The 56,836-nt window shown below is 70.7% G+C and carries 48 protein-coding genes and 1 riboswitch (1 of these 49 cut by a window edge); of the genes, 26 read left to right on the forward strand and 22 right to left on the reverse strand.

Annotated features, from left to right (window positions below; all coding sequences use genetic code 11):
• The first annotated feature begins 283 nt into the window (after positions 1-283).
• Positions 284-754, forward strand: a complete 471-nt coding sequence (locus tag QMK61_RS10545; protein ID WP_302072163.1) for a DUF192 domain-containing protein — start codon at positions 284-286, stop codon at positions 752-754.
• 216 nt (positions 755-970) lie between these two features.
• On the opposite strand, the gene QMK61_RS10550 is transcribed toward QMK61_RS10545, so the two are convergent.
• Entirely contained in the window at positions 971-1,165 is a 195-nt protein-coding gene (locus tag QMK61_RS10550; RefSeq protein WP_302072164.1) for a rubredoxin, read from the reverse strand.
• An 82-nt stretch (positions 1,166-1,247) separates the two neighbouring features.
• Between QMK61_RS10550 and thiE the strand changes: the two genes are divergently transcribed.
• Complete coding sequence (thiE, locus tag QMK61_RS10555) at positions 1,248-1,868, forward strand: thiamine phosphate synthase (protein WP_302072165.1); 621 nt, start codon at positions 1,248-1,250, stop codon at positions 1,866-1,868.
• 10 nt (positions 1,869-1,878) lie between these two features.
• The gene (gene hemL, locus QMK61_RS10560) at positions 1,879-3,162 is read left to right on the forward strand and encodes a glutamate-1-semialdehyde 2,1-aminomutase (protein ID WP_302072166.1); all 1,284 of its coding nucleotides are present in this window, start codon (positions 1,879-1,881) and stop codon (positions 3,160-3,162) included.
• 44 nt (positions 3,163-3,206) lie between these two features.
• Here the strand turns inward: hemL and QMK61_RS10565 are convergent, their stop codons facing one another.
• Positions 3,207-3,986: a helix-turn-helix transcriptional regulator gene (locus QMK61_RS10565; RefSeq protein WP_302072167.1), complete on the reverse strand. Its 780-nt coding sequence runs from the start codon at positions 3,984-3,986 to the stop codon at positions 3,207-3,209.
• Between the two features lie 150 nt (positions 3,987-4,136).
• Here QMK61_RS10565 and QMK61_RS10570 point away from each other — a divergent pair, with 150 nt between their 5' ends.
• Positions 4,137-5,555, forward strand: a complete 1,419-nt coding sequence (locus QMK61_RS10570; protein ID WP_302072168.1) for an alpha/beta hydrolase — start codon at positions 4,137-4,139, stop codon at positions 5,553-5,555.
• A gap of 53 nt (positions 5,556-5,608) precedes the next feature.
• On the opposite strand, the gene QMK61_RS10575 is transcribed toward QMK61_RS10570, so the two are convergent.
• From QMK61_RS10575 to QMK61_RS10595, 5 genes are read right to left on the reverse strand one after another with little or no spacing between them, the layout of a single operon-like run.
• The gene (locus QMK61_RS10575; protein ID WP_302072169.1) at positions 5,609-6,028 is read right to left on the reverse strand and encodes a VOC family protein; all 420 of its coding nucleotides are present in this window, start codon (positions 6,026-6,028) and stop codon (positions 5,609-5,611) included.
• Positions 6,029-6,086: 58 nt separating this feature from the next.
• Positions 6,087-6,518, reverse strand: a complete 432-nt coding sequence (locus QMK61_RS10580) for an HIT domain-containing protein (protein ID WP_302072170.1) — start codon at positions 6,516-6,518, stop codon at positions 6,087-6,089.
• Entirely contained in the window at positions 6,515-7,744 is a 1,230-nt protein-coding gene (locus tag QMK61_RS10585) for an acetylornithine/succinylornithine family transaminase (RefSeq protein WP_302072171.1), read from the reverse strand. The genes QMK61_RS10580 and QMK61_RS10585 overlap by 4 nt, the downstream gene beginning before the upstream one ends.
• Positions 7,745-7,799: 55 nt before the next feature.
• Positions 7,800-8,618, reverse strand: coding sequence for an NAD(P)-dependent oxidoreductase (locus tag QMK61_RS10590; protein ID WP_302072172.1), 819 nt, complete (start codon positions 8,616-8,618; stop codon positions 7,800-7,802).
• A 54-nt stretch (positions 8,619-8,672) separates the two neighbouring features.
• Entirely contained in the window at positions 8,673-9,275 is a 603-nt protein-coding gene (locus QMK61_RS10595) for an LON peptidase substrate-binding domain-containing protein (RefSeq protein ID WP_302072268.1), read from the reverse strand.
• A gap of 133 nt (positions 9,276-9,408) precedes the next feature.
• Here QMK61_RS10595 and QMK61_RS10600 point away from each other — a divergent pair, with 133 nt between their 5' ends.
• Together QMK61_RS10600 and QMK61_RS10605 are read left to right on the forward strand one after the other, a co-directional pair.
• A complete protein-coding gene (locus QMK61_RS10600; protein ID WP_302072173.1) occupies positions 9,409-10,296 on the forward strand; it encodes an ABC transporter ATP-binding protein in 888 nt (295 codons plus the stop codon).
• Positions 10,293-11,702 carry a hypothetical protein gene (locus QMK61_RS10605; RefSeq protein ID WP_302072174.1) on the forward strand — a complete coding sequence of 470 codons (1,410 nt, stop codon included), beginning with the start codon at positions 10,293-10,295 and terminating at the stop codon, positions 11,700-11,702. The genes QMK61_RS10600 and QMK61_RS10605 overlap by 4 nt, the downstream gene beginning before the upstream one ends.
• Positions 11,703-11,774: 72 nt before the next feature.
• On the opposite strand, the gene mpl is transcribed toward QMK61_RS10605, so the two are convergent.
• Together mpl and QMK61_RS10615 are read right to left on the reverse strand one after the other, a co-directional pair.
• Positions 11,775-13,130, reverse strand: coding sequence for a UDP-N-acetylmuramate:L-alanyl-gamma-D-glutamyl-meso-diaminopimelate ligase (mpl, locus tag QMK61_RS10610; protein WP_302072175.1), 1,356 nt, complete (start codon positions 13,128-13,130; stop codon positions 11,775-11,777).
• A 159-nt stretch (positions 13,131-13,289) separates the two neighbouring features.
• Entirely contained in the window at positions 13,290-13,874 is a 585-nt protein-coding gene (locus QMK61_RS10615) for an adenylate kinase (protein ID WP_302072176.1), read from the reverse strand.
• Between the two features lie 168 nt (positions 13,875-14,042).
• Between QMK61_RS10615 and QMK61_RS10620 the strand changes: the two genes are divergently transcribed.
• The 12 genes from QMK61_RS10620 to ppa all read left to right on the forward strand — a co-directional run bounded on the left by QMK61_RS10620 (position 14,043) and on the right by ppa (position 34,410).
• Positions 14,043-15,311 carry a 6-phosphofructokinase gene (locus tag QMK61_RS10620; protein WP_302072177.1) on the forward strand — a complete coding sequence of 423 codons (1,269 nt, stop codon included), beginning with the start codon at positions 14,043-14,045 and terminating at the stop codon, positions 15,309-15,311.
• A 114-nt stretch (positions 15,312-15,425) separates the two neighbouring features.
• Positions 15,426-15,809, forward strand: coding sequence for an RcnB family protein (locus QMK61_RS10625; protein WP_302072178.1), 384 nt, complete (start codon positions 15,426-15,428; stop codon positions 15,807-15,809).
• Positions 15,810-15,970: 161 nt separating this feature from the next.
• Complete coding sequence (locus QMK61_RS10630) at positions 15,971-18,016, forward strand: sodium-translocating pyrophosphatase (protein ID WP_302072179.1); 2,046 nt, start codon at positions 15,971-15,973, stop codon at positions 18,014-18,016.
• A 213-nt stretch (positions 18,017-18,229) separates the two neighbouring features.
• Entirely contained in the window at positions 18,230-20,296 is a 2,067-nt protein-coding gene (locus QMK61_RS10635; protein WP_302072269.1) for a prolyl oligopeptidase family serine peptidase, read from the forward strand.
• Between the two features lie 487 nt (positions 20,297-20,783).
• A complete protein-coding gene (locus QMK61_RS10640; RefSeq protein ID WP_302072180.1) occupies positions 20,784-21,491 on the forward strand; it encodes a YdaS family helix-turn-helix protein in 708 nt (235 codons plus the stop codon).
• 157 nt (positions 21,492-21,648) lie between these two features.
• Positions 21,649-24,774 carry a TonB-dependent receptor gene (locus QMK61_RS10645; protein WP_302072181.1) on the forward strand — a complete coding sequence of 1,042 codons (3,126 nt, stop codon included), beginning with the start codon at positions 21,649-21,651 and terminating at the stop codon, positions 24,772-24,774.
• Between the two features lie 575 nt (positions 24,775-25,349).
• The gene (locus QMK61_RS10650) at positions 25,350-26,792 is read left to right on the forward strand and encodes a PLP-dependent aminotransferase family protein (protein WP_302072182.1); all 1,443 of its coding nucleotides are present in this window, start codon (positions 25,350-25,352) and stop codon (positions 26,790-26,792) included.
• 131 nt (positions 26,793-26,923) lie between these two features.
• Positions 26,924-27,781, forward strand: coding sequence for a 2OG-Fe(II) oxygenase (locus QMK61_RS10655; protein WP_302072183.1), 858 nt, complete (start codon positions 26,924-26,926; stop codon positions 27,779-27,781).
• 342 nt (positions 27,782-28,123) lie between these two features.
• The gene (locus tag QMK61_RS10660) at positions 28,124-28,801 is read left to right on the forward strand and encodes a YdaS family helix-turn-helix protein (RefSeq protein ID WP_302072184.1); all 678 of its coding nucleotides are present in this window, start codon (positions 28,124-28,126) and stop codon (positions 28,799-28,801) included.
• Positions 28,802-28,960: 159 nt separating this feature from the next.
• On the forward strand, positions 28,961-32,104 hold the full coding sequence (locus QMK61_RS10665; RefSeq protein WP_302072185.1) for a carboxypeptidase regulatory-like domain-containing protein: 3,144 nt from the start codon (positions 28,961-28,963) through the stop codon (positions 32,102-32,104).
• A gap of 248 nt (positions 32,105-32,352) precedes the next feature.
• A complete protein-coding gene (locus QMK61_RS10670; RefSeq protein WP_302072186.1) occupies positions 32,353-33,834 on the forward strand; it encodes a PLP-dependent aminotransferase family protein in 1,482 nt (493 codons plus the stop codon).
• Positions 33,835-33,873: 39 nt separating this feature from the next.
• Positions 33,874-34,410: an inorganic diphosphatase gene (gene ppa, locus QMK61_RS10675; protein ID WP_302072187.1), complete on the forward strand. Its 537-nt coding sequence runs from the start codon at positions 33,874-33,876 to the stop codon at positions 34,408-34,410.
• 55 nt (positions 34,411-34,465) lie between these two features.
• On the opposite strand, the gene QMK61_RS10680 is transcribed toward ppa, so the two are convergent.
• On the reverse strand, positions 34,466-35,419 hold the full coding sequence (locus tag QMK61_RS10680) for a LysR family transcriptional regulator (RefSeq protein ID WP_302072188.1): 954 nt from the start codon (positions 35,417-35,419) through the stop codon (positions 34,466-34,468).
• A gap of 98 nt (positions 35,420-35,517) precedes the next feature.
• Between QMK61_RS10680 and QMK61_RS10685 the strand changes: the two genes are divergently transcribed.
• The 3 genes from QMK61_RS10685 (at position 35,518) to QMK61_RS10695 (ending at position 39,115) form a co-directional block, all read left to right on the forward strand.
• Positions 35,518-36,714: an MFS transporter gene (locus QMK61_RS10685; protein ID WP_302072189.1), complete on the forward strand. Its 1,197-nt coding sequence runs from the start codon at positions 35,518-35,520 to the stop codon at positions 36,712-36,714.
• A 320-nt stretch (positions 36,715-37,034) separates the two neighbouring features.
• Entirely contained in the window at positions 37,035-38,102 is a 1,068-nt protein-coding gene (locus QMK61_RS10690; RefSeq protein WP_302072190.1) for an aldo/keto reductase, read from the forward strand.
• Entirely contained in the window at positions 38,099-39,115 is a 1,017-nt protein-coding gene (locus QMK61_RS10695) for a zinc-binding alcohol dehydrogenase family protein (protein ID WP_302072191.1), read from the forward strand. Before QMK61_RS10690 ends, QMK61_RS10695 begins: the two co-directional genes overlap by 4 nt.
• Positions 39,116-39,164: 49 nt before the next feature.
• On the opposite strand, the gene QMK61_RS10700 is transcribed toward QMK61_RS10695, so the two are convergent.
• The 3 genes from QMK61_RS10700 to QMK61_RS10710 form a co-directional block, all read right to left on the reverse strand.
• Positions 39,165-39,779 carry a ferritin-like domain-containing protein gene (locus QMK61_RS10700; protein ID WP_302072192.1) on the reverse strand — a complete coding sequence of 205 codons (615 nt, stop codon included), beginning with the start codon at positions 39,777-39,779 and terminating at the stop codon, positions 39,165-39,167.
• Positions 39,780-39,984: 205 nt separating this feature from the next.
• Positions 39,985-41,913 (reverse strand): phosphomethylpyrimidine synthase ThiC, encoded by a 1,929-nt coding sequence (thiC, locus tag QMK61_RS10705; RefSeq protein WP_302072193.1) that lies wholly within the window; start codon positions 41,911-41,913, stop codon positions 39,985-39,987.
• A 104-nt stretch (positions 41,914-42,017) separates the two neighbouring features.
• Positions 42,018-42,114: riboswitch (TPP riboswitch) on the reverse strand.
• 40 nt (positions 42,115-42,154) lie between these two features.
• Positions 42,155-42,805 carry a TetR/AcrR family transcriptional regulator gene (locus tag QMK61_RS10710; protein ID WP_302072194.1) on the reverse strand — a complete coding sequence of 217 codons (651 nt, stop codon included), beginning with the start codon at positions 42,803-42,805 and terminating at the stop codon, positions 42,155-42,157.
• 85 nt (positions 42,806-42,890) lie between these two features.
• Between QMK61_RS10710 and QMK61_RS10715 the strand changes: the two genes are divergently transcribed.
• From QMK61_RS10715 to QMK61_RS10725, 3 genes are all read left to right on the forward strand, one after another.
• Positions 42,891-43,241 carry a hypothetical protein gene (locus QMK61_RS10715; protein WP_302072195.1) on the forward strand — a complete coding sequence of 117 codons (351 nt, stop codon included), beginning with the start codon at positions 42,891-42,893 and terminating at the stop codon, positions 43,239-43,241.
• 134 nt (positions 43,242-43,375) lie between these two features.
• Positions 43,376-44,035 carry a protein-L-isoaspartate O-methyltransferase gene (locus tag QMK61_RS10720; protein WP_302072270.1) on the forward strand — a complete coding sequence of 220 codons (660 nt, stop codon included), beginning with the start codon at positions 43,376-43,378 and terminating at the stop codon, positions 44,033-44,035.
• Between the two features lie 28 nt (positions 44,036-44,063).
• The gene (locus QMK61_RS10725; RefSeq protein WP_302072196.1) at positions 44,064-45,410 is read left to right on the forward strand and encodes a TolC family outer membrane protein; all 1,347 of its coding nucleotides are present in this window, start codon (positions 44,064-44,066) and stop codon (positions 45,408-45,410) included.
• Positions 45,411-45,474: 64 nt separating this feature from the next.
• Here the strand turns inward: QMK61_RS10725 and waaA are convergent, their stop codons facing one another.
• Positions 45,475-46,740, reverse strand: a complete 1,266-nt coding sequence (gene waaA / locus QMK61_RS10730; RefSeq protein ID WP_302072197.1) for a lipid IV(A) 3-deoxy-D-manno-octulosonic acid transferase — start codon at positions 46,738-46,740, stop codon at positions 45,475-45,477.
• 82 nt (positions 46,741-46,822) lie between these two features.
• Here waaA and lpxL point away from each other — a divergent pair, with 82 nt between their 5' ends.
• Entirely contained in the window at positions 46,823-47,752 is a 930-nt protein-coding gene (lpxL, locus tag QMK61_RS10735) for an LpxL/LpxP family Kdo(2)-lipid IV(A) lauroyl/palmitoleoyl acyltransferase (protein ID WP_302072198.1), read from the forward strand.
• Positions 47,753-47,808: 56 nt separating this feature from the next.
• Positions 47,809-48,714 carry a DUF535 family protein gene (locus tag QMK61_RS10740; RefSeq protein ID WP_302072199.1) on the forward strand — a complete coding sequence of 302 codons (906 nt, stop codon included), beginning with the start codon at positions 47,809-47,811 and terminating at the stop codon, positions 48,712-48,714.
• Between the two features lie 50 nt (positions 48,715-48,764).
• Here QMK61_RS10740 and QMK61_RS10745 read toward each other — a convergent pair whose 3' ends face one another.
• The 8 genes from QMK61_RS10745 to QMK61_RS10780 all read right to left on the reverse strand — a co-directional run.
• Entirely contained in the window at positions 48,765-51,065 is a 2,301-nt protein-coding gene (locus QMK61_RS10745) for a protease pro-enzyme activation domain-containing protein (protein ID WP_302072200.1), read from the reverse strand.
• A gap of 299 nt (positions 51,066-51,364) precedes the next feature.
• Positions 51,365-52,132, reverse strand: a complete 768-nt coding sequence (locus QMK61_RS10750; RefSeq protein WP_302072201.1) for a glycosyltransferase family 2 protein — start codon at positions 52,130-52,132, stop codon at positions 51,365-51,367.
• Positions 52,122-53,399, reverse strand: a complete 1,278-nt coding sequence (locus QMK61_RS10755) for an O-antigen ligase family protein (RefSeq protein ID WP_302072202.1) — start codon at positions 53,397-53,399, stop codon at positions 52,122-52,124. The genes QMK61_RS10750 and QMK61_RS10755 overlap by 11 nt, the downstream gene beginning before the upstream one ends.
• 54 nt (positions 53,400-53,453) lie before the next feature.
• A complete protein-coding gene (locus QMK61_RS10760; RefSeq protein WP_302072203.1) occupies positions 53,454-54,578 on the reverse strand; it encodes a glycosyltransferase in 1,125 nt (374 codons plus the stop codon).
• 87 nt (positions 54,579-54,665) lie between these two features.
• Positions 54,666-54,872 (reverse strand): zinc-finger domain-containing protein, encoded by a 207-nt coding sequence (locus QMK61_RS10765; RefSeq protein WP_302072204.1) that lies wholly within the window; start codon positions 54,870-54,872, stop codon positions 54,666-54,668.
• Between the two features lie 106 nt (positions 54,873-54,978).
• A complete protein-coding gene (locus QMK61_RS10770; protein ID WP_302072205.1) occupies positions 54,979-55,563 on the reverse strand; it encodes a YceI family protein in 585 nt (194 codons plus the stop codon).
• A gap of 15 nt (positions 55,564-55,578) precedes the next feature.
• Positions 55,579-56,289 (reverse strand): MgtC/SapB family protein, encoded by a 711-nt coding sequence (locus QMK61_RS10775; RefSeq protein WP_302072206.1) that lies wholly within the window; start codon positions 56,287-56,289, stop codon positions 55,579-55,581.
• A 7-nt stretch (positions 56,290-56,296) separates the two neighbouring features.
• A protein-coding gene (locus tag QMK61_RS10780; RefSeq protein WP_302072207.1) for a malonic semialdehyde reductase crosses the window boundary here: on the reverse strand, positions 56,297-56,836 show its 3' portion. Its footprint extends 54 nt past the window's final position; only the last 540 of its 594 coding nucleotides appear in the window; its start codon lies beyond the right edge, outside the window; it ends in the stop codon at positions 56,297-56,299.

Here is a 56,836-nt window from a genome sequence, read left to right on the forward strand (position 1 = left end):
AAAGATCAACCACTTGCGCCCGATTCCTCGAAACGCCCCAGAACATTTCGTCCCGGGTGAGCCGCCCATTCTACATCCCTTTCTACTGCCGTCAACACCTTTGGCGAGGAATTTTTCGCTGCCGGGTGGCGGTGGAAAGCTTCGCGGGAGGGCGTCCGTCGAAGGGGCGAGAATCATAGCGCCGAGCCGTCGCGCTGGGAAGGGGGTGCGACGACTTTCGTGCGCGGGAACCGGGCGGGCCGGCGCTACACTCGGTCAACCCGACCCGACCGGAGCGCGCGCCGTGTTCAAAGCTTCGCTGATGTCCCCGCTGCTGATCGGCGTGGCCTTCTTCCTCGGCCACGCGCGCGCGGCGGTGCCCGATACACAGGCACCGCCTGCCGTGAGCCTGCACGGCGTGCACTTCACCGTGGAACTGGCCACGGACGAAGCCAGCCGGGAACGCGGCCTGATGATGCGCACGCAGCTGGCGTCGGACCACGGCATGCTGTTCGTATTCCCGGATGCCGCGCCGCGCTGGTTCTGGATGAAGAACACGCTGATACCGCTGGACATCCTCTACTTCGACGCCGACCGCAGGCTGGTGTCGATGCAGCTGGACGTGCCGCCGTGCAAGGCGGACCCGTGCGCGACCTATCCCAGCGACAAGCCGGCGCGCTACGTGCTGGAACTGTCGGCCGGCGCGGCCCGGCGCATCGGCGCGCGCGTGGGCGATGTGCTGACGGTCGACGGCGAGACCGGTACGGCGCACTGACGCGCGGCGGGAACGGCGTCGTGGGCGGCCACCAGGCCCACGCGGTAGGGGATCAGCACGGACGGATCGAGCTGGTCGAGCACGTCCCAGTCGTCTTCGAGGGGAACGAACTGTTGCATGGCGGCTCCTCGCACATCGGACACGGGAGCCATGAAAGCAGACGGCCCGGCCGCGGCGCGGGCGGAATCGGGCCGTTTTCGGGCAACGCCCGGCCCGTCAGTCGACTTCGACCATCTCGAAGTCTTCCTTGGTCGCGCCGCAGTCCGGGCAGGTCCAGGTGTCCGGCACGTCCTCCCAGCGCGTGCCCGGCGCGATGCCCTCCTCCGGCACGCCCAGCGCCTCGTCGTAGATGTAGCCGCAGACGACGCACATCCATTTGCGCAGGGTGGATCCGGGAGTGCTCTGGCTCATCGGGGTATCGCTTCGAGGGAATGAATGCGCCATTCTCGCAACTCGTCCATCCCGGCGAAAGCCTCGAGCACCCCCGCACCACATGAATCGACCCACCACGCGCGGCCTGTACGCGATCACCGACGGCCCGCGGCCCGACCTGCTGGACGTCGCCCAACACGCCCTGCTCGGCGGCGCACGCCTGCTGCAATACCGCGACAAGACGGCCGACGCGGCGCGCCGGCTCGCCGAAGCCTCGGCATTGCGGCAATTGTGCCGCGAGCACGGCGTGCCGCTGATCATCAACGATGACGTCGCGCTGGCCCGCGCCGTGCAGGCGGACGGTGTGCACCTGGGCAAGGACGATGGCGACCTGGCGGCCGCGCGCGCCGAACTGGGCGCCACGGCGATCATCGGCGTCTCCTGCTACGACTCGCTGGAGCGTGCCCGCATCGCCGCGGCCACCGGCGCCGACTACGTCGCGTTCGGCGCGTTCTTTCCCTCGCCGACCAAGCCGCACGCGCCCCGCGCCCCGCTCGACCTGCTGCGGCAGAGCGCCGCGCTGGGACTGCCGCGGGTGGCGATCGGCGGCATCACGCCGGACAATGCGCCCGCGCTGGTCGCGGCGGGCGCGGATTTCCTCGCCGTGATCTCGGCGGTGTTCGGCGCCGCCGACGTGCGCGCCGCCGCTCGACGCTTTGCCCGTTCCTACCCTTCCGATTGAGAACCGCCCGATGAGCACCAACCACGAACTGTTCCAGCGCGCACGGATGCTGATGCCCGGCGGTGTGAACTCACCGGTGCGCGCATTCAAGTCGGTGGGCGGCGAGCCGTTCTTCACCGCGCGCGCCGACGGCGCCTGCCTGTGGGACGTGGAAGGCAAGCGCTATATCGACTACGTGGGCTCGTGGGGCCCGATGATCGTGGGCCACAACCACCCCGCGGTGCGCGAGGCGGTGGAGTGCGCGGTGAAGGACGGCCTGTCCTTCGGCACGCCCTGCCCGGCCGAAGTGACGATGGCCGAGACCATCGCGAGGCTGGTGCCGTCGGTGGAAATGGTGCGGATGGTGAACTCCGGCACCGAGGCCACCATGTCGGCGATCCGCCTCGCGCGCGGCGCCACCGGCCGCGCGAAGATCGTGAAGTTCGAGGGCTGCTACCACGGCCACGGCGACAGCTTCCTGGTGAAGGCCGGCTCCGGCGCGCTCACCTTCGGTGTGCCCACCTCGCCCGGCGTGCCCAAGGCCAACGCCGACCTCACGCTCACCCTGCCCTACAACGACCTCGATGCCGCCAAGGCCTTGTTCGCCGCGCAGGGCGAGGAAATCGCCGGCCTGATCATCGAGCCGGTGGCCGGCAACATGAACTGCATCCCGCCGGTGGACGGCTACCTGCAGGGCCTGCGCGAGCTGTGCACGCGACACGGCGCGCTGCTGATCTTCGACGAGGTGATGACCGGCTTCCGCGTGGCGCTGGGCGGCGCGCAGGCGCTGTACGGCGTGACGCCCGACCTCACCACCTTCGGCAAGATCATCGGCGGCGGCATGCCGGTGGGCGCCTACGGCGGCCGCCGCGAGCTGATGGAACAGGTCGCGCCCGCCGGCCCGATCTACCAGGCCGGCACGCTCAGCGGCAACCCGGTGGCGATGGCGGCAGGCCTGGCGATGCTGGAGCTGGTCCAGGCGCCGGGTTTCCACGACACGCTCGCCGCGCGCACGCGCCTGCTCTGCGACGGCTTCCAGTCGGTGGCCGACGGCGAAGGCGTGCCGTTCAGCACCAACCGCGTGGGCGGCATGTTCGGGCTGTTCTTCACCGGCGAAAAAGTGACCCGCTACGCCCAGGCCACCGCGGCCGATACGGCGCTGTTCAACCGCTTCTTCCACGGCATGCTGGCGCGCGGCGTGTACCTCGCACCCAGCGCGTTCGAGGCGGGCTTCCTCTCCAGCGCGCACAGCGACCAGGACATCGCCGACACCTTGCAGGCCGCGCGCGAGGCGCTGCGCGGGGCGAAGGGCTGAAACGCGTCGCGCCGACCGTCAAGTGCAGTGGATCGAGGACGCCCTCATGCCCGAGGGGCCACCACTTCGGGCGCCTGCCTGAAAAGCGCCCTGTCTTCCCGCACGGCCGACGGCCGGCGGCCGAGAATCCGGCGGAACGTCCGGATCATGTGGCTCTGATCGCAAAATCCCGCCGCCATCGCGACCTCGGCAAACGGCAGGACCGTTTCACGCAGCAGCCTGGCCGCGTACTCGACGCGTAGCCGTGCCGCCGTATTCGTGAGTCCCTCCCCCACGGCCTGCCGGTAGGCCACCCCCAGCCAGGAGGGGTGCAAGCCAGCCGCGTGCGCGAGCTCGGAGATTCTCCGGGCCGGGTCTTCCCGGAGCTGGCGGGTCACCTGATCGAGCCAGCCGGGACGCTTGGCCGGGACGTCGAGCGAGGCTGCGCGCAGGAACCGCTGGAGCGCGTCGCGAAGGGACTGCCCGGATACGCCGCCGCGGCTGCAGAGCATGGCTATCGCGCGGGCTTCGGCCCCCATGCGCCCACCCGTCCAGCGCATGACCGGGCGGTTCGGCAGGCCGACAGGCCGGAGCCAGGCCGGATCGAACTCGATCTCGATCTGTTCGAACCCATCCGGGCCCGCGGTGTTCCGATGTGCTGCGCCGGCCGCATAGAAGACCGCGGAGGGGCCGGCGACGAACTGCTCGCCGATCTCGGTCTGGTTCGAGTACGAGCCCATCACGAAGAGCGACAGCAGCGGCCAGTCGTGGGCATGCTCCGGCACCCGGGCGTCGCTTCGATCGATCGTCCTTCTGACGAGAGCACCGCTGAATCCGTGGGACATCGTGTTCGGCATCGATTGGGCGAGGCGCCGGCCGGGAGCGACCATACCACCAGACGATGTCCGCGCCCTGCAAGGCCGCACCTTGAAACCGTCCAATACGGCGCCGGCACCGACGCGGCAGGATTGGCACACGCGATACAACGGTGCGACATGTCTTCCGAAGCGAAATCTCTTGTCGTCATGAAAACACGCTCGCCGAAGCATCCTGCCCCGGTCCGCGGAATGCTGGCCCTTTTCGCGGCCATCGGCTTGATGGCGCAGGGCGGCATCGCCCGCGCTGCGTCCGATCCGGCCGCGAATTGCCGCATCGGTGCCTACCGGCTTTCCAATGGCGGCCTCGTCGACGTCGGCGCCACCGATGAAGCGGCCGACCTGCGCTGGCGCCGCGAGGACGGAACGACGGGCCACCTGACGCCCCACCCCGACGGCACCTGGACGAGCACCCTCGGCTGGACAGGCCGTCCGGACGGAATCGCCGTGCGCTTTTCCGATTGCCGGGACGGCCGGATCACGTTCGGCGGCATGGCCGGCAAGCGGATTCCCTTCGACATCACCAACACGCGGTTCCAGGGCGCCGGCGTCACGCTGGCCGGCCGGCTCGTCCTGCCCAGGGGCCATGGGCGCGTGCCGATCGTGGTGCTGGTGCATGGCGCGGAACACGACTCCGCGCTGGAGTTCTACGACCTGCAGCGGATGTTCCCGGCCATGGGCATCGGCGTGTTCGTGTACGACAAGCGCGGCACCGGCGCTTCCGGCGGACGCTACACGCAAAGCTTCCTGCTGCTGGCCGACGATGCCATCGCCGCCGTGCAGGAAGCCAGGCGCCTGGCCGGGGCCCGCGCGGGACGCGTCGGCTACCAGGCCGGCAGCGAAGGCGGCTGGGTGGCGCCGCTGGCGGCGAGGATCGCACCGGTGGATTTCGTGGTCGTCGGCTTCGGGCTTGCGGTCTCGCCGCTGGACGAAGACCGCGAAGCCATCGCGTACGACATGCAGCACCAGGGCTACGGGCCGGACGTGATGGCCAAGGCGATGCAGGTCGCCGACGCGTCGGCGGCCATCCTGCTCAGCGATTTCCGCACGGGTTACGACCGGCTGGACGCGCTCAGGCGCCAGTACGGCAAGGAACCGTGGTTCAAGCATGTGCGCGGCGACGTCACATGGGCGCTGCTGGCATGGCCGACCAGGAAACTCAAGCAGGAAGGACCGCTGCTCTTCGCCGGCGTGCCGGCCCAGTACGATCCCATGCCGGTGTTGCGCACCCTGGACACGCCGCAGCTGTGGATCCTCGGCGGCGAGGACGCCGACGCCCCCAGCGGGGAAACCATCAGGCGCCTGCGGAGCCTGCAGGAGACGGGGCGCCCGATCACGCTGGCGGTTTTCCCGCATGCCGAACACGGCATCTACGAATTCGACACGAAGCCGGACGGCACGCGCGACGACACGCGCAACGCGGACGGGTACTTCCGCATGATGCGCGACTACATCCTCGATGGAAAGCTGCGCGACGGCTACGGAAACGCCATCCTCTACCGCAGTGCGCGTGCGACGCCCGGCCAGTCGCGACCATGAGCGCGGACGTCCGTCGCGACGGCGTTACGGCCATGGCCGCCGTGCGGCGACACTCACCAGCTGCCGGTGTTCGGCATCGAGGCCCACGGCTCCTGCGGCGGCAGGTGGCCGTCCTGCAGCAGCTCCACCGAGATCAGGTCGGGCGAGCGCACGAAGGCCATGTGGCCGTCGCGCGGCGGGCGGTGGATGGTGCAGCCCATGTCCAGCAGGCGCTGGCAGGTGGCGTAGATGTCCTCCACGCGGAAGGCGAGGTGGCCGAAGTTGCGGGCGCTGCCGTAGTCCTCGGTGGAATCCCAGTTGTACGTCAGCTCGATCTCGGCTTCGGGGCTGTCCGGTGCGGCGAGGAACACCAGGGTGTACTTGCCTTTCGGGTTTTCCATGCGGCGCACTTCGCGCAGGCCCAGGCCTTCGCAGTAGAAACGCAGCGAGGCGTCGATGTCGCGCACGCGCACCATGGTGTGCAGGTATTTCATCGGTCGTCACCCGGAGGTATCGATGGAGAACGGCCGATGATAGCAACCGCGGCGCGGCTCAGCCGTGCAGGTGCGCCCGCAGCGACCGCGCCAGCGCATCGAGTTCGTCGGCCCCTGCAGGCGGTGGCTCGCCGCCGGGATAGACGCGGGCCAGGCCGTCGCCCACGCGGCGCGGCTGCACGTGCAGGTGGAAATGGAACACTTCCTGCCCGGCTGCGTGGCCATTGGATTGCCACAGGTTGAGCCCGGGCGGATCGAACGCGGCCCGCAGCGCCTGCGCCACCCGTTGCGCCAGGCGAATCGCGGCGGAAGCTTCGTCAGGCGTCAGCGCGTACAGGTCGGCGGCATGCCGGCGCGGCACCACCAGCACATGGCCGGGCACGGCCTGGCGCAGGTCGAGGAAGGCCAGCACGTCGCCCTCGTCTGCCACGATGGCGGCCGGTGCCGCGCCCGCGGCGATCGCGCAGAACGGACAGGCGGCCGCGCTCACGCCGCGGCGAACGCGGCCAGCGCCGCGCGCAGGCGCTTCAGGCCTTCGGCAGTCTCCTCGTCGCTGATCGTCAGCGGCGGCACGAAGCGCAGCACGTCCGGGCCGGCCTGCAGCAGCAGCAGGCCGTGCGCCGCGGCGTGGTCGAGGATCTCGCCGGCCCTGCCCTTGTGCGCCTGGCCCAGCACCGCGCCGATCATCAGGCCGCGCCCGCGCACCTCGTCGAACAGGTGCAGTTCGTGGTCGATGTGGGCCAGGCCCGCGCGCAGGTCGTTGGCCTGCCGCTCCACGTTCACCAGCACTTCGGCCGAGCCCAGCTTGCGCAACGCCACGCGCGCCACCGCGGCGGCCATCGGGTTGCCGCCGAAGGTGGTGCCGTGGGCGCCGTACTGCATCACCTCGGCCACCTCCGGGCCGGCCAGCAGCGCGCCGATCGGGAAGCCGCAGCCCAGCGCCTTGGCCAGGGTCACAATGTCCGGCCGCACGTGGTCGTGCGCATGCGCGAACAGCGTGCCGGTGCGGCCCATGCCGCACTGGATCTCGTCCAGCACCAGCAGCGCGCCGTGCGCGCCGCACAGTTCGCGCGCGCGCTTGAGGAAGCCCGGCGCGGCCGGCACCACGCCGCCCTCACCCTGCACCGGCTCCAGCATCACCGCGGCGACGTCGCCGGCGGCGAAGGCGGCTTCCAGCGCCCCGGCGTCGTTGAAGTCGAGGTAGCGGAAGCCTTCCGGCAGCGGCTCGTAGCCGGCCTGGTACTTGGGCTGCGCCGTGGCGGTGACGGTGGCCAGGGTGCGGCCGTGGAACGAGCCCCTGAAGGTCACGATGACGCGCCGCTCCGGCCCGCGCCCCTGCGCCGCCGCCCACTTGCGCACCAGCTTGATCGCCGCTTCGTTCGCCTCGGCGCCGGAGTTGCACAGGAACACGCGCTCGGCGAAACCGGCGGCGCTTACCAGCTCCTCGGCCAGGCGCAGCGGCGGCTCGGTGTAGAACACGTTGCTGGCGTGCCACAGCTTGTCCGCCTGCGCGGCGAGCGCGGCGCGCAGGTCCGGGTCGCCGTGGCCCAGCGCGTTCACCGCGATGCCGGCGCCGAAATCGATGTAGTCGCGCCCTTCCGTGTCCCATACGCGCGCGCCCTTGCCGTGGTCCAGCACCAGCTCGCGCGGCTTGTACACCGGCAGCCAGTACTGCTTGCCGAGCGCGGTGAGGTCGGAGGTGGCGGGCGTGGTCATGGCGGTTCCGTGGACAGGCAGGGGCGCCGCAACCCGCGGCGCGTGGCCGTACAGATTAATCGAGAAACAGGTCCGGCAGCAGCGGCGCGCCGGGTTCGACCGCGTAGGCGTCGAAGTCGCGCACGCCGGCCTCGCGCAGCACGTCCTCGTCGATGGCGAAGCGGCCGGTGCATGCGCGCGCGGGCCGGACGAGGAGGGCGTGCGCGGCGTCCGCCACGATCGCCGGGGTGCGGCACTGCCCCGGCTGCACGCCGTCGATCATCGCGATCGCCGCGGTGGCGATCACGGTGCGCGGCCACAGCGCGTTCACCGCGATGCCCAACGGCGCGAATTCCGCGCTCATGCCCAGCACGCACAGGCTCATGCCCATCTTGGCGATGGTGTAGGCGGTATGCGGCGCGAACCATTTCGGGTCCAGGCTGGGCGGCGGCGCCAGCATCAGCACGTGCGGGTTGGCGGCCTGCTTCAGGTACGGCAGGCAGGCCCGGGTGGCGAGGAAGGTGCCGCGCGTGTTGACCTGCTGCATCAGGTCGAAGCGCTTCATCGGCGTGCCTTCCACCCCGGCCAGCCAGATCGCGCTGGCGTTGTTGACCAGGATGTCGATGCCGCCGAAGTGTTCGGCCGCCTGCGCCACGGCGGCGTGCACCTGGTCCTCGTCGCGGATGTCGCATTTCAGCGCCAGCGCCCTGCCGCCGGCCTCCTCCACCGCCGCGGCCGCGGTGTGGATGGTGCCGGGCAGTTTCGGGTTGGGCACGCCGCTCTTGGCGGCGATGGCCACGTTGGCGCCGTCGCGCGCGGCGCGCAGCGCGATCGCCAGGCCGATGCCGCGCGAGGCGCCGGTGATGAACAGGGTCTTGCCGGCCAGGGTCTGCATGCGGGGCGTCCGTCGCGATGGGACGGCCAGTCTACGCGGCCCGGCGGCGGCGGTTCAGCCCTTCTGGAAGCGCGGCAGGATGTCGCGCAGCTCGGCCAGCCGCTGCACGGGCTCGGCCAGTTCGAGCAGGCGCTGGCGTTCCTCGTTGTCCAGCGGCAGCAGCTCGGCCAGGCGGAAACCCAGCCAGCCGGCGTCGTCGTAGGCTTCGCGCGGCGCGTCCTTCCACGCCGGCGCCATGCCTTCGACCAGCCGTCCCAGGATGGCCTGCAGCAGCGCGAATTCCACCGGCACCGGGCGCTTCGGCTCGTCCGGCCACCACTCCACCGCGCCGCGCAGCAGGCCGTCGTCGCGCACGCGCGTGCGGGCCACGCGGAAACGCCGTTCGCCGGCCACGGTGATGCCGAGCAGGCCGTCCGCGCCATGGTGGAAATCGACGATGCGCGCCCGCGTGCCCACCGCGGCCGGCAGCGCCGGCGCGCCCGCCTCGCGCCCGGCCAGGATCAGGCACACGCCGAAGCCGCTGTCCGTGCGCGTGCATTCGCGCACCAGCGCCAGGTAGCGTGGCTCGAAGATGCGCAGCTGCAGCCGGCCGCCCGGGTACAGCACGGTGGAGAGCGGGAACAGCGGCAATTCATCGGTGGCGGAGCGGCCGGCCATGCCCGGGAGTGTAGCCAGCGCGGCGCGCACGGGACATGACGGGGCCCACTGGACGCTGCCGAAGCCGGCCGGCACAGTACCGCCTTCGCCAAGGGGAGAACCGGGGATGTCGATGCCCGCGCCGCTGCCGCCCATGTCGCAACCCGCCACCGCGCCGGTGCTGCGCGTGCGCGGCCTGCACAAATCCTTCGACCGGCGCGAGGTGCTGCGCGGCATCGACTGGGACGTGCCGGCCGGCCGGGTGATCGGCCTGCTCGGCCGCAACGGCGCCGGCAAGACCACCCTGCTGCGCTGCCTGCTCGGCCTGTCGCCTGTCGACGCCGGCACGGTGGCGCTGTTCGGCGAGCCGATGACCGAGCCCGGCGGCGAGCGCATGCACCGCATCGGCTTCGTGCCGCAGACCTTCGACCTGTTCCCGTGGATGAAGGTGCGCGCCTACCTCGACTTCACCGCCGCGTTCTACGCCGGCTGGAACCACGCGCTGGCCGCGCGCCTGCTGGGCGACTGGCAGCTCGACCCGAAGCAGAAGATCGGCGAGCTGTCGCAGGGCCAGCGGCAGAAGCTGGCGATCGTGCGCGCCATCGCGCCCGGGCCCGACCTGCTGGTGCTGGACGAGCCCGTCGCCAGCCTCGACCCGCAGGCGCGCCGGGCCTTCATGGCCGAACTGCTCGAGCTGATGCAGGCGCCCGGCAAGACGGTGATCTTCTCCACCCACATCACCGCCGACCTCGAGCGCGCCGACGCCGACATCACTCTGTTGCGCGACGGCGCGATCCGGTTCACCCGCCCGCTGGGCGAGCTGCGCGAGCGCATGAAGCGCGTCGTGCTCGCCCGGGCGGAGGGCTGGACGCAGGCGCCCGCGGTGGCCGGCCTGCTCAAGGCCACGCTGAAGGACCGCGAGGCGCAGCTGCTGGTGGAAGACCCGCTCACCGACAGCCTGCGCGCGCTGGCGGAGCGTGAAGGCGCCAGCCTGCGCATCGAGCAGCCCACGCTGGAAGACCTGTTCGTGGAGCTGGCATGAGGGCGGTCGGGCAGCTGTGGCTGCTGTCCTTCCGGCACGCGCCGCTGGCCGCCGCGCTGCTGCAGCTGATGTGGTTGGCCGGCGCCACGGCGCTGGCCAGCGTGCCGTGGACGGGCATCGCGGCGGCGTCCATCGCCGCGGTGCTGCTGGGTTCCGGCATCTGGCTGTGGTCGATGCTGCTGGGCATGGACCTGCGCGGCCTGTGCCAGCCGGACAGCCTGCTGCTGCCCGGCTTCCGCCGCCGGCTCGCCTGGACCGGACTGCTGCACCTGCTGCAATGGGTGCTGCTGCCCACCGCGCTCGGCCTGCTGCTGGGCGTGCCGCACGCGCTGCTGGCCGGGGCGCTGGTGTTGCTGCTGGGCGCGTTCGGGCTGGCCTCGGGCAGCGAGCGCTACCTCAACCTGCTGGTCTGGGCGCTGTTCGTGCTGGCCGGCTGGAAGCCCGGGCTGGCGACACAGGCCGCCCTGGTGCTGGCGGCCTCGCCCTGGGCGGTGCCGCTGGCGCTGCTGCTGGCGGCGCTGCTGTTGCGGCTGGCGCTGCGCGACCTGCTGCGCGTCGAGGACCGCCAGATCGACAGCTCGCCGCTGGAGAACACCCAGCTCGGCCGCTCGCGTAGCGCCGACGGCGCGCCGGCACGCCGCGGCGCGGTGGGCCGGCGTCTCCTGCGGCTGTTCGACGCCACCGCGCAGCGTGCGATGGCGCGGGCGCTGGCGCGCTACCGCGCCCGGCCTTCCGCGCTGCGGCGCATGGTGCTGGTGCGCCGCCTGCTGCTGCCGCACGACAACCCGCAGGCCATCGCGCTGCGCCTGCTGCTGGTGGCGGCGCTGGTGTCGTTCTACGTGGTCGCGGTGATGCACCGCCAGCACTTCGACGCGGTGATGGTGGGCGCCTACGCGATCCTGCTGGGCCTGGCGCGCTTCCCGCGGCTGGGCCAGGGCATGCGCCGCATGCGACCCAACCTCGCCGACCTCTACCTCACCCTGGCGCCGGCCACCCGTGCCGACTATCAGAAGACGCTGACCGACGCGCTGCTGGTGCTGGTGCCGATCACCGCGCTGACCACGGTGGCCTACACCGCGCTGGGCATCGTGCTCACCCATGCCACCGCGCCGTGGCGCATGCTGCTGGATGCGCTGGTGGTGGGCGCGGCCGCCAGCCTGGTGGCGCTGGCGGTGCACCTGATCGGGCCGGAAGGCCGGCTGGGCCGGGCATTGGTCGACATCGCGGTGACGCTGGGCGCGATGGTCACCTACTGGGGCGGCTACTGGCTGCTCGGTGCGCTGGGCTACGCCCTCGGCGGCGGCGCGCTTGCACTGGTCACGCTGAGCTTCGGCATCGCGGTGTGGCTGGCCGCGCAGCGCGAATACCAGCACCGGCCGCCGTGCTTCGACGCGCCGCTGGCGTGAAATTCTTTCCCTTTCGCGGCCTTTCGCCCTCTCCCCCACGGGGAGAGGACGCTGGCCGAGGTGGAGAGGGAGTCAGGGGCGGAGCAGTTCGACGAAGCGGCGCGGCGCGTTCTCGAAGCCGCCGTTGGACATGAACACCACGTGGTCGCCGGGGCGTGCCTCGGCGCGCAGCGCGGCGAGCAGCGCGTCGACCGTGGGCGCGGTGCGGCCGCGGCCATCCAGCGCGCCGGTGACGCGCTGCGCGTCCCACGGCAGTTCGGGGCGCTGCAGGAACACCACCGCATCGGCATCGGCCAGCGAAGGCGCCAGCGCCTCGGCGTGCGCGCCCTGGCGCATCGAGTTGGAGCGCGGCTCCAGCGCCACCAGGATGCGCGCCCGGCCCACCTTCGCGCGCAGGCCGGCGAGGGTGGTGGCGATGGCGGTGGGGTGGTGGGCGAAGTCGTCGTAGACGCGCACGCCGTCCGCCTCGCCCACCACCTCCATGCGCCGCTTCACGCTCTCGAAGCTGGCGAAGGCCGGCAGCAGCGTGCGCGGATCGGCGCCCGCCGCCGTCGCGGCGGCCAGCGCGGCCAGGGCGTTCATCACGCTGTGGTGGCCCAGCAGCGGCCAGCGCACTTCGCCCAGCCGCTCGCCGCCGCGATGCACGACGAAGGCCGATCCATCCGCCTCGACCAGCTCCGCCCGCCAGTCGCCCCGGCCGATGCCGAAGGTCTCCACCGGCGTCCAGCAGCCCATCGCCAGCACCTCGGCGAGGCGCTCGTCGTGCGCGTTGACGACCAGCCGGCCGTTGCCCGGCACGGTGCGCACCAGGTGGTGGAACTGGCGCTGGATGGCCGCCACGTCGGGGAAGATGTCCGCGTGGTCGTATTCCAGGTTGTTGAGGATGGCGATGCGCGGCCGGTAGTGCACGAACTTCGAGCGCTTGTCGAAGAACGCGGTGTCGTACTCGTCCGCTTCGATCACGAACGGCCTGCCCGTGCCCGTGCGCGCCGACACGCCGAAGTTGCCGGGCACGCCGCCGATCAGGAAACCCGGCGCCATGCCTGCGCTTTCCAGCAGGTGCGCGAGCAGGCTGGTGGTGGTGGTCTTGCCGTGGGTGCCGGCCACGGCCAGCACCTCGCGCCCGGCCAGCAGCGTCTCGCCCAGCCACTGCGGGCCGGAGACATAGCGCAGTTGCGCGTCGAGCATGTACTCGACCGCCGGGTTGCCGCGGGTCATCGCGTTGCCCACCACCACGAGGTCGGGCGCGGGCTGCAGGTGCGCGGCCGCATAGCCGTCCATCAGGCGGATGCCCAGCGCCTCGAGCTGGGTGCTCATCGGCGGGTAGACGTTGGCGTCGGAGCCTTCCACCTCCAGCCCCAGCTCGCGCGCCAGCGCGGCCACGCCGCCCATGAAGGTGCCGCAGATGCCGAGGATGTGCAGGCGCATGGTGGAGTGGATTCCTTCGGGACTTGCGCCCCCTCGCCCGCTTGCGGGAAAGGGGTTGGGGGAGAGGGGCTTTAGAGCGCTGGCGAAACGGGAGGTAACGCTCCGCCCGGCCCCTCACCCCGACCCTCTCCCCGCAGGGGAGAGGGAGGAAGCTGCAGCTCAGCCGTTCGCGGCGGCGGACTCGGCCTTGAGCGCGCGCTTCACCCGCGCGGTGACCTCGTCCAGCCCGCCCACGCCGTCCACCACCTGCAGCGTGCCGCGGCGGGCGTAGAAATCCGCCACCGGCGCGGTCTGCTCGGCATAGACCTTGAGCCGGTCGCGCACCACGGCGGGGTCGTCGTCCTTGCGGTGCTCGGCGGCGTAGCGGATCTCGCAGCGGCCGATGATCACCTCGTTCGGCACCTCCAGCTTCACCACCGCGTCCAGCGGCCGGCCGATGCGGGCCAGCAGGTGGTCGAGCGCGTCGGCCTGCGCCAGGTTGCGCGGGTAGCCGTCGAGGATGAAGCCGGCCGTCGCGTCGGGCTGGGCCAGGCGCTCTTCCAGCATCGCCAGCAGGATGTCGTCGGAGACCAGCCGACCGGCGTCCATCACCGCCTTGGCCTGCAGCCCCGTGGGCGTGCCCGCCGCCACCGCGGCGCGCAGCATGTCGCCGGTGGAGATGTGGGGCACGCCCAGGTCGGCCTTCAGCCGGGCGGCCTGGGTGCCCTTGCCCGAGCCGGGCGCGCCGAGTAGCACGAGTCGCATATCGCTCCGCTAATGTCCGGCGGACGGCCGCCGGTTCCATGGAAAATGGCATCCACGGTAGCGTTTGCGGCCGGTTATAGTCAAACGAAAATCAGGGCGCGCACGGGCCGGTCGCCAGCCTGCGCCGTGCCCGCCCGCCCACGCGCGCACCCCGCCAGGAGACCCGCCATGCCGACCCGCCGCCCCGCCCCAGGCAAGCTGCTGTACGCCCAGTCCGGCGGCGTCACCGCCGTGATCAACGCCAGCGCCGCCGGAGTGATCGAGGCCGCCCGGGCACGGGGCGTGCAGGTGTACGCCGCGCGCAACGGCATCCTCGGCGCGCTGCGCGAGGAACTGATCGATACCTCGAAGGAATCCAAGGCCGCCATCACGGCGCTGCGCCACACCCCCGGCGGCGCGTTCGGCAGCTGCCGCTACAAGCTGAAGTCGCTGGAAGCCAACCGCGCCGAGTACGCGCGGCTGATCGAGGTGCTGCGCGCGCACGACATCCGCTGGTTCCTCTACAACGGCGGCAACGATTCGGCCGACACCGCGCTGAAGCTCTCGCGGCTGGGCAAGGCGATGGGCTACGACCTGCGCTGCATCGGCGTGCCGAAGACGGTGGACAACGACCTCGCCGTCACCGATTGCTGCCCGGGCTTCGGCTCGGTGGCGAAGTACACCGCCGTCTCCACGCTGGAGGCCAGTCTCGACGTGGCCTCGATGGCCGACACCTCGACCAAGGTGTTCATCCTGGAGGTGATGGGTCGCCACGCCGGCTGGATCGCCGCCGCCGCGGGCCTGGCCGGCGAGGGCGCGGACGCGCCGCCGCACCTGATCCTGTTCCCCGAGAACGTGTTCGACGAGGCCGCCTTCCTCGCGAAGGTGAAGGCCACGGTGGAGCGCGTGGGCTGGTGCACCGTGGTGGCATCCGAGGGCATCCGCAATGCCGCCGGGCAGTTCCTGGCCGACGCCGGCACCCGCGACGCCTTCGGCCACGTGCAGCTCGGCGGCGTGGCGCCCACCCTGGCCGCGCTGGTGAAGGGCCGGCTGGGCTACAAGGTGCACTGGGCGCTGCCGGACTACCTGCAGCGCTCGGCCCGCCACCTCGCCTCGAAGGTGGATGCCGAGCAGGCCTACGCGGTAGGCAGGGCCGCGGTGGACTACGCACTGGCCGGCATGAACGCGGTGATGCCGGCGATCGTGCGCACGTCCGACGCGCCCTACCGCTGGAAGATCGAGCCGGCGCCGCTGGCGAAGATCGCCAACCACGAGAAGAAGCTGCCCAGGAGCTTCATCCGCCGCGACGGCTTCGGCATCACCGCCGCCGCGCGGCGCTACCTGTCGCCGCTGATCCGGGGCGAGGCGCCGCCGCCCAACGGCAAGGACGGGCTGCCGGCCTACGTGCGGCTGCAGAACGTAGCGGTGGCGAAAAAGCTGCCCGCATTCACGCCTTGACGAAGCTGGCTGACTGGTACGTGAAAACACCCCCGTGACGGCGAATCACCGTTCAGGCGCACATTTCTACGCTGGTCGCGCTGGCACCATGCCGGCCCATCGTCGGAGGTCCCCATGAACAAGACGCTACGCAACCTGTGCCTTGCCCTGGCCCTGTGCGGCGTCGGCAACCTGGCGCTGGCCACGCCGGATCAAGACCATGGTCATGGCCACGGGCATGACCACGACCGCCATGGCCATTACGACCACGGCCATGGCGACCATGGCCGCTACGACCATCACGACAACGGCCGCCACCTGGGCTGGCGCCACCAGGAGCGCTGGCGCCACTGGGAACGCGGCCACCGCTACGACGGCCCGGTCTACGTGGTGCGCGACTACCGCTACTACGACCTGGCCCCGCCGCCGCGCGGCTACCACTGGGTGCGCGGCGACGCCGGCGACTATCTGCTGGTGGCGATCGCTACCGGGTTGATCCTGGACATCGTCACGCACTGAGCCGCTTCCCGCACCATCCAGGCGGCGCCCGGCGGGCGCCGCCTTTTTCGTGTCCGCGCCGTCCGGCGTTGCGCCGCACAACAGGCCATGCGGCAAGGTCTGCCTATACTCGGGACGGCCGCCCCTTCCGGGCGGCCGTCACAACTCATGGGGAGGCACCGATGCTGCAGCAATACGGCTTGTGGATCGCGTTGGCTTGTGCGGTCGTGGCGATCCTGTACGGGGTGATCTCGGCGCGCTGGGTGCTGGCCAGACCGGCCGGCAACGAACGCATGCAACAGATCGCCGCGGCGATCCAGGAGGGCGCGCGCGCCTACCTCAACCGCCAGTACGGGACCATCGCCATCGCCGGCGTGGTGCTGCTCGTGCTGATCGGGTTCTTCCTCAACTGGGCCACGGCGATCGGCTTCGCCATCGGCGCAGTCCTTTCCGGCGCCACCGGCTACATCGGCATGAACGTGTCGGTGCGCGCCAACGTGCGCACCGCCGAAGCGGCGCGCGGCGGCATGCGCGCCGCGATGGACGTGGCGTTCCGCGGCGGCGCGATCACCGGCCTGCTGGTGGTGGGCCTGGCGCTGCTGGGCGTGGCGGGCTACTTCATGCTGCTGCCGCACTTCGGCTACACCGGCGAGGCCGCGCTGCACGCACTGGTGGGGCTGGCGTTCGGTTCCTCGCTGATCTCGATCTTCGCGCGCCTGGGGGGCGGCATCTTCACCAAGGGCGCCGACGTCGGCGCCGACCTGGTCGGCAAGGTGGAAGCCGGTATCCCCGAGGACGACCCGCGCAACCCCGCGGTGATCGCCGACAACGTGGGCGACAACGTGGGCGACTGCGCCGGCATGGCGGCCGACCTGTTCGAGACCTACGCGGTGACGGTGATCGCCACCATGCTGCTGGGCGGGCTGAGTTTCGCCGCCAACCCCGACGCGGTGCTGTACCCGCTGGTGCTGGGCGCAGCCTCGATCATCGCCTCGATCATCGGCACCTTCTTCGTCAAGGTGCGCGAGGGCGGCTCGATCATGGGCGCGCTGTACAAGGGCGTGATCGTGTCGGCGGTGCTGGCGGCGATCGCGTTCTGGTTCATCACCCGCGCGCTGTTCCCGCAGGGACTCAGCGGCGGCGACGCCGCGATCGCCGGCAACGCCCTGTTCGGCTGCGCGCTGATCGGCCTGGTGCTCACCGGCCTGATCGTGTGGATCACCGAGTACTACACCGGCACGCAGTACAAGCCGGTCAAGCACATCGCGCAGGCGTCCACCACCGGCCACGGCACCAACATCATCGCCGGCCTCGGCGTGTCGATGAAGGCCACCGCGTGGCCGGTGCTGGCGATCTGCGCCGCGATCTGGAGCGCGTACACCCTGGGCGGCCTGTACGGCATCGCCGTGGCGGTGACCGCGATGCTGTCGATGACCGGCATGATCGTGGCGCTGGACGCCTACGGCCCGATCACCGACAACGCCGGCGGCATCGCCGAGATGGCCGAGCTGCCGGAGGAGGTGCGCGGCATCACCGACCCGCTCGACGCGGTGGGCAACACCACCAAGGCGGTGACCAAGGGCTACGCGATCGGCTCGGCGGCGCTCGCCGCGCTCGTGCTGTTCGCCGACTACACGCACAACCTGGCGGTGAGCCACCCGGGCGAGACGTTCACCTTCGACCTGTCCGACCACATGGTGATCATCGGCCTCCTGATCGGCGGCCTGGTGCCCTACCTGTTCGGCGCGATGGCGATGGAGGCGGTGGGCCGCGCGGCCGGCGCGGTGGTGGAGGAAGTGCGCCGCCAGTTCCGCGACATCGCCGGCATCATGCAGGGCACCGGCAAGCCGCAGTACGACAAGGCGGTGGACATGCTCACGAAGTCGGCGATCCGCGAGATGATCATCCCCTCGCTGCTGCCCGTGGTGGTGCCGATCCTGGTCGGCCTGGTGCTGGGCCCGAAGGCGCTGGGCGGCGTGCTGATCGGCACCATCGTCACCGGCCTGTTCGTGGCGATCTCGATGACCACCGGCGGCGGCGCCTGGGACAACGCCAAGAAGTACATCGAGGACGGCAACTTCGGCGGCAAGGGTTCGGAGGCGCACAAGGCGGCGGTCACCGGCGACACCGTGGGCGACCCGTACAAGGACACCGCCGGCCCCGCGGTGAACCCGCTGATCAAGATCATCAACATCGTGGCGCTGCTGATCATCCCGCTGCTGCACTGAGCGCCGCGCCGATCCGCCCCGGAAGCCCCGCACAGCGCGGGGCTTTCCGTTTCCGCCACGCGCCTTGCACCCCTGACTTCAGTCACAGGCAGCCACCCGGTGCAGCGGCCACACTGCCGGTTCCGCCGCGACCGGTCACACGACAAGGAGCTTCACATGATTTCCAAGACATCCCTCTGGCTGGCGCTCGCGCTGGGCGTCACACTGGGCGGCATGACCCCGACCCACGCAGCGACCACCGGCGCGCAGGCCGCCACCGACGACCCCTACCTGTGGCTGGAAGCCACCCACGGCGAGCGCGCGATGGACTGGGTGAAGCAGCAGAACGCGATCACCGAGAAGGCCTTCGCCAGCTCGGCCGGGTTCGACCGCACGCGCGACCGCATCCTCGAGGTGCTCGATTCCGACGCGCGCATCCCCTACGTCAGCCGCATGGGCGACTGGCTGTACAACTTCTGGCAGGACAAGGCGCACCCGCGCGGCGTCTGGCGCCGCACCACGCTGGCCGAGTACCGCAAGGCCGACCCGAAGTGGGAGGTGCTGCTGGACGTGGACGCGCTGAACAAGGCCGAGGGCAAGCGCTGGGTGTTCAAGGGCAGCGACTGCCTCAAGCCCGCCTACGACCGCTGCCTGCTCTCGCTGTCGCCCGACGGCGGCGACGCGGTGGAGGTGCGCGAGTTCGACATCCCGTCGAAGTCCTTCGTGAAAGGCGGCTTCCGGCTGCCGGTGGCCAAGACCCAGGCCGGCTGGATCGACCAGGACCATCTCTACGTGGGCACCGACTTCGGCCCCGGCTCGATGACCCGGTCCAGCTACCCGCGCATCGTCAAGGAATGGACGCGCGGCACGCCGCTGTCCGCCGCCGCCACGGTGTACGAGGGCAAACCGGACGACATGACGGTGAGCGCCTACCACGACCGCACGCCCGGCTTCGAGCGCGACTTCGTCACCGTGGTCAAGGACTTCTTCCACACCGAGAACTTCGTGCGCCGCGACGGCAAGCTGGTGAAGCTGGACATCCCCAGCGACGCCGGCTTCGACGCGCACCGCCAGTGGCTGCTGGTGCAGACGCGCTCGCCGTGGACGGTGGGCGGCAAGACCTGGCCGTCCGGCGCGCTGCTGGCGACGAAGTTCGACGACTTCATGGCCGGCAAGCGCGACTTCACCGCGCTGTTCACGCCCGACGCGCATACCGCGCTGTCGTCCTACGCGTGGACGCAACACCACCTGATCCTCGACGTGCTGGACGACGTGAAGAGCCGGCTGATCGTGCTCACGCCGCCCGCCGCCGCCGGCGCGTGGCAGCGCGAGGCCATGCCGGGCGCGCCGGCGATGAGCACGGTGGCGGTGGTCGACACCGATCCCGACCACAGCGACGAATACTGGCTCACCGTCACCGGCTTCCTCACCCCGCCCTCGCTGGAACGCGGCGTGCTGGGCCAGGGCGGGGCCGAGACGCTCAAGCAGGAGCCGGCGTTCTTCGACGCCTCGAAATTCAACGTGAGCCAGCACTTCGTCACCTCGAAGGACGGTACCCGCGTGCCCTACTTCGAGATCGCGCCGAAGGACCTGAAGCCCGACGGCTCGAACCGCACCCTGCTGTACGGCTACGGCGGCTTCGAGATCTCGCTGCAGCCGCACTACTCCGGCTCCATCGGCCGCGCCTGGCTGGAGCGCGGCGGCGTGTACGTGATCGCCAACATCCGCGGCGGCGGCGAATACGGTCCCGCCTGGCACCAGGCCGCGCTGAAGGCCAACCGGCCCAAGGCCTACCAGGACTTCGCCGCGGTGGCCGAGGACCTGGTGAAGCGCGGCGTCACCTCGGCGAAGCACCTCGGCGCCGAAGGCGGCAGCAACGGCGGCCTGCTGATGGGCAACATGCTCACCCAGTATCCGCAGCTGTTCGGCGCCATCGCCTGCGAGGTGCCGCTGCTCGACATGAAGCGCTATATCCACCTCGACGCCGGCGCCTCGTGGATCGCCGAATACGGCAACCCCGACGACCCGAAGCAGTGGGCTTTCATCAAGACCTTCTCGCCGTACCAGAACCTGCACAAGGAAACGCGTTATCCACCGGTGCTGTTCTACACCACCACCAGCGACGACCGCGTCGGCCCCGCGCAGGCGCGCAAGATGGCGGCGAAGATGGAAGGCATGGGCATCCCGAACGTGTGGTTCTACGAGAACCTGGAAGGCGGCCACGGCGCCGGCGCGGACAACAGGCAGTCCGCCCACATGCACGCCATGGTCTACGACTTCCTGTGGGACAAGCTGAAGTAAGCCGCGAACTGCCGGAACGCACGCGAGCCGGCCCTGTGCCGGCTCGCGCCGTTTCTGGGACGCGACGCGCGAGGGCGCGCCAGGGTGGCCGTCATGGCCCAGGTGCGGCATCAACGCAAAGTCGACCGGTCCGGTGACCAGGCCGCGCGCATGGCACGCCCGTCGTGCGGGTGCCTTCCCATCCGCGGTTCCCTTGCCGGCCCGCATGACTGACAGGCCCGAGCGGCTCGACCATGCGCCCGTGCCGCACGTACCCGCCGCGGCATCCGTTCGCGCCTCGCAGCATTCTTCGAATGGCTCCAGCGTTTTCGCGCGGATTGGCTATGTATCGCATCTCCGCGCGTGCCTAGGCTGTCCGCCAGACGCTTTCGTAACGAATGGTTGACGGCGACGCCGCCCGTTGCCGGATGCAAGCGTCTGGTCCGCCGGCGGCTCTCCCCAGTCCCGGGCGGACCCTTGCCCTCCCCCTGATCGCGGAGCAAGGTCGATGCCCACGCTGGCTGCAACGCCCGAGGTGAATCCGTCCCGCCACGCCGCCGGGAACGGCAAGACGGCGGACTTCATGCATGGCAAGGTCCATGCGCGCCCTTCATTCCTCGAACATCCCCCGCGCCGGCCCGGCGCCGCGCATGGCCGGTACACGGACGACGTGCGCATGGCTCCGTCGCAGGCGCCGGCGGGCGCCGCCCCCGGCCTGGCCGCACGCATCCGCCTGCTGATCCAGGCCGAAGGCAGCGCCAGCGCCCTCGCGCGGCGTTGCGGAGTCTCCGAAGGCGCGGTGCGCAACTGGCGCGACGGCCATACCGACATGTCGCGCGAGCGCTGCGTCGTCATCGCACAGGCCCTGGGCATCTCGCTGCTCTGGCTCGTCTCCGGCGAGGGGGCGATGAGGACGGAGCCACCCGCGACCGACGTCGCCATCTCGCCGGCTCATACCGTCGGCACCGAGGCGGCCTCGCTGCCCCACGCGCCGGCGGTCGATTCGCGCCTGCTCGCTTCCTCCCTGCGCCTGTTGCAGTCGTACATCGGCTTGGCCGGCGGCTCGCTGGACCCGCCACGACGGGCCGACGTGCTCGTCGAACTCTACGGGCTGCTGGCGCGCGCCGGCGAACCGGGACACGCCGAACGCCTGGTCGCCTTCCATACCACGCTCGGCGACCTCCTGCGCGGCCATCACCGTGCCCTGATCGCGTGAGCTGGGCGAGGGCCGTGGACGCATGGCGCCCGGGCGCGTGGCCCCCGTCCGGCGCCGTCGTCGGGACACACGTGCATTGCCGCAGATATCCGCATGTCCGGCGGTCTGGATCCGCCGGCGCGGATCCGATTTCACATTTCACCGAGAGGGGAGTCGCATGAACAGCAGTACGCACGTCGCAAACCGCCGCCACGGCCCGCGCCCGGCCTTTTCGGCCCTGAGCCTGGCCATGATGGCCGCGTCGGGGCTGTACGGCCTGGGCGCGGGAAACCCGGTCCACGCACAGGCCACGACCGGCAGCATCTTCGGCACCGCCCCGGCGGCGTCCGGCGAGACCGTGATGGCCAGGAGCGCCTCGGGCGTCACCCGCGAGGTGGCGGTAGGCGCGGACGGCCAGTACGCCATCAAGTCGCTGCCGGTGGGAACCTATACCGTGACCCTGCGCAGCGGCGGCCAGACCATCGCCACGCACGGCAACGTGGCGGTCAGCGTCGCCAGCGGCACCATGGTGCCGTTCGCCGCGGCCGCCGATGCGGCCCATGCCCAGAACCTGGGCGCCGTGCAGGTGATCGCCAGCGCGATGCCGCCGATCGACGTCTCCAGCGTCAGCTCCAGCACCATCATCACCGCCTCCGACCTGCGCAAGCTGCCGGTGGCCCGCAACGCCGAAGCCATCGCCCTGCTGGCGCCAGGCACGGTTTCCGGCAGCGGCCTCTTCATGGGCCCGGGCAACCGTTCCATGAACCTGGTCGCGTTCGGCGGCTCGTCGGTCTCCGAGAACGCCTACTACGTGAACGGCTACACCACCGGCGAGCCGTACCGAAACATGGGCGGCTTCCAGCTGCCGTACGGCGCGATCGACCAGCAGGAAACGCTCACCGGCGGTTACAGCGCCAAGTACGGCCGTTCCGACGGCGGCGTGATCAACCAGCTCGGCAAGCGCGGCACCAACGAATGGCATTTCGGCGGCCAGGTGGTCTGGCAACCGCGCTTCCTCGAAAGCAGTCCGGTCAACGACCGCTACGGCAACCCGGCCATCCCGGCGGCCATCCCCAACCCCAACAGCATCGACGGCCTGACCCACTACCAGATCGCGGCCCCGAACCTGCTGGGCAAGCTCAACCAGTACCGCAACGACAACAAGGCGTGGGAGACGGTCTACTCGGCCTATATCGGCGGGCCACTGATCAAGGACCAGCTGTTCATGTTCCTGGCGGCCGAGACCACCCGGACGCAATCGACCAACGTACGGGCCAAGAACCTCGGCCAGGTCCAGTACAACCGGGACAAGGACACCAAGTTCTACGGCAAGCTGGACTGGAACATCACCGACAGCAACATCCTCGAACTGACGGCGCTGAAGAACAACCAGAGCATCGGCGCCGGATCGACCTACGCGTTCGACACCGACACCTTGAGGACGGGTGGCTTCATCACGGACAACGACGTCGCCAAGGACAACGCCCAGTTCTACATCGGCCACTTCACCAGCTATCTCACCGACGCGGCCACCCTCAGCATCCTGTACGGCAAGGCCCGCTTCCAGGATCCGACCATCTACGCCAACCACAGCCCGCTGCCGTTCATCGACAACCCGTTCGGGATCGCCGGCATTCCCCACAACAGCCAGACCAACCTCGGCTGGAACTCGGACCACGCCACCAACGGCACCCACGGGCTGCGTGTGGACTTCGACTACAAGCTGGGCAACCACGACCTGTCGGCCGGCATCGACAACATGAGCTACGAGGCCCACAACCAGGGGGTCAGCCAGCAGAACCCGTTCAACCCGGAGGTCGACTACTACTGGCGCTACTACCCCAACAACATCGTGCGCAAGCGCGAGATCGGCCAGCAGACCAGCATGACGATGACCCAGAAGGCCTACTACCTGCAGGACTCCTGGCAGATCACGCCCGACCTGTTGCTGGACGCCGGCGTGCGCAACGAGCACTTCACCAACTACAACGATCTCGGCCAGGCCTTCGTGGACGAGAAGAACCAGTGGGAGCCCCGCATCGGCATGAGCTGGGACGTGTTCGGCGATTCCTCGTTCAAGGTCTACGGCAACGCGGGCCGCTACTACCTGGCGCTGCCGGACAACGCGGCCGAGCGCGCGGCGAACCGCTCGTTCTTCATCCTCACCAAATACACCTATACCGGCGTGAATCCGGACGGCACGCCGATCATCGACCCCAACGTCGCGCCGGTGGTGTCTTCGCCGGACGGCGAATTCGGTCTACCGAAAGACCCGAAGCAGGTCGCCGCGCGCAACCTGAAGCCGGAATACCTGGACGAGTTCATCGCCGGCTTCGACAAGAAGCTGGGCGACGGCTGGGTCTACGGCGCCAAGGCGATGTGGCGCGACCTGAAGGCAGCGATCGACGACGTATGCGACAACAGCCGCGTTCACGCGAAGATGACCAGCATGGGTCTCAACCCGGACGACTATTCCAACGCCACGGCGCTGAGTACCTGCATCCTGTTCAATCCGGGAAAAACCAACACCTTCCTGGTGGTCTCCAACGATGGCAGCAACCACACGCTCGTGCCGATGACGCCGCAGGACTGGGGCTTCCAGCGCGGTGCCGTACGCAAGATCGGCTCGCTGGACCTGTACCTGGAGCATCCATTCGACGGCAGGTGGTACGGCCGCGTGGACTACACCTTCAGCCGCGGCTTCGGCAATACCGAGGGCCAGGTGCGCTCCGACTTCGGCCAGATGGACGTTTCCAAGACCGAGGACTGGGATTCCTGGCAGCTCATGGACGGCCAGTACGGTGAACTGGCCAACATCCGGAAGCACCAGATCCGCTTCCGCGGCGCCTACCAGATCACGCCGGAGTGGCTGGTGTCCGCCGTGCTGCTGGCCCAGTCCGGCATGCCGAAGGAATGTCTTGGCTATTACGGCCCGGACGGCGTCGGCGACCCGAGCGGCTACAACGGCGGCGGCGGCGGCAACTACCACTGGTGCCATGGCGTGCGCATCCCGCCGGGCTCGGTCGGCCACACACCGTGGACCGAGCAGCTCAACCTGGGCGTGCACTACATGCCGGCGTTCGCCGACCACAGGCTGGGCATCAACCTCGACATCCTCAACGTACTGGACCAGCAACGGGCGCTGCAGGCGGATGCGATCGGCGAGTCGGCCTACAACAATGGCGTGGGTCCGGATGGCGTGACCCCGGCACCCGACCTCGTCTCCATCAACAACTCCTACGGAGAGGCCCAGGCCTGGCAGCCTCCGCGCACGGTGCGCCTGTCGGTCACCTACGACTACTGAACCAACGCGACGCGCGTCCGGCCGCGGATCGGCCAGGCACGATGCGGACCAGGCGCCACTTTGGCTTCCCGGCCCGTTCCTGCATCAACCGCACCCGCGCGATGCCGCACGTCGGGCATTGGCCCCAGGCCCACAAGGACAACGAGGGCCTGGCGTGACGGGCGTGCACTCGCCGGAGTGCGACTTCGAACACGACCCGGTCAACGTGCAGGCGGCGATCAGGCGCCTGCACGTCACCTACCCCCGGCTGGACAACGCGGGGATGCCTGTGTGCCTGCGGGTCCTCCACTTCCCCCGGTCGCCGCACCCGGCCGCCCCGCTCCACCGGCGGCCACGGTCGGCTCGCTGATCGCCGGCGCCCTGCGCCGGCGCTGCCGGGTCCCCGCCCGGATACCGCCCGCCGCCCGGGATTGATACGCGGTCGCCATTGTGCGCAAACTCTTGCCGCTGCCGTCCCCCTCCGGCTTCCCCTCGAGAGTGCGCGAGCATGTCCCTCGAACACGACGTCCACGCGCCCGCCGGTCGCCGCGTGTTTCGCGCACACGACCGCGCCGCGCATTCGCCGGGGCGCTGATATGTTCCTCGACATGGACGGCATCGGACCGCAGTACGCGCAGCTCACCCGGGCCCTGAAGGGCGCGATCCTCGACGGCCGCATGGCCGCCGGCACGCGCCTGCCTGCCACGCGCGAGCTGGCCCAGCAACTCGAGGTGTCGCGCACCACCGTGCTGGCCGCCTACGAGCAGCTGCGCGCCGAGGGCTTCATCAACGGCCGCGTCGGCTCTGGCAGCTTCGTTTCCCACCTCCAGCTCGCGCCGTCGCCGCAGCCTGCCGTCAGCACCACCGCGCCCCCCGCCTCGCGCTACGCGGAGCGTGCCCGGAAGCTGCGCAACCGCGGCATCGGGGGCATGCATGCCGGCCTTCGCTACGACCTGCTGTACGGCGACCCGGTGACCAACCCCGCCCTGAACGCCGCATGGGGACGGGAGCTGGCGCGCGCCGCCGCCTACTCGTCGCTGAAGGTGACCGGCTCGTGGGGCCTGCTGGCCCTGCGCCAGCAGATCTGCGACTACCTGGCGCGCCGGCGCGGCGTGCACGCGCTGCCGGAGAACCTGCTGATCGTCACCGGTACCCAGCAGGCCTATGCGCTGTGCGCGCGCGTGCTGCTCGACGAGGGCGACGTCGTGGCGCTGGAGGATCCGCACTACTTCGGCTCGTGCCATGTCCTGGCCGCGCATGGCGCCCGCCTTCATCCCGTCCGCACCGACGACGACGGCCTGGTCTGCGCCGAATTGCCGGACGCGCCGCCGAAGCTGATCAGCGTGACTCCCTCGCACCAGTTCCCCACGGGTCGGGTGATGTCGCTTCCGCGCCGGCTCGAACTGTTGCGCTACGCCGCGGACAGGCCGTGCTGGATCGTCGAGGACGACTACGACGGCGAACTGCGCTATGACGGCCACCCGCTGGCCGCGCTGCGCTCGCTGGACGAGAGCGACCGCGTGATCTACGTGGGCACCTTCTCCAAGACCCTGTTCGGCGCCCTGCGCATGGGCTACATGGTGCTGCCGGCGGCGCTCCGCGACGACTTCAACGCCGCCAAGTACCTCAGCGACATGTCCTCGCCCGGCATCGAACAGGCGGCCTTGGCGCATTTCATGGAATGCGGCGGTTTCGAGCGGCACCTGCGCCATGCGCGCAGGGAGCTGAAAGCCCGCCGCGAGGCGCTGATCGCCAGCCTGCAGCACCACGCCGGCGAACGCGTGCAGGTCGTGCATTCGCCGGCCGGCATGCACGTGACGGCATGGCTGAACGGCTACGACCACGCACGCGCCGAGGCGCTGGTCGCCTACGCGCACGACCGCGGCCTCGGCCTGCATCCCATCGCGCCACATTACTTCACGCCACCGGCCCGGCCAGGCCTGCTGCTCGGCTACTGCAACCTGTCGGCCGCCGAACTGCGCGAGGCGATGCGCCTGTTCGGCGAATGCCTGGACGCGGTGCCGGCCGGAACCGGCTGACCGCGAACCGCCGACGCGGCCCGGCCGGCCGCACGCGGCATGCGCGGTTTTTCCGCGCGCGACGCTGAAGTAAGCTGACCGCACGCATCCGGCGCCATGCGCCGGCCGGCCACCCGCAGGCTTCGCTCCCCATGCATCCCCGTTCCCCGATCCGTCCCGAACTGCGCCAATGGATCCTCGAAACCGCCCGCGCCGGCCACGGCGTGGCCGAGGTGCTGCGACTGATGCGCGAAACCGGCTATCCGGCGCCCGAGAGCCGGCGCATCGTCGCCGCGGTGCTCGACATCCCGCCGGCCGCGGTGGCGGCGCAGGACGCCGCTGTCGACGACGGCGCTTCGCTGCCGTGCCTGCCTGACGGCCCGCTGGCGGATGGCGGCGACCGCGTCGTGCGCGTGATGCTCGCCGCGCAGGTGCCGCCGCTGCGCGTCTTCGACGGCCTGCTCGACGCGGAAGAATGCGGCGCCCTGATCGAACTGGCGCGCCCGCGGCTGCAGCGCGCGCGCACCGTGGACCGCCACGGCGGCCACCAGGTCGACGCGCACCGCACCAGCGACGGCATGTTCTTCGCGCTGGGCGAGCAGCCGTTGGTGCGCCACATCGAGGCGCGCATCGCCGCCCTGCTGGGCGTGCCGGTGGACCACGGCGAAGGCCTGCAGGTACTGCACTACCTGCCCGGCCAGCAGTACGAGCCGCACCAGGACTGGTTCGACCCGGAACAGCCCGGCTATGCCGCGATCACCGCCACCGGCGGCCAGCGCGTGGCCAGCGTGGTGATGTACCTCAACACGCCCGAGGCGGGCGGCGGCACCGCCTTCCCCGAACTCGGCCTCACCGTCGCCGCACAGCGCGGCGGTGCCGTCTGCTTCGCCTACCGCACCGGCGACAGCGCCGCGCTGCACGCCGGCCTGCCGGTGCAGCGCGGCGAGAAATGGATCGCCACCAAATGGCTGCGCGAACGTCCGTATCGCGAAGGCGCGACGAAGAAATAACGCACGGCGTCCAGGGGCGCCGCAGGTGCGGCGCACATGCATGACTGATGGCCTAAGCGGCCGCGCATTTTCGCAAGCCTGATGAAAGCCGGCACGCCGCAAGCGCGCCACGGCGCGGTTTGCGCCGGCCACCACGGTCGATCATGAATTGGCCTTGGCCGGTGCCCGGCAATTGGTTATGTAACGCGCCGTCGTGCATACCTACGATGCCCCGACGACGAATTCGTAACAAGAAGCGCCAACCCGTCGCTTTCTTCGCGTTCGTCCCGCACGCCTGGCTGTCCCCGCATGCCAGGCAAGCCCATCGATCGTTTTCTCGCGTCCCCACCGCGGAGCAACGGCATGTCGACCACGGCTTCACTGCTTGACGACCAGCTGCGTCAGCATCCCGCAGGAAATGGCGGCTTCAGGGATGTCCTGCGCCTCGATCCACCGGCACCCGGAAACGATGCCGCGCACGACGCGCCGGGCGGCGCCACCGCCGCGTCGCCTCCGCCGGCCGCGCCCGAGCACGCGCACGACCTGCCCTCGCGCATCCGCATGCTGATCAAGGCCGAGGGCGGCGCCAGCGTGATCGCGCGGCGCTGCGGGTTCTCGGAGGGCGCGGTGCGCAACTGGCGCGACGGGCACAGCGACATCTCGCGCGAGCGCTGCGTGATCATCGCCCGCACGCTCGGCATCTCGCTGCTGTGGCTGGTCGCCGGCGAAGGCGCGATGCGGGCCGACCCGCCGCCTTCCGCACCGGAGCGCCCCGTCGCGGCGGCCGGCATGCAGGCCGGCGGCGGCGCCGCCGCGACGGCGATCGACCCGCGCCTGCTCACCGCTTCGCTGCGCCTGCTGCAGTCCTACATCGGCCTCGTCGGCGGCTCGCTGGACCCCGGCCAGCGCGCCTGCGCCGTGGCCGAACTCTACGAGCTGCTCGGCCGCGCCGGCGAACCCGGGCACGCCGATCGCATGCTCGGCTTCCACACGGCGCTGCGCGAGCGCCTGCACCAGCGACGCGACGCGCTCGTCGCATGAACGGTATCGCCGCATCGCCCCGCGAGGGGCATCACCAGGACGCCGGCTGACGCCCGCGTCGCACAAGCAGGACCGGTCTTCCCGCGAAGCCCGGCCACATGACGAAACCGGAAGGCGGCTCGCCCATGGTTTCGATTTGCCATCCATGAGGGGAGTTGCATGAACATTCGCAAGCACCATCGGCTGCCGTATCCGGGCCGCCATCACGCCAACACGATCCTGGCCGCGGCCGTGGCGCTCGCGCTGGGCGTGGGCGGCCTCGCCGCCACCGGCCCGGTCCACGCCCAGGCCACCACCGGCAGCATCTTCGGCCAGGCACCGGCCGGCAGCGGGCAGACCGTGACCATCCGCAGCACTTCGGGCGTGACCCGGCAGGTGGCGGTGGATGCCTCCGGCCGCTACAGCATCGACTCGCTGCCGCTGGGCACCTACACGGTCACGCTGGAGCACGACGGCCAGACGGTCGACTCGCGCTCGAACGTGACGCTGCGCGTGGGCGCCGGCACCGAGGTGTCGTTCGCCGCCGCGCCCGGCGCGGCGAACACGCAGACGCTGTCGGCCGTCACCGTGACCGCCAACGCGCTGCCGTCCATCGACGTGACCGGGGTGGACTCGCGCACCGTGATCACCTCGCAGCAGCTGGCGCGTCTGCCGCTGGCGCGCAGCGCCGAAGCCATCGCCCTGCTGGCGCCGGGCGTGGTGCAGGGCAGCGGCCTGTTCATGGGCACCACCACCAACGGCTCGGTGGTCTCCTTCGGCGGCTCGTCGGTGACGGAGAACGCCTACTACATCAATGGCTTCAACACGACCGACCCGATCAGCGGCTTCGGCGGCCTGACCCTGCCCTATGGCGCCATCGACCAGCAGGAAATCCTCACCGGCGGCTACGACGCGGCCTATGGCCGTTCCGACGGCGGCGTGATCAGCCAGGTCGGCAAGCGCGGCACCAACGAGTGGCACTTCGGCGGCCAGGTGCAGTGGACGCCGGTCGGCCTGCAGAGCGACCCGAAGAACTACTACTACGTCAGCGGCGACAAGGCCGGCCAGATCTACCGGCGCCGCGAAGGCAACAAGTCGTGGACGACCACGGTGGACGCCTACGCCGGCGGCCCGCTGATCAAGGACAAGCTGTACTTCTTCGCCGCGGTGGAAGGCGAGCGCAGGCAGGGCACGAACGGCGACCTCACGCCGGGCGGCCTCTACGGCGGCACCGGGGCGGTGACCAAGCCCCTGGTCAACCAAACCCGCTTCGACAACCCGAAGTGGTACGGCAAGCTCGACTGGAACATCAACGACAGCAACATCCTCGAGCTCACCGGCGTGTCCAACAAGTCGTCCTACAGCAGCGACCTGTATGACTACGACTACGCCACCGGCAAGCGGGGCGCGCCGGCCGGCCACGACACCTCGACCAAGAACGGCGCCGACCTCTACACCGCCAAGTTCACCAGCTACATCACCGACGACCTCACCCTGACCGCGCTGTACGGCAAGATGAAGGGCACCTACTACAGCGAGACGCCCGGCTACGATCCCACCTATCCGTTCCTGATCTCGCCGGACAAGGCGAACCCCGCGCTCACCGGCGGCCACGTGCCGGCCAACAGCCAGAGCGTGCAGCAGTTCTTCAACCCGGCGCACGCGTCGCGCAACACCAACCTGCGCATCGACCTCAGCTACAAGATCGGCAGCCATACGATCACCGCGGGCATCGACAACCAGGACGTGCGCGACCTGGACGACGGCCAGCTCACCGCCGGCCCCGGCTACGCCTGGCAATACGGCAGCGGTGCGGCGAACAGCTACATCACCGGCGGTCCAGTCGCCAATGGTCCCGGCTGGCAGTCGCAACCCTGGGTGGACGCGCCCGGCAACTACCCCGGCGGCGGCACCGGCTACTACGTGTCGAAGTACATCTACGCCAACGCCGCCTCGGTGCGCGTCAAGCAGCAGGCGCAGTACATCCAGGACAGCTGGCAGGTCACCGACCGCTGGCTGGTCAAGATCGGCCTGCGCAACGACCAGTTCACCAACTACAACGGCGACGGCGTGCCCTATCTGCGCCTGACCAGCCCGCAATGGGCGCCGCGGCTGGGCTTCAGCTGGGACGTCAACGGCGATTCGAGCTTCAAGGTCTACGGCAACGCGGGCCGCTACTACCTGGCCCTGCCGGCCTCGGTGGCGCTGCGCGAGGCGGGCGCCTCGACCTACACCAACGAGTACTTCACCTACACCGGCATCGACGCCAACGGCATCCCGACCGGGCTGACCCCGATCAAGACCAGCACCGGCGGCCCGATCTCCAGCAACCTGGAATACGGCATCCCGCCGGACCCGAAGACCGTGGCCTCGACCAATCTGAAGTCCGAGTACCAGGACGAGTTCATCCTCGGCTTCGACCGGAAGCTGGGCAACGCCTGGGTGTACGGCGCCAAGGCCACCTACCGCCGGCTGCGCCGCGGCATCGACGATTTCGGCGACACCGGCCGGATCGTGGCCAAGATGAACGCCATGGGCATCGACCCGTCCACCTACGATCCCAACTCGGTGCTGGGTTCCTACCTGATCAACCCGGGCGAGAACGCCATCTTCCGCGTGCCGAAGCTGGCCGGCGGCTACTACCTGGTGCCGATGGACTGGCGCAAGGACATGGGCTTCAACACCACCATGAAGCGCCATTACTACGGGCTCGAGCTGTACCTGGAGCATCCGTTCGACGGCAAGTGGTACGGCAAGGTCGACTACCTGTACTCGCGCAGCTACGGCAACAGCGAGGGCCAGGTGAAGTCCGACGTGGGCCAGGCCGACGTCTCGGCCACCTCGGACTGGGACTACGCCCAACTGATGGACTACGCCAACGGAGCGCTCGCCAACGACCGCCGGCACCAGATCAAGGCCTACGGCTCGTACCAGGTCACCCCGGAATGGCTGGTCTCGGGCGACCTCTCGATCATGTCGGGCGCGCCGAAGGAATGCCTGGGCCTGTACGGGCCGGACGAGACCAACCCGGGCCTGGGCTACCTGCCGGGCTACTACCACTGGTGCGACGGCCAGCCGTACGTGCCGGGCCAGCAGCGCCAGCCCTGGACCTACCTGCTGAGCCTCAGCGCGGAGTACCGACCGGAATGGGCGGGCAAGCACCTGGGCTTCAACGTGATGGTCTACAACGTGCTCGACAAGCAGGAGACCACGCAGACCTACGCGCTGCACGGCAGCTCGGCCAACGTCATCCCGCGCTACCTGACGCCGTACACCTCGCAGACCCCGCGCTATGTCCGCTTCGGCGTCACCTACGACTTCTGACCGCCGGCACGCCCGTGCGTGCAAGGCGCCGCGCGCAGGACACGCGCGACGCCCTGCACACGTCCACGGCCGCATGGACGCGGCCCGGATACATGACTTGCGACCAGGATGACTTGAGACACATGGAGGCGGCCCGGACGGGCCGCCAAGTCCAACGACGCATGTCCCCGCATGCGACTCCGCCGGCAGCGTACCGGCCTCACCTACACGCTGATGGATCAGCACACCTGCTTTGAGACGACACCGACGTGTTTCTCGAACTCGACGGCAAAGGGCCGCAGTACGCCCAACTGGCCCGCGCGTTGCAGGCCGCCATCCGCGAGGGCCGCCTGGCCCGCGGCGCCCGCCTGCCCCCGACGCGCCTGCTGGCGCGCGACCTGGCCGTGTCGCGGACCACGGTGCTGGCCGCCTACGAACAGCTGCGCGCCGAAGGCCACATCGAGGGGCGCGTGGGCTCGGGCAGCTACGTGGCCGCGGCGCCTGCCGCCGCGCAGCAGGAAACGCCCGCGACCGAGATCGACCCGCCTTCGCGCTATGCGCGCCGCAGCCGCCGGTTGCAGCACCTGCTCCCCGCCGGCCCGCGCCACGACATGCGCTACAACCTGCAATACGCGCATCCCCTGATCAATCCCTCGCTGAACGAGATCTGGGGCCGCGAACTGGCGCACGCCGCCGCGCACAACGCGCTGGAGGACGTCGACCCGCAAGGCCTGCCCGCGCTCAGGCAGCAGATCTGCGAGCACCTGGCGCGCTGGCGAGGCCTGGTGGTCGGGCCGCAGGACGTGCTGGTCACCCACGGCGCGCAGCAGGCGTTCTCGCTGGCGGCGCGCGTGCTGCTCGACGAGGGCGACGTCGCGGTGATGGACGAGCCGCACCACTTCGGCGTCCACCACGCGTTGGCGACGCACGGCGCCGACCTCCGCGCGATACCCGTCGACGCCGGCGGCCTGCGCTGCGACGACCTGCCGGCCACGCCGCCGCGCCTGATCTGCGTCGCCCCCTCGCACCCGTTCCACGGCGCCGCCATGGCGCCCGCGCGGCGGGAGGCGCTGCTGCGCTACGCCGACGACCACCAGTGCTGGATCCTCGAGGACGACGTCGACGCGGAGTTCCGCTCCGGCACGCATTCTTCGCCGCCGCTGCGCGCCGCGGCCGGCGCCGGCCGGGTGATCCATGTCGGCAGCTTCTCGCGCACGCTGCTGCCCTGCGCCCGGGTGGGCTACGCGGTGCTGCCCGCCGCGCTGCGCAGGGATTTCGCGACCGCCAAGTACCTGGACGATTTCGCCTGCCCGGCGATCCAGCAGGCGGCGCTGGCCCATTTCATGGAGAGCGGCGGCTTCGAGCGCCACCTGCGGCTGGCGCGCAAGGAACTGCAGGCGCGCCGCGCCGTCGTGCTGGAGGGACTGCGGCGCCACACCGGGCGCCAGCTGGAGGTGGTCGACTCCAGCGCCGGCATGTACGTGCTGGCGTGGCTGCGCGGGCACGACCAGGCCTTCTGCGAGGCGCTGATCGCATACGCGCGCTCGCGCGGCCTCGGCCTGCACCCGGTGGCGCCGCATTGCGCCCATCCGCCGGCGCGGCCGGGGCTGCTGCTCGGCTTCGCCAGCCTGTCCTGCGCCGCCCTGCGCGAGGCGATGCAGTTGCTCGGCCAATGCCTGGAAGAGACCCGGCCCGCGCCACCGGCGCTCGCCCGCGCATGGTGCGGTGCCGCACGGTTTGCCGTATCCTGACGGGCTTTCTTCCCCGCATTGCCCCCCGAGGAGCGCCCCATGGGTCTGGATCTGGTTCAAGCCGGCCGCGACGTGCCGAACGAAATCAACGTCGTCATCGAAATCCCGAAGGACGCCGAGCCGGTCAAGTACGAAGTGGACAAGGCGTCCGGCGCGATCTTCGTCGACCGCATCCTGTCCACGCCGATGCGCTACCCGTGCAACTACGGCTACGTGCCGGGCACCCTGGGCGGCGACGGCGATCCGCTGGACGCGCTGGTGATCCTGCCGCTGTCGCTGATCCCCGGCTCGGTGATCCGCTGCCATCCGGTCGGCATGCTGAAGATGACCGACGAGGCCGGCAGCGACGAGAAGCTGATCGTGATCCCGTCGCCGAAGGTGTTCCCCGGCTACGCGCACATCAACGACATGAAGGGCGTCTCGCCGCACTGGCTGGAGCGCATCGGCCACTTCTTCGAGCACTACAAGGACCTGGAGAAGGGCAAGTGGGTGAAGGTGGACGGCTGGGTCGGCGCCGACGAGGCCAAGGCCGAGATCACCGCCGGCGTCGCGCGCTACGAGGCGGGCAAGGCGTAACCCTCGCGCACTCCCGGGCATCCACGGCGCGTCGCCGCAGGGCGGCGCGCCGTTTTCATGCCCCGCGCTTGCGCGGGCGGGACCGCGCCGGGGGCGGCGCATGGCGCTCCCACGGCGGCGGATCGCCCAGCTTCTCGACCAGGAAGTCCACGAACGCGCGCACCCGCGGCGGCACCAGCCGGCGCTGCGGCATCACCGCCCAGATGCCGCTCTCGGGCAACGCGAAGTCCGGCAGCACCGCCTCCAGCCGGCCATCGGCCAGCTCTTCGTGCACGTGCCACAGCGAATGCAGCCCGATGCCCTGACCGGCCAGCACCGCGTCGCGGACCAGCTCGCCCAGCGTGGTCTCGAAGCGGCCCTGCACGCGCACCGCGTGCTCGCGGCCGCGGCGGTCGGTGAGCCGCCACACGTCCTGCCTTCCGTCGCGCCCGGACAGCAGCACGCACTCGTGCTGCGCCAGCTCGGCCGGCGTGCGCGGACGGCCGTGCCGGCGCAGGTAGCCGGGCGCGGCGCACAGCAGGCGCCGGTTCGCGGCGACCGGCCGTGCGACCAGGCTGGAGTCGCCCAGCGTGCCGATGCGGATGGCCAGGTCGTAGCCCGCGCCCACCACGTCCACCAGCTCGTCGCTGAGGTGCGCGAACAGGCGCAGCCTGGGATGGCGCGCCAGGAACTCGGGCAACAGCGGCGAGATGTACTGCCGCCCGAACGCGGCCGACATCGTCATGCGCAGCGTGCCGGACACGCTGCCGGCGCTCTGGCGCAGGTCGGTGGTCAGCGCATCCAGGTCTTCCACCAGGGCGCGGCCCTGCTCGGCCAGCAGGCGGCCTTCCGGGGTGGGATGCAGGCGGCGCGTGGTCCGCTGCAGCAGGCGCACGCCCAGACCGCGCTCCAGCCGCTGCAGGCGCTGGCTGGCCACCGCCACCGAGAGGTCCAGGCTGCGCGCGGCGGCGCTGATCGAGCCCTGGTCCAGCACGCGCAGGAACAGGGCGAGGTCGTCCAGTCGATCCATGATTTTCAATTTTTCATTGAAAGCGATTCGCCATCCTGATGGTTTCCGCTGAGAGTGCAAGTGCCTAGGCTGCGCACTTCGTCCCGCAGAGCGACCCCATGGCTTCCCCGCTTTCCCGCACCCCGCCGGCGCTGTACGCGCTGGCCGTCGGCGCCTTCGGCATCGGCACCACCGAATTCGTGATCATGGGCCTGCTGCAGCAGGTGTCCGCCGACCTCGGCGTAAATATCGCCAGCGCCGGCCTGCTGATCTCGGGCTACGCGATCGGCGTGTTCGCGGGCGCGCCCGCGATCACCCTGGCCACCCGCCGCCTGCCGCGCAAGGCGGTGCTGCTGGGGCTGATGGTGGTCTTCACCCTCGGCAACCTCGCCTGCGCGCTGGCGACGAGCTATGCCGCGCTGATGGCCGCGCGCGTGCTCACCGCGCTGGCGCACGGGACCTTCTTCGGCGTGGGCGCAGTGGTGGCCACCTCGCTGGTGCCGGAGCAGCGCAAGGCCTCGGCCATCGCCACCATGTTCAACGGCCTGGCGCTGGCCACCCTGGTCGGCGTACCGGCCTGCGCGTGGCTGGGCCTGCACTTCGGCTGGCACGCGGCGTTCCGGGCGGTGACCGCGATCGGCGTGCTGGCGATGCTGGCGCTGGCCGTGTTGGTGCCGTCCATGCGGGGCGAAGCCGCGCCGGCGGCACTGGGCACGGAGCTGCGCGCCATTGCCAGCCTGCCGGTGCTGCTCGGCCTGGCCACCACGGTGTTCGGCTTCGCCGGCGTGTTCGTGGTCTACACCTACATCGAGCCGCTGCTGACCCACGTCGCCGGCTTCGGCGACGCGATGGTCTCGCCGGTGCTGCTGGTGTTCGGCGCCGGCATGGCGATCGGCAACCCGCTCGGCGGCCGGCTCGCCGACCGCCACTTGTCCACCGCGCTGCTCGGCACGCTGGCGGCGCTGGCCGCGGTGCTGATGGTGTTCGGCTTCGCCCAGCATGCGCGCTGGTCGATGGTGCTGTTCACCGGCCTGCTGGGCCTGGCGATGTTCGCCACCGTGGCGCCGCTGCAGCTGTGGATCCTGCGCCAGGCCAGCGACGCCCCCAGCCTGGCCTCCAGCCTCAACATCGGCGCGTTCAACCTGGCCAACGCGCTGGGCGCGTGGCTGGGCAGCCAGGCGATCGCGCGCGGCGCTGGGCTGGCCGCGCTGCCGTGGCTGGCCGCGCTGGTGACGGCGGTGGGCATCGCGCTGGCGGCGTACGCGCTGCGCGGCCGGCGTGCCGCCCAGGCGGCCGCGGTCTGCCCGCAGGGCTGACATCGGATCGCAATCCATGGTCCGGGGCCGTGATATCACCCTTTTCGCGAAACACATTGCCAGGGGGTCTTTCCCGTGGCCGGACGAGCCCCTCCCCCTGCTTGCAGGGGGAGGCTGGGAGGGGGCAACGCTCTTGGCCTTCAAGCCAAAGCACCCCTCCCAACCCTCCCCTGCAAGCAGGGGAGGGCATCTCCGGTCGCTCCTCGACGCGTGCGTGCAGCCTTCGAGCAAAAACCATTGAGGTCGATAGCCCGGGGGCGTCTCACCACACCGAAGAGCGCACTTCGATACGAATGCTTTCCCACCCACGGAGCTTCATCATGGACTACCGCTTCCTCGGCCGTTCCGGCTTCAAGGTCCCCGCGCTGGGCTTCGGCACCGGTACCTTCGGCGGCAAGGGGCCGCTGTTCGGCGCATGGGGCAACAGCGGCGTCGCCGAGGCGAAGCGGCTGGTCGACCTCTGCCTCGACGCCGGCGCCAACCTGTTCGACAGCGCGGACGTCTATTCGGACGGCGCCGCGGAAGAGATCCTCGGCGCCGCGCTGAAGGGGCGGCGCGAACGGGCGATCATCTCGACCAAGCTGAGCCTGCGCGCGGGCGACGGCCCCAACGACGTGGGCGCCTCGCGCCACCATCTCGTGCGCGGCGTCGAGCGTGCGCTGAAGCGGCTCGGCACCAACTGGATCGACCTGCTGCAGCTGCATCATTTCGACGCAATGACGCCGGTGGACGAGGTAATGTCCACGCTCGACGACCTGGTGCGCGCCGGCAAGCTGCGCTACCTCGGCGCGTCGAACTTCTCCGGCTGGCAGATCATGAAGTCGCAGGCCGTCGCCGAGCGCCACGGCTATGCGCGCTTCGTCGCCAACCAGGCCTACTACTCGCTGGTCGGCCGCGACTACGAGTGGGAACTGATGCCGCTGGGCCTGGATCAGGGCCTGGGCGCGATCGTGTGGAGCCCGCTCGGCTGGGGCCGGCTCACCGGGAAGATCCGCCGCGGCCAGCCGCTGCCCGGCGGCAGCCGCCTGCACGACACCGCCGGCTTCGCGCCGCCGGTGGAGGAGGAACGGCTGTACCGCGTGGTGGACGCGCTGGAAGCCGTCGCCGCGGAAACCGGCCGCACCGTGCCGCAGGTGGCGATCAACTGGCTGCTGCAACGACCCACCGTGTCCAGCGTGCTGGTCGGCGCGCGCGACGAGCGGCAGCTCGTCGACAACCTGGGCGCGGTCGGCTGGAACCTCGCGCCCGCGCAGGTGGCCGCGCTCGACGCCGCCAGCGCGGTGATGCCGCCCTATCCCTACTACCCTTACTGGAACGGCCCGTTCGCCGAACGCAATCCGCCGCCGGTGGCCGCCGTTCCTCCCGCCCCCACGGAGCCCATGCCATGAAAGCCGTCGCCCTCACCCGCTACCTGCCCATCGATGATCCCGCGTCGCTCGTCGACGTCGAGCTGCCCATGCCGGAGCCCGGCGAACACGACCTGCGGGTGCGCGTCGAGGCAGTCTCGGTGAACCCCGTCGACACCAAGGTCCGCTCGCCCAAGCCGCAGGTGGAGGCGCAGCCGAAGGTGCTCGGCTACGACGCCGCCGGCGTGGTCGACGCCGTGGGCGCGGCCGTCGAGGGCTTCCGCCCGGGCGACCGCGTGTACTACGCCGGCGACGTCACCCGCCCGGGCAGCAATGCCGAGTTCCAGCTGGTCGACGCGCGGCTGGCGGCGGCGATGCCGCGTTCGCTGGACTTCGCCCAGGCCGCCGCGCTGCCGCTGGTGTCCATCACCGCATGGGAACTGCTGTTCCAGCGCATGCCGTTCGACAGCGAACGCGGCGGCGTGGGGAAATCGCTGCTGGTGATCGGCGGCGCCGGCGGCGTCGGCTCCATCGCGATCCAGTTGGCGCGGCGTGCCGGCTTCACCGTGATCGCCACCGCCTCGCGCCCGGAATCGGCGGACTGGTGCCGCGCGATGGGCGCGCAGCACGTGGCGAGCCATCGCGAACCGCTGGCGCCGCAGCTCGCCGCGCTGGGCTTCGCCCAGGTCGACGCCGCGATCAACCTGGCCGACACCGCCCAGTACTGGGACGCGCTGGGCGAACTGCTGGCGCCGCAGGGCCACCTGGGCCTGATCGTGGAGCCGTCCGCGCCGCTGGGGATCGGCGACCCGTACAAGGCCAAGTGCATCGGCATCCACTGGGAAATGATGTTCGCGCGGCCGCGCTTCCGCACGCCGGACATGGCCGAGCAGGGGCGCATCCTGACCCACGTGGCCCGGCTGGTCGACGCCGGCGAACTGAAGGGCATCCAGCGCGACGCGCTGAACCCGATCAACGCGGCGAACCTGCGCGAGGCGCATCGCCGGCTGGAATCGGGCGCCAGCATCGGCAAGCTGGCCCTGGCCGGCTGGTGACGCGACGCGGGCCGGCACAGGCCGGCCCGCGCGGGAATCGGCGCGGCGATCAGCCGCGCTTGCGCGCGGTCTTCTTCGCCGCGGCGCCCGTGCGATCCGGCCCCGGGCTGGCCGGTTCGCCCTTCTTGCCCAGCTGTTCGAGCAGGGTGGACATGTCCTCGGCGTGCTCCTCTTCCTGCGCCAGCACCTCCTCCATGATCCGCCGCGAGGTGGGATCGTCGCCGCCGATGTACTCGATGATCTCGCGGTAAGTGTCGATGGCGATGCGCTCGGCGACCAGATCCTCCTTGATCATGTCCACCAGGTCCACGCCTTCCACGTAGTCGGAGTGGCTGCGGCTCACCAGGCTGGCCGGGTTGAAGTCGGGCTTGCCCTCCAGCTGGGTGATGCGCTCGGCGATGCGGTCGGCATGCGCCTGCTCCTCGTTGGCGTGCTGCAGGAACTCTTCCTTGATCGCCTGCGAGTGGATGCCCGAGGCCATGTAGTAGTGATACTTGTAGCGCAGCACGCAGACGATCTCGGTGGCCAGCGCATGGTTGAGAAGCTTCACCACCATGGCGCGGTCGGCCTTGTAGCCGGCGGTGATCGCCCCCTTGTCGATGTCCTGGCGCGCGCGCTTGCGGATGGCTTCGATGTCGCTGGCGAAGGGCTTGGCTTTGGGCATGGCTGGGCTCCTGCGGGCTGGCACGGGCGGCGGCGCGAGCGCCGCCATGTCTGGAGTCCCAAAGCCTAGGAAGCGGGGTGGAAAGGCCAGGTGAAGGCGCTTTCGCGGCGTTCACGCTGGTCTTCGCATCCCCACCGTTCACCCTGAGCGTAGACCCGCAGGGTCGGACGGGTATGCATGAGTGGCGCATGGCATGGCTTGCCCGCTACGCCTTGCGATACACCTCCGCCCCCTGCGCGCGGAACTCGGCGGCCTTGCCGGCCATGCCTTCGGCCAGCGCCTCGGCCTCGCCGGTGCCGTGCGCGGCGGCGTAGTCGCGCACGTCCTGGGTGATGCTCATCGAGCAGAACTTGGGGCCGCACATCGAGCAGAAGTGCGCGCTCTTGTGCGCATCCTTGGGCAGGGTCTCGTCGTGGAACTCCCTGGCCTTGTCCGGGTCGAGGCCGAGGTTGAACTGGTCGTCCCAGCGGAACTCGAAGCGCGCCTTGCTGAGCGCGTTGTCGCGCACCTGCGCGCCCGGGTGGCCCTTGGCCAGGTCCGCCGCGTGCGCGGCGATCTTGTAGGCGATGATGCCGTCGCGCACGTCCTGCTTGTTCGGCAGGCCCAGGTGCTCCTTGGGCGTGACGTAGCAGAGCATGGCGGTGCCGAACCAGCCGATCATCGCGGCGCCGATCGCGCTGGTGATGTGGTCGTAGCCTGGCGCGATGTCGGTGGTGAGCGGCCCCAGCGTGTAGAACGGCGCCTCGCCGCACTTCTCCAGCTGGCGGTCCATGTTCTCCTTGATCAGCTGCATCGGCACGTGGCCGGGGCCTTCGATCATGGTCTGCACGTCGTGCTTCCACGCGATCCGGGTCAGCTCGCCCAACGTGTCCAGCTCGCCGAACTGCGCCGCGTCGTTCGCATCGGCGATGCAGCCGGGGCGCAGGCCATCGCCGAGGCTGAAGGACACGTCGTAGGCCTTCATGATCTCGCAGATGTCTTCGAAGTGCGTGTAGAGGAAGTTCTCCTTGTGGTGCGCCAGGCACCACTTCGCCATGATCGAGCCGCCGCGCGAGACGATGCCGGTGACGCGCCTGGCGGTGAGCGGCACGAAGCGCAGCAGCACCCCGGCGTGGATGGTGAAGTAGTCCACACCCTGCTCGGCCTGCTCGACCAGGGTGTCGCGGAACAGCTCCCAGGTCAGCTCTTCGGCCACGCCGCCGACCTTCTCCAGCGCCTGGTAGATCGGGACGGTACCAATAGGAACAGGCGAGTTGCGCAGGATCCACTCGCGCGTCTCGTGGATGTGCCTGCCGGTGGAGAGGTCCATCACCGTGTCGCCGCCCCAGCGGATCGACCACACCATCTTCTCGACCTCTTCCGCGATCGACGACGTGACTGCGGAATTGCCGATATTCGCGTTGATCTTGGTGAGGAAGTTGCGGCCGATGACCATCGGCTCGCTTTCCGGATGGTTGATGTTGGCGGGGATGATGGCGCGGCCGCGCGCCACTTCGTCGCGCACGAATTCCGGCGTGATCACGCGCGGGATCGCGGCGCCGAAGGACTGCCCCGGGTGCTGCACCAATAATGCGGACCCCTCCGCAGAAGACCGCGCATCCATGTGCGGACTCTTCAGACAAGCACCACCGCCCAGCGCCTCGAGGCGCTGGTTCTCGCGGATCGCGATGTATTCCATCTCCGGCGTCACGATGCCGCGGCGCGCGTAATGCATCTGGGTGACGTTGGCGCCCGCCTTGGCGCGGCGCGGCACGGGCAGCCGCGGGAAGCGGATCGCGGCCAGTTCCGGTGCATTCGCGTGGCGGCGGCCGAACTCGGAACTGCGGCCGCCGAGCGCCTCGGTGTCGCCGCGTCCGGCGATCCATGCCGCGCGCAGCGCCGGCAGGCCGGCGGCCAGATCCACCGCGTAGTCCGGATCGGTATACGGGCCCGAGGTGTCATAGACGATGACGGGGGGGTTCTTCTCCACGCCGAACAGCGCCGGCGTGTCGGCCTGGGCGATCTCGCGCAGCGGCACGCGCAGGTCGGGGCGGCTGCCCTGCACGTGGATCTTGCGCGATCCGGGGATCGGCCGCGTCACGGCGGCGGAAAGTTCCTGCGCGACGCGCGCGAGGTCGGAGGGCTGGGCGTTCATCGGCTGGGGTTCCGGGCGGCATGCGTGGGAAATCCGCACGGTGCGTGCGGTCTCTGCGCGGGGTGCGCGCACGAAGCGACGGCGCCAGACGCACGACGGGCGAAGCGTCGTGCGGCGAAGCTCCCTACACCGGTACTGGCCGGATCAGGTTCGAAGGGACTCTCTCAGCCGGCCGTTGCGCCGGCACCCCCGCTTCATCGACGGCTATTCAAGCACGAAGCGAAGGGGAATGGGAAACCGCTCAGCGCGGCAGGTAGGCGCGCAGGAACATGTCCACCGCCGCGCGGGCGTTGGCGTCGATCTCGGCGGCGTAGCTGTCGTCGCATTCCACGCAGCCGAACATGCGCCGCATCATCAGGTTGCCCTTGACCAGGGCCATGAACTGCATCGCCGCGCGCGGCACGTCCGGGACATCCAGCCGACCGGCGTCAACCGCCTGCTGCAGCAGGCGTTCCATCAGCGCGTGCGTGCGCATCGAGCCCTCTTCCCACACCAGCCGGCCGTAGCGCGGGTTGCCCTGGCGGCAATCGCTGAGGATGGCGCGGAAGGTGCCCACGGTCTGGCGGTCGCAGTCCAGCCGCGCGTGCGTCTGCGCCACGCGCAGCAGGATCTCGCGGATGTCGGTCGCGGGATCGAACTGGTAGGTCTGGTCCGGCAGCAGGTCCTGGATGTGCGAGCGGATCACCTCGCGGAACAGGTTGTCCTTGTCGCCGAAGTGGCTGTAGACGGTGAGCTTGGACACGCCCGCCTCGGCGGCCACGGCATCCATGCTGGTGCCGGCGAAGGCGTTGTGGATGAACAGCGACTTGGCCGCCTCGAGGATGGCCGCCCGCTTCTCCATGTCCTTGGGGCGACCGGGCCCATGCGACTTGGCAAGCGGATTCGGGTTCATGCGGGCACCTTCACAAATCGGGGATACGACTTTATTATACGACACGGTTCAATTATTTGCTGAACGCCACCGCATTATCCATACCATGCTCGCCGTCGCCGCCCCCGCTCCCGTCCTCAGCCCCGCCTACCGCGAGGCGCAGCGCATGCTGTCGGCCTGGCTGGAGCGCGGCCAGCGCGAAGCGCGCCGCCACGCCCTGGCGGCGCGCGCGGCGCTGGCGCGGCTGGACGCCGTCGAGCGGCACCGGCTGGCGCGCTGGCTGGCCTGGTGGTGCGCGGCGGCCCGCGCACGCGAGGCGACGCTGCAGCTGCGCCTGCGCCGCCTGGACAACGCGCTGGGCAAGGCCGTGGCCGCGGCTCGCGCCCAGTTGCCGCCGCCGGCCGTGCCGGCACCGCGCACCGCCACCTTTCCGGTGCCCGCGCGACGCGGCGCATGACTTCCGTCAGGCTGGCGCGGTGACTTCCGGCACTTCGTGCGGCATCGGCCAGGCCGCACGCTAGTTGTTGTCGAAACAGGCCCCAAACCCTTATCCTTCCAGACCTTTTTCGATCCGCACGGGACGTGAGCACGATGGCGATGAACTTCGATCAGGCGCGAGTGAACATGGTGGAAAACCAGGTGCGCCCCTGGGAAGTGCTCGACCCGCGCGTGCTCGACGTGCTGGGCAGCGTGCGCCGCGAAGACTTCGTCGCCCCCGAGCACCGCCAGCTCGCCTTCGCCGACCTGTGCCTGCCGCTGGGCCACGGCGAGGTGATGATGAAGCCGGTGCTGGAGGGCCGCGTGCTGCAGGCGCTGGACCTGAAGCCCGGCGAGCGCGTGCTGGAGATCGGCACCGGCTCGGGCTTCCTCGCCGCCTGCCTGGCCAGCCTGGCCGGCGAGGTGGTGAGCGTGGACATGCATGCCGACTTCACCGCCGTCGCGGGCGAGCGGCTGCGCGCGGCCGGCATCGGAAACGTGCAGCTGGCCACCGGCGAGGCGGTGAACGGCTGGCAGCCGCAGGGCCTGTTCGACGCGGTGGTGGTGACCGGCGCGGTCTACCGCGTCCCGCAGCGCTTCCTCGGCTGGCTCAAGCCCGGCGGCCGCCTGCTGGCGGTGCGCGGCGAGTCGCCGGCGCAGCAGGCGGTGCTGCTCACCCACGAGGGCGAGGGCCGCTTCCGCGAGGAAAGCCTGTTCGAGACCGACCTGCCCTACCTCGCCCACGCCGAACCGCCGCGCCCCTTCGTATTCTGACCCGACCCCGACCCCACGAGGCGAACACATGCGCTTGAAGCTTCTGACCCTGGCCCTGTCCCTGGCCGCAGTCTCCCTGCCCAGCCACGGCGAGGACCTGATGGACGCCTATCGTCAAGCGCGCGCCAACGACCCGGTGCTGGCCCAGGCCGACGCGCAGCGACTGGGCACGCACGAAGGCATCGCCCAGGCTCGCTCGGCGCTGCTGCCGCAGATCTCCGCCAGCGGCAAGCTCAGCCAGACCAGCACCGGCGGTTCGTTCACCTCCGGCCTGGACGGCGATGGCAGCGGCCACCAGCGCAGCCGCGACATTTCCGCCTCGGTCACGCAGAGCATCTTCAACCTCAACCAGATCGCCAACCTGCGCGCGGCACATTCCAACGCCAGCGCCCAGGACGAGCTGTACACCGCCGCCGAGCAGAACCTCTACGTGCGCGTGGCCACCAGCTACTTCAACGTGCTCACCGCCGAGGACCAGCTCACCTACGCGCGCGCCAACGAGGACGCCTACAAGCAGCAGTACGAGGAAGCCAACCAGCGCTTCAAGGTCGGCCTGTCCGCGATCACCGACGTGTACCAGGCCAAGTCCTACTACGAAGGCGCCAAGGCGCAGACGCTCTCCGCGGAGAACGCGCTCAACGACGCCCGCGAGGCGCTGACCCAGATCACCGGCCAGCCGGTGGGCGATCTGAAGAAGCTGCGCGACGACCTGCCGCTGACCCCGCCCGCCCCGTCCGACCCGCAGGCCTGGGTGGACAAGGCGTTGCAGAACAACCCCAACGTGCTGTCGCAGCAGGACACCGTGGCCGCGGCCGAGCACAGCGTCAACGCGGCGCGCGCCAATCACCTGCCCACGCTCAGCGCTTCGCTGTCGCGTGGCAAGACCACGTCCTGGCTGGAACACGGCGCGTTCGCGCCGGGCGAGAACGCGGCCACCGGCAACGGCCGCTGGGGCACCACGGTCGGCCTCACCCTGACCGTGCCGATCTTCTCCGGCGGCTATACCCAATCGGTAGTGCGCCAGCAGATCTACCAGCGCGACTCCGCCCAGGACGCGCTGGAAAGCCAGCGCCGCCAGGTGAAGCGCGACACGCTCAACTACTACCGCTCGGTGCTCTCCGGCATCAGCCAGGTGCAGTCCGGCAAGGCCGCGGTGGAAGCGGGCCAGAAGGCGCTGGACGCCACCCGTGCCGGCTTCCAGGTGGGCACCAAGACCATGACCGACGTGCTGCTGGCGATCCAGACCCTCACCTCGGCCGAGAGCACCTATTCGCAGAACCGCCACCAGTTCATCCTGGACAAGCTGCTGTTGCAGCAGGCCGCGGGCACCGCCGACCTGAAGGACATGCAGTCGATCAACGCGCTGCTGCAATAGCCGACTGCGGCATGCGGACACGCGAAAGGCCGGGTCCCGCCCGGCCTTTCGCTTTCCGGGGCCACTATTCCTGCAGCAGGCCGTCGACCAGCTGCATCACCCGGCGCACCGCGCCGCGCTCGCTGTCGAACACCCGCCGCGCCTGCCGGCCCATGCGCTCGCGCCGTTCGCGGTCGCCGAGCAGATCCAGCACCCTCGGCCCCAGTTCGGCGCTGTCGTCCAGCCGCTCGCCGCCGCCCTCGCGGAGCAGGGTCAGCGTGATCTCCTCGAAGTTGAAGGTGTGCGGCCCCACCAGCACCGGCCGCGACAGCGCCGCCGGCTCCAGCACGTTGTGGCCGCCGATCGGCGTCAGGCTGCCGCCCACGAAGGCCACGTCGGCGGCGGCGTAGAACGGCATCAGCTCGCCCATCGAGTCGATCACGAACACCTGGTGCACCGCGCCGGGCACGCCGTCGCCGCTGCGCGTGGCCAGCGAGAAGCCCAGGCTGCGCACCGCATGCTCCACCGCGCGGAAGCGCTCCGGGTGGCGCGCCGCGATCAGCAGCAGCGCGTCGGGCAGGCGCTTGAGCACCTTCAGGTGCGCCTCCAGCGCCGCCAGTTCCTCGCCCTCGTGCGTGCTGGCGGCGATCCACACCGGGCGCAGCCGCCCCCAGCGCTGGCGCAGCGCCTCGCCCTCGCGCACCGCGTCGTAGGGCACCGGCATGTCGAACTTGAGGTTGCCGCTGACCGTGATCAGCCCCGGGTCGGCGCCCAGCAGGCGGTAGCGCGCCGCGTCGGTGCGCGACTGCGCCGCTACCCGCACCTGGCGCAGCGCCGAGCGCAACACCGCCCGCAGCGGCCGGTAACCGCGCAGCGAGCGCTCGGACAGCCGCGCGTTGACGATCATCAAGGGAATGCCGCGGCGGCGGCAGGCGAAGTACAGGTTCGGCCAGATCTCGGTCTCCACGATCAGCGCCAGCCGCGGCCGCAGCCGCCGCAGGAAGCGCTTCACCGCGAACGGCAGGTCGTAGGGCAGGTAGACGTGGAACACCTCGCCGCCGAACAGCTGCTGCACGCGCGCCGAGCCGGTCGGCGTCACCGTGGTGACCACCAGCGGCGCGTTCGGATAGTCGCGCTTGAGCGCCTTGATCAGCGGCTCGGCGGCGTTCACCTCGCCCACCGACACGGCGTGCACCCACAGGCCGCCGTGTATCGCGGCCGGCACGTCGAACACGCCGAAGCGCTCCGGCCAGCGCCGGTGGTAGTTGCCGTAGCGCACCCCGCGGGTGAGCAGGCGCAGCACCAGCAGCGGCGTGGCCAGGTACATCGCCAGTGTGTAGAGATAGCGCACGCGGGTTCCTCGGATGACGCGGCAGTATAGCCAAGCGTCCCGTGGCGCCGGCCGCGCCGCTACAATGCGGACGATGCCCGGCATGCCCCGCCCCGCCTTCTCCCGCGCCCTGCTCGCGCCGCGCCACTGGCCGGCCTGGCTGGGCGTGGGCGTGCTGCGCCTGGTGGCGCGCCTTCCCCGCCCTGCGCTGATGGCGCTGGGCCGTGCGCTGGGCATGCTGGCGCAACGTTTTCCCTCGCCGCGCCGTCGCGTGGCCGAGGCCAACATCGCGCTGTGCTTCCCGGAGCTGGACCCGTCGGCGCAGGCCGCACTGGTCGACGCGCACCTTCGCGACATCGGCCTGATGATGGTGGAATTCGCGCTGGGTTGGATGGGCAGCGACGAGGCCATCGCGCGCGTGCCGATGCGTATCGAGGGCCTCGAGCACCTGGAAGCCGCGCGCGCGCAGGGCCGCGGCGTGCTGCTGGTGGGCGGGCACTTCTCCCACCTTGAACTGTGCGCGCGGCTGGTCTCGCAACGCATCCGCATCGCCGGCATGTACCGGCGCATGGACTCGGCGGTGTTCGAGTGGGCGGTGCTGCGCGCGCGGCTCGATTACGCCGACGCGATGTTCGAGAAGGACGACATCCGCGGCACGGTGAAGTACCTGCGCGCCGGCGGCACGCTGTGGTACGCGCCGGACCAGGACATGCGCAGCAAGGACAGCGTGTTCGTGCCGTTCTTCGGCGTGCCCGCGGCCACCATCACCGCCACCCACCACCTGGCGCGGATGGGCAACGCGCGGGTGGTCCCGTTCTTCCACCGCCGCCTGCCCGGCGATGCCGGCTACGTGCTGCGCCTGGGCGCGCCGCTGGAAAACCTGCCCGGCACGGACGTACTGGACGACACCGCGCGCGTCAACGCCTGCATCGAGCAGATGGTGCGCGAGGCGCCCGAGCAGTACCTGTGGGTGCACAAGCGCTTCAAGACGCGCCCGCCCGGCCAGCCCGGACTTTACGGCCGCGAAAGCTGAGCGTCAGTCGTCCGGGCTACAAGCCGCAGCGTCCCCACTGACCTGCGTTTCCCCGGATGGATCTGACCCTGCTGGCCCGTTCCCTGCGCGGCCGCCACGACTGGCGCGGCGGCCGCGCCCGTCGCGTGCTGCACGCCGCCAAGTACCTGTGGCGCAGCCTGCGCCGGCCGCGGCTGCACGCCGGCTGGTTGCGCTTCGTGCACGACACGCCGCTGCTCACCGCGATGCTGGCGCGCGACCCGCGCCTGCTCGAACGCGCCCAGCATCCCTACATCAGCCGGCGGCTGCCGGTGGCGCGCCGCTACGCGATCCTGCAGAGCCACTACCGCCTGCTGCTGGCCCGCCTGCCCACGCCCGCACTGGAAGCCGTGCTGCTGCGCGGCGCGCTGCCGCTGGGCGCGCTGGCGCTGAAGGACGGCGCGCCGGCACGGCTGGAACTGCGCCCGCCCACCGGCCGCGGCCGCGAGGGCGAGCTGGCGCTGTACCTGCTCGACGCGTCGGGGCAGCCCCTGTCCTCGCTGATCTTCACCCTCGCCGACGATGGCCGCAGCCTGCTGGTCGGCTGCGTGCAGGGCGCCGCCGCCGGCCTCGGCCGCGAAGCGGTGCGCGCGTTCACGCGCCAGTCCTGGGGCCTGCGCCCGAAGAACCTGCTGCTGTCGATGCTGTATGCGCTGGCCGCCAGCCTGGGCGCGGAACGGGTGTGCGGCGTGGGCAACGCGGCCCATCCGTTCGCCGGCCAGCCGAGCAAGATCAAGTCCGACTACGACGCCTTCTGGCGGGAATGCCATGGCATGCCCGGCGCGGATGGCTTCTACGAGCTGCCGCCGCGCGAGGCGCCACGCGACGAATCGCAGGTGGAGAGCAAGCACCGCTCGGCCTTCCGCCGGCGCGAGGCGTTGCGCCTCGAGGCCTGCCACCTGCTGCTGCTCGCGCTCGCGCCGCCGCTGGCGCGCGCGGCCTGATCCCGTGGCTCCCGGCGGCCTGGGCCGCCGGGAGCGTGGTCTTCAAGCGCTCACGGCACGCCGACGAACGCCGACCAGGCGTCGAACAGGTTCTTCGCGTCCACCGAGCCCAGGCCGGCCGCGAAGCTCCAGCCCGGCCGGGCCGCATAGGCCTCGGTCTTGGCGTTGTACCTGGCGGCATTGGTCGAGGTCAGCCCTACCTGCAGCGGTCCATACAGCGAACCGGGCAGCGAGCCGTAGTAGTAGCAGTCCGGCGTCGCGATGTCCGGCAGCTGCTGCACGCACTGGGTGGCGATGCTGCCGCGCGTGATGTCGTGGAACACGCACTTGCCGGTGCCCCTGGTGCCGTTGTCCGAGCTGCAGGCGGCGAGGCTGGCCGGCGCCGCGCCGCTGGCGCCGCCGTACTCGGCCATCGCCAGCGCGTACAGCGTCGGCGCGGCATTGCCCTGGTTCGGCGCCAGTCCCTTCTTGGCCAGGCCCTGGTCGATCAGCGCCTGGATGCCGGCGAACATCGGCGACGACAGCGAGGTGCCGCCGCTGAGCGCGATGGAGCCGGGGAAGCCGGGCTGGCACGGGTAGTCGGCCGTGCACACGATCACCCAGGTGGCCCCGCCGTAGGAGCCGCCGAACAGGGCCACGTCGGGCACGTCGCGCGACTGGTCCCTGGCCGCGCCATGCACGAGGCGCTGCCAGGCCGGCTTGCGGTCGACCGACGACGGCCCGCCGCTGCCGCCCTCCGAGGTCAGGTAGTAGCCGTTCGGATCCAGCTTGAGGTATTCCTTGCAGAACGCCAGTGCGCTGGGGAAGCCCAGCGAGGTGGCCGCCACCTCGTTGCCGCAGGACTCGTTCCACGGGATCTCCGGCACGTACGACAGCGCCGAGCCGTACTCGGTGTTCAAGTCGGCGCTGAAGTATTTTTTGGTGGTGCCGTCGAGCACGTCGGCGGTGTCGGTGCCGCCGACCACCGTGTCGTTGGGCGAGGTGCCGAACGAGTTGGCGTCGACGCCGACGCTGTTGATGAGGCCGCCGTTGAAGCTCGGGTTGGAACCCGAGTCGCCGCTGGAGACGAACACCGAGATGCCCTCGGCGTCGGCCTGCGCCCACATCAGGTCGATGGCGGCCTTGCTGGCCGCGTCGGTGAAGCCCTCGCCGTAGCCGTAGCTGGCGCTGATCACGTTGGGCCGCTTGGCGCCGTTGATCAGGTTGGTGGCGGCGGTGAACACGCCGCCGAAGAAGTTGGCGGAGTTCGAGTCGTCGCAGCTGGCCACCCAGATCGTGGCGCCGGGCGCGACGGCGGTCGACCATTCCGCGTCCAGCAGCGTCTCGCCGTCGTCCTCGCCGGGGTAGGCCACGGTGGGGTCCACGCAATTGGTGAAGCCCGGCGCCTGCGGCTGGAACTGCCTGAACGTGCCGCCATAGCTGCCCAGGTTGAACTGCTTGACGAAATTGGTCCAGTCGCCGGGCACCATCGAGCCGTCCTCGACCACGGCGATGGTGATGCCCTTGCCGGTGAGACCGCGGTCGCGCAGCTTGTCGACGCCGTACATCTTCGCCATGTCGTACGGCACCAGGCCGCGCGCGCCGTTGGTGAAACCGATCGCCAGCGGCTGCGCCGCGGCCGCCACCTTGCCCGCCGGCGACTGGATCCTGAAGCGATGCGTCGCGCTGTCGAACGTGCCCACCTTCATCGGCACGTGCTGCGGCTGCGGGCGGAAGTCGTTGAGCCCGGCCACGCCAACGATGACGTTCTGGAGCGCCGTCGGCACGCTGACGTCGGTGGCGTTGGCCAGGTGCGTCGCACCGTCGAGCACAAAGCGGTCGAGCTGCGTGTGGAAGGCCCGCTCCACCTGCGCCGCGTCACCGCTGAAGTCGATCTGCATGCGGTTGGGGTAGACGCCGTTGACGACGAGGCCGTTGGAGCGCAGCCAGGCCGTGACGGCGGCGATGTCGGCGTCGCTCACGCCGAACGCCCTGCCGAACTGGTCGGGCGTCACCCAGCGGTGGAAGCGGGACGAATGCGGGTCGTGCTGGGCGGCGATGAGCGAATCCAGCGCCTTCTGCCGCAATGCGCTCCGCCGCAGCATCAGGTGCATGTGGTTCATCGGCGCGTTGCCGGACACGCCGGCCACGGGTCGCAGTGTGTCGAGCGCGGCGAGGTGGCTCGCCTGCAACGGCGCCACCACCTGGTTGTTCACCGCCTGGGTGACGCGCGGCGCCTCGGCGGTGTCGATGCCGGCCAGGGCCGCGTTCTGGGCCGCGTTCTGGGCCGGCGACTGGGCGGCCGCCATGAAAGGGATGCCCGCAAGCGCGAGGGCGGTTGCCACGCCCCGGCACAGGTGCTCGGTTCTCATGCAATCTCTCCTTGGAATGGTCCATTGAAAGCAAGCGAGTCCCCTGTGGTGCTTCATCCCGCTGATCGGAATGCCGGTGTGCGAACCTCCTCTGGCTGATGGAAAGGGCGCGGAGCGGCCGGGGCATGCCGGCTCGTCCGGGGGAAATCGCGGTGCGGGGCGGGCGGTCGCGGGAACCGCCCCGGGTCGGCTGGAGCGTAGCCAGCACCCGCCCCCGAAACAGTGACGCAATCAACGTAACCGGCGAATTCGTCCGACAATTGCACCCGCCGCAGCCAGCGGCGGGATGGGACGGCGCGTCAGCCGCGCCGGCGGATCGCGCGCACGTGCGCCTCGTGCAGCTTGGCGTACTTCAGGAACACGTAGAACGCGCCGCACGCGCTGGCCACGAAGCCGGCCCAGCCGTTGAGGAAGTAGCGCTTCACCAGATACTGGCGCAGGAAGAACAGCGGCGGATAGGCCACCATGCGCAACCGCGCGAAGCGCTGCCGCTTGCGCAGCTTGTGCGCCACCATGCCGGTGGTATAGCGGTTGATCTTCTCCACCCGCGTGGCGATGTCGGTGTCGCCGTCGTTGACGAAATCGGCGCGCCACAGCGTCTTCACCGGGCCGTCCGCCGTCACCGCGGCATGCACCTCGACGTCGTTCATGCGCGCGCGGCGGCGGTCGAACAGGCGCAGGTGGCCGTTGCGGTGGCTCAGGCGGTGCTGCACGGTCCAGAACATGCGCTCGCGCCGCGGCAGGCGGAAGCCGGCGTGGGCGGGATGCTCCAGCGCGCGCTCGATCACCGCGCGGGTGCCGGGCGAGAGGATCTCGTCGGCGTCCAGGTTGAGGATCCAGTCGTGCGCGGCCATGTCGATGGCGCGCTGCTTCTGCGGGCCGTAGTCGTCGAACGGGTGCGTGGCCACGCGCGCGCCGTGGCGGCGCGCGATCGCCACGGTGTCGTCGCTGGAGCCGGAGTCCAGCACCACGATCTCGTCGGCCCAGTCCACTTCGCGCAGGCAGGCGTCGAGGGTGTCGGCGTTGTTGTAGGTGATCAGCACCACCGACAGCGGCTCACGCATCATCGCGGCGCTCCCGGGGCGATGCTTCCTGGGAAGGTCCGGCATGGATGGCGGCGGCGAACAAACCCAGCAGCCAGGCGAACAGCAGACCCCACCAGGCCGAATAGAAGGCCAGATGGCTGTTCAGCGGGAACAGCATCGCGCCCAGCGCCACCGTGGCCGGAAAGGCCCGCGCCCGCGCCATGGTGCCCGCGCGGCGCCAGGCGCGCCACGCCCATGCCAGCGCGGCCAGCCACAGCGCCAGGCCCGCCGCGCCGGTGTCGGCCAGCACTTCCAGCACCAGCTGGTGCGGATGGCAGGCGCCCTGTCCCGGGCCGCAGGGCTCGGCCACCACGAAGTGGTCGTCCACCGGCGCGTAATGCGGGTAGGCGTAGCGGAAATCGCGCACGCCCACGCCGTTGAACGGGTGCGCCACGATCATCCGCCCGCTGGCGCGCCAGATGTCCAGCCGGCCGGTGAGCGCGGTGTTCAGCCCCTGCCCGCCCTGGAACGCCGCCAGCGTGCGCTGCATGCGGGCGTCGAAGCGGGACGACGACGCCCAGGCCAGCGCACCCGCCAGGACGCACAGCGCCACGCCGCCGGCGCACAGCGCCAGGAAGCGCCGCGCCGAGCCGGCCTCGCGCCAGGCGAACGCCAGCGCCACCAGCGCGAAGCACAGCCAGGCCGAGCGCGACCCGGCCAGCAGCACCGGCCCCAGCAGCAGCACGAACGCCGTCAGCAGCCCGCGCCAGCCCCAGCGCGCCCGCGCCGTCCACAACGCGAATGGCGACAGCACCGCCAGCGCGGGACCGAACTTCAGGTCGTCGCCGAACAGCCCGGTAAGGTAGTCGCCGGTGGCGGCGCCGCGCGGGCTCCAGCCGGTGAGCATCTGCAGCCAGGCGGCCAGCGCCCACAGCGCCAGCAGCGCAGCCACGGCGGCGTACAGGGCGCGCAGCCGGCGCTCGTCGCGGATCGCCAGGCAGGCGTACAGGCCCAGCGGCAGGTAGCGCAGCAGCGCGGCCACGGTGGACCAGCTCTTCGCCGGCGCCACCGCGTCGAGCGCCGACAGCAGGGCCGCGCCGATGTAGCCGCCCAGCAGGACCAGCAGCAGCGGCGCCCCGGGCGCGTCGCGCCAGGCTTGTGGCCGGCGCACGGTCACCGCCAGCAGGGCGAGCGCGCAGGCCAGGGTGCCCAGCTCGGCGCTGCGCCCGAACGGCAGCAACGCCGCCACCAGCCAGAACGGCAGCAGCGGCGAGCGCAGGGTGGCCCGGGTCGCGGCGATGGCAGGCATGCGGGGTCCGGCGGGAAGGTGCCGGCATTGTAGCGGCCGCGGCCGCCGCGCCGGTCAGCCGGCCAGTTCCTCGTACAGCGCCAGCACCGCCTGCTGCAGGTCGGACAGGCGGTAGTTCTGCAGCGGCAGGATCGGCGGCGCCACGCGCAGCAGCTCGGCGGCGCGCTCGACCAGTTTCTCACGGTCGCCCGGCGGCGTCCGCCCGGCCGGGTACAGCTCGGCCAGCAGCTCGCCCACGCCGCCGTGCGCGTAGCCCAGCACCGGGCGGCACAGCGACAGCGCCTCGACCACGGTGCGGCCGAAGGCCTCGGGCTTGTTGGACAGCTGCAGCACCAGCGCCGAGACCGCATAGATGTCGCGCACGTCGGCGCGCGGCGGCGTGAACGCCACCTGCGCGGACACCTCGCAGGCGCGCGCCAGCCCGCGCAGTTCGTCCACGTAGGCCTCGCGGCCCGGCTCGACCACGCCGAGCAGCAGCAGGCGGGTGTCGATGCCGCGGTGCTTCAGCGCCGCCACCAGCTCGATCGCGTCGTGGTGGCCTTTCAGCCGGGTGCCGCGCGCCGGCAGGGTCAGCAGCGGCGCGCCGGCCAGCATCGGGTATTCGGCGAAGAAGGCCTTGCGCCAGGCGTCGTCGGGACGGTGGCCGTAGGGGAAGTCGTCCGGGTCGATGCCGCGCGGGATCACCCGCACCCGCGCCGGGTCCAGCCACGGGTAGTGGCTGAGCGCGTAGTCGCGCACGGTCTGCGAGACCACGATCACCCGCTCGCCGCGCAGCAGGATGCTGCTGTAGCGGCCCGGCGAGTTCAGCCCGTGCACGGTGGTCACGAAATGCGGCCGCGGCGACAGCCCCTTCAGCGCCCACCAGCCCAGCCAGGCAGGCAGGCGCGAACGGGCATGCACGATGTCCGGGCGCAGATCGCGCAGCACCCGCCGCAGCTCGCCCACCCGACCCAGGGTGCGCAGGGACTTGCGGCCGATGTCCAGCTCGACGTGCTCGCTGCCCTCGGCCTGGAGCTGGGGCACCAGCCGGCCGCCGGCGGAGACCACCACCGAGCGGTGCCCGGCCTGCACCAGGGCGCGCGCCACCTCCAGCGCCGAGCGTTCCGCGCCCCCGGCATTCAGGGCGGGAATCAGCTGGACGACGGTAAGCGTTCGCGCGGGCGTGGGGACGGCGGACATGGACCCCTGATTGGACATCCTCATCCCTGAATGCAAGCAGTAATCGTGCCGCCGGAACGTCAGCCTGGCGCAAGCCGGGCCGGGGGATCAGTCGCGCAGGATGTAGCGGGCACCGCAGTAGGGGCAGACGCTCTCGCCGCCGTCCTCGACGATGGGCAGGTACACCTTGGGATGGGCGTTCCACAGCGCCATGCCGGGCAGCGGGCAGGACAGCGGCAGGTCCGCCCGCGTCACTTCGTAACGATTTTCGGCACTCGCCTGGATCGGCGCGGCCGCGGATTGGGGGCTCGACATGGGTCGGGGCTCCGGACGGGACATCGGGGACGCCCATGGTAGCAGGCGACGGGCCCGGCCGGACCCGGCCCGCGCCGCCCCGGACCGGCCGGGGCGGCGAGCGGCGTCACTTCGCCTTCGGCACCGCGGCCTCGGTGGTGATGCGCAGCTGGATCTCGTCGCCGACCATCGGCACGTAGGCGCCCACGCCGAAGTCGGAGCGCTTCAGCGTGCCGGTGGCGTCGAAGCCGATCGACTGCGCCTTGGTCATCGGGTGCGGGCCGACCTTGTTGAGATGGGCGTCCAGGGTCACCGGCCGGGTCACGCCGTGCACGGTGAGATCGCCGGTGACCTTGAAGTTGTCGCCGCCCAGCGGCTGCACGCGGGTGCTCTTGAAGGTGATCACCGGGTACTTGTCGGCGTTGAAGAAATCGGCCTCCTTCAGGTGCTTGTCCAGCGCCGGCACGTGGGTGTCGAGCAGGCTCAGCGGCATGCTCACCTCGACCGAGGACTGCGCCGGGTGCTCGGCGTCGTATACCAGCGTGCCGTCGGCGATGCCGATGTCGGCGGTGGGATGCGAGTAGCCGAAGTGGCTCCAGCTGAACAGCACCATGGTGTGGCCGGGGTCCAGCTTGTAGGTGGTCGGCGCGGCCTGGGCCGACACGGCGGCGCCGAGCAGTCCGGCCAGCAGAACGTAGCGAAGGGTGCGCATGGGTTGGTTCTCCAGTCAGTCGGGGGAACGCACCGTGGCCGGTGCGGGGTCGAACGAAACGGCCTGCAGACCTTGCAGCCGACGCAGTTCGTCGGCCAGTGCCAGCAGTTGGTCGTCGCGGGCGGCACGCTCGAACAGCAGGTCGAGCTGGTCCTCGCCGTCCTCGCGCGGATGCAGCACCATGCGGTGCAGCGGCAGCCGCCGCGCCGCCACCGCCTGCCGCACCGCGGCCAGCGAGGCGTCGGCGGCCAGCCGCAGGCGCAGCCGCGGCAGCTCGCGCGGGCGACGCGCGAACAGGCGGCGCTCCAGCGGCTTGAGCACCGCCAGGATCAGCCAGATCAGCACGGTGGCCAGCGCCGCCGCGGCGTACAGCCCGCTGCCGGCGGCCAGGCCGATCGAGGCGGTGGCCCACAGGCCGGCCGCGGTGGTCAGCCCGCGCACCACCTGCTCGCGCTGCAGGAACAGGATGGTGCCGGCGCCGAGGAAGCCGATGCCGCTGACCACCTGTGCCGCGATGCGCGAGGGGTCGAGCACCACGTGCGGCTGCGCCAGCGCGTCGGCGAAACCGAACGCCGACACGATGATCGCCAGCGCCGCGCCCACGCTCACCAGCATGTGCGTGCGCAGGCCCGCGGCCCACTCGCGGCGCTCGCGGTTGACGCCGATCACCGCGCCCAGCGCGGCGGCCAGCGCCAGGCGCAGCAGGATGTCGCCGGCTCCGATCATGGGTGGCTCACTCGATGCGGCAGGCCTCGTCGAAGCTCAGCCGCGGGCTGCGCGGGAACAGGTCGCGGCCGGCGTCGCCGTAGCCGATGTTGATGAGGAAATTCGAGCGCACCTGGGTGCCGGCGAAGAACGCCGCGTCCACGCCGGCGTTGTCGAAGCCGGACATCGGGCCGCAGTCCAGTCCCAGCGCGCGCGCGGCCAGGATCAGGTACGCGCCCTGCAGCGAGGCGTTGCGGAACGCGGTGGTCTCGATCAGCGGCTGGTTGCCCTCGAACCAGCTCTTCGCGTCGGCGTGCGGGAACAGCTGCGGCAGCTTCTCGTGGAAGGCGTGGTCCATGCCCACGATGGCGGTGACCGGCGCGGCCAGGGTCTTGGCGCGATTGCCTTCGGACATGAGCGGCGACAGTTTCTCCTTTGCCGCCTTCGACTTCACGAACACCACCCGCATCGGCGAGGCGTTCGCGCTGGTGGGGCCGAACTTGGCCAGTTCGTACAGCTGGTGCAGCTGCGCGTCGGTGACCTCCTTCGGCAGCCAGGCGTTGTACGT

Origin of the sequence: Fulvimonas sp. R45 (assembly GCF_030504985.1) — a bacterium.
Classification (GTDB): domain Bacteria; phylum Pseudomonadota; class Gammaproteobacteria; order Xanthomonadales; family Rhodanobacteraceae; genus Rhodanobacter_A.

What these genes read in the sequence shown, in the direction of transcription:
- QMK61_RS10550 (WP_302072164.1), bottom strand. Translation starts at nt 1,165, where the DNA reads ATGAGCCAGAGCACTCCCGGATCCACCCTGCGCAAATGGATGTGCGTC.
- thiE (WP_302072165.1), top strand. Translation starts at nt 1,248, where the DNA reads ATGAATCGACCCACCACGCGCGGCCTGTACGCGATCACCGACGGCCCG.
- hemL (WP_302072166.1), top strand. Translation starts at nt 1,879, where the DNA reads ATGAGCACCAACCACGAACTGTTCCAGCGCGCACGGATGCTGATGCCC.
- QMK61_RS10565 (WP_302072167.1), bottom strand. Translation starts at nt 3,986, where the DNA reads ATGTCCCACGGATTCAGCGGTGCTCTCGTCAGAAGGACGATCGATCGA.
- QMK61_RS10570 (WP_302072168.1), top strand. Translation starts at nt 4,137, where the DNA reads ATGTCTTCCGAAGCGAAATCTCTTGTCGTCATGAAAACACGCTCGCCG.
- QMK61_RS10575 (WP_302072169.1), bottom strand. Translation starts at nt 6,028, where the DNA reads ATGAAATACCTGCACACCATGGTGCGCGTGCGCGACATCGACGCCTCG.
- QMK61_RS10585 (WP_302072171.1), bottom strand. Translation starts at nt 7,744, where the DNA reads ATGACCACGCCCGCCACCTCCGACCTCACCGCGCTCGGCAAGCAGTAC.
- QMK61_RS10590 (WP_302072172.1), bottom strand. Translation starts at nt 8,618, where the DNA reads ATGCAGACCCTGGCCGGCAAGACCCTGTTCATCACCGGCGCCTCGCGC.
- QMK61_RS10595 (WP_302072268.1), bottom strand. Translation starts at nt 9,275, where the DNA reads ATGGCCGGCCGCTCCGCCACCGATGAATTGCCGCTGTTCCCGCTCTCC.
- QMK61_RS10600 (WP_302072173.1), top strand. Translation starts at nt 9,409, where the DNA reads ATGTCGCAACCCGCCACCGCGCCGGTGCTGCGCGTGCGCGGCCTGCAC.
- QMK61_RS10605 (WP_302072174.1), top strand. Translation starts at nt 10,293, where the DNA reads ATGAGGGCGGTCGGGCAGCTGTGGCTGCTGTCCTTCCGGCACGCGCCG.
- mpl (WP_302072175.1), bottom strand. Translation starts at nt 13,130, where the DNA reads ATGCGCCTGCACATCCTCGGCATCTGCGGCACCTTCATGGGCGGCGTG.
- QMK61_RS10615 (WP_302072176.1), bottom strand. Translation starts at nt 13,874, where the DNA reads ATGCGACTCGTGCTACTCGGCGCGCCCGGCTCGGGCAAGGGCACCCAG.
- QMK61_RS10620 (WP_302072177.1), top strand. Translation starts at nt 14,043, where the DNA reads ATGCCGACCCGCCGCCCCGCCCCAGGCAAGCTGCTGTACGCCCAGTCC.
- QMK61_RS10625 (WP_302072178.1), top strand. Translation starts at nt 15,426, where the DNA reads ATGAACAAGACGCTACGCAACCTGTGCCTTGCCCTGGCCCTGTGCGGC.
- QMK61_RS10630 (WP_302072179.1), top strand. Translation starts at nt 15,971, where the DNA reads ATGCTGCAGCAATACGGCTTGTGGATCGCGTTGGCTTGTGCGGTCGTG.
- QMK61_RS10635 (WP_302072269.1), top strand. Translation starts at nt 18,230, where the DNA reads ATGACCCCGACCCACGCAGCGACCACCGGCGCGCAGGCCGCCACCGAC.
- QMK61_RS10640 (WP_302072180.1), top strand. Translation starts at nt 20,784, where the DNA reads ATGCCCACGCTGGCTGCAACGCCCGAGGTGAATCCGTCCCGCCACGCC.
- QMK61_RS10645 (WP_302072181.1), top strand. Translation starts at nt 21,649, where the DNA reads ATGAACAGCAGTACGCACGTCGCAAACCGCCGCCACGGCCCGCGCCCG.
- QMK61_RS10650 (WP_302072182.1), top strand. Translation starts at nt 25,350, where the DNA reads ATGTTCCTCGACATGGACGGCATCGGACCGCAGTACGCGCAGCTCACC.
- QMK61_RS10655 (WP_302072183.1), top strand. Translation starts at nt 26,924, where the DNA reads ATGCATCCCCGTTCCCCGATCCGTCCCGAACTGCGCCAATGGATCCTC.
- QMK61_RS10660 (WP_302072184.1), top strand. Translation starts at nt 28,124, where the DNA reads ATGTCGACCACGGCTTCACTGCTTGACGACCAGCTGCGTCAGCATCCC.
- QMK61_RS10665 (WP_302072185.1), top strand. Translation starts at nt 28,961, where the DNA reads ATGAACATTCGCAAGCACCATCGGCTGCCGTATCCGGGCCGCCATCAC.
- ppa (WP_302072187.1), top strand. Translation starts at nt 33,874, where the DNA reads ATGGGTCTGGATCTGGTTCAAGCCGGCCGCGACGTGCCGAACGAAATC.
- QMK61_RS10680 (WP_302072188.1), bottom strand. Translation starts at nt 35,419, where the DNA reads ATGGATCGACTGGACGACCTCGCCCTGTTCCTGCGCGTGCTGGACCAG.
- QMK61_RS10685 (WP_302072189.1), top strand. Translation starts at nt 35,518, where the DNA reads ATGGCTTCCCCGCTTTCCCGCACCCCGCCGGCGCTGTACGCGCTGGCC.
- QMK61_RS10690 (WP_302072190.1), top strand. Translation starts at nt 37,035, where the DNA reads ATGGACTACCGCTTCCTCGGCCGTTCCGGCTTCAAGGTCCCCGCGCTG.
- QMK61_RS10695 (WP_302072191.1), top strand. Translation starts at nt 38,099, where the DNA reads ATGAAAGCCGTCGCCCTCACCCGCTACCTGCCCATCGATGATCCCGCG.
- QMK61_RS10700 (WP_302072192.1), bottom strand. Translation starts at nt 39,779, where the DNA reads ATGCCCAAAGCCAAGCCCTTCGCCAGCGACATCGAAGCCATCCGCAAG.
- thiC (WP_302072193.1), bottom strand. Translation starts at nt 41,913, where the DNA reads ATGAACGCCCAGCCCTCCGACCTCGCGCGCGTCGCGCAGGAACTTTCC.
- QMK61_RS10710 (WP_302072194.1), bottom strand. Translation starts at nt 42,805, where the DNA reads ATGAACCCGAATCCGCTTGCCAAGTCGCATGGGCCCGGTCGCCCCAAG.
- QMK61_RS10715 (WP_302072195.1), top strand. Translation starts at nt 42,891, where the DNA reads ATGCTCGCCGTCGCCGCCCCCGCTCCCGTCCTCAGCCCCGCCTACCGC.
- QMK61_RS10720 (WP_302072270.1), top strand. Translation starts at nt 43,376, where the DNA reads ATGGCGATGAACTTCGATCAGGCGCGAGTGAACATGGTGGAAAACCAG.
- QMK61_RS10725 (WP_302072196.1), top strand. Translation starts at nt 44,064, where the DNA reads ATGCGCTTGAAGCTTCTGACCCTGGCCCTGTCCCTGGCCGCAGTCTCC.
- lpxL (WP_302072198.1), top strand. Translation starts at nt 46,823, where the DNA reads ATGCCCCGCCCCGCCTTCTCCCGCGCCCTGCTCGCGCCGCGCCACTGG.
- QMK61_RS10740 (WP_302072199.1), top strand. Translation starts at nt 47,809, where the DNA reads ATGGATCTGACCCTGCTGGCCCGTTCCCTGCGCGGCCGCCACGACTGG.
- QMK61_RS10745 (WP_302072200.1), bottom strand. Translation starts at nt 51,065, where the DNA reads ATGAGAACCGAGCACCTGTGCCGGGGCGTGGCAACCGCCCTCGCGCTT.
- QMK61_RS10750 (WP_302072201.1), bottom strand. Translation starts at nt 52,132, where the DNA reads ATGATGCGTGAGCCGCTGTCGGTGGTGCTGATCACCTACAACAACGCC.
- QMK61_RS10755 (WP_302072202.1), bottom strand. Translation starts at nt 53,399, where the DNA reads ATGCCTGCCATCGCCGCGACCCGGGCCACCCTGCGCTCGCCGCTGCTG.
- QMK61_RS10760 (WP_302072203.1), bottom strand. Translation starts at nt 54,578, where the DNA reads ATGTCCGCCGTCCCCACGCCCGCGCGAACGCTTACCGTCGTCCAGCTG.
- QMK61_RS10765 (WP_302072204.1), bottom strand. Translation starts at nt 54,872, where the DNA reads ATGTCGAGCCCCCAATCCGCGGCCGCGCCGATCCAGGCGAGTGCCGAA.
- QMK61_RS10770 (WP_302072205.1), bottom strand. Translation starts at nt 55,563, where the DNA reads ATGCGCACCCTTCGCTACGTTCTGCTGGCCGGACTGCTCGGCGCCGCC.
- QMK61_RS10775 (WP_302072206.1), bottom strand. Translation starts at nt 56,289, where the DNA reads ATGATCGGAGCCGGCGACATCCTGCTGCGCCTGGCGCTGGCCGCCGCG.